The following is a 57,671-nucleotide window of genomic DNA, read 5'->3' as shown; positions in this document are numbered from 1 at the left end:
CGCTTGCCGACCAGCGCCCGGCCGGCCTCGTACCCCGACCGCGGGCTCCAGTCGCCGCGCACGACCGCCGGCACGCGCAGGCCGCGGCCCTCGAGGGTCTCGCGCCAGCCGCGCTCGCGGTCGCGAGCCTCCAGCCAGTCCTCCGGCCCGGCCAGGTGCCAGACCGTCCGGTGGCCCAGTGACAGCAGGTGCTCGGTGGCCCGGCGGGCGCCGTCGTACTGGTCGACCGAGATCACCGGCACCGGGGCCGCGTCCCCGCCGCCCACGGCGACCAGCGGGATGTCCGAGGGCGCCGCGTCGAGCGCGCGGCCCGCCGTGACGTGCGGGGCGATGACGACGATCCCTTCGACGGCCTGGCGCCGCAGGCTCTCCACGGCGTCCCCGATCGACGTCCGGCCCGGCCGCGTCACGCTGCAGATCGCCACGCCGTAGCCGGCCTCGCGGGCCGCGTTCTCGATGCCGTAGAGGGTGCTCGCCGGCCCGTAGAGGTTGGACTCGAGCGCAACCACCCCGAGCGTGCCGGACCGGCCGGTGACCAGCGCCCGCGCGGCGGTGTTGGGCCGGTACCCGAGCTTCTGCACGGCGGCGAGCACCCGCTCGCGGGTTTCCGGCCGCACGGGCCCGCTCTCGTTGACCACGCGCGAAACGGTCATGTGCGAGACACCCGCCATGCCGGCGACATCGGCCAGGCTCGGCTGCCGCGGCGCCGGCGGAGAGGTCCTCGTCTGCTCCCCCGGCTTCGCCCGGTCCACCACCCTGGCCCCCTCCACGTCGTACCGCCTCACCCCCGGAACGGTACCGCCGAACCAGCGCTTTCCGGACGTCCCGCGCCGCGTCCGGACCAGCGGAGCGGATCTGAGAGCGCTTTCAGAGCCGTGGTGACGCGCGGGGCGGCACGGATCCGGCCCGGGGTGGTTGCTTTGGGTGGTGGCAGCGGGTCGATCGCGGTCGGCCGGATGGGTAGTACGGACCCGGGCGGCCGGTCCCCGGCGGCCCCAGTGGCGTGCTGTTGGCGGCTGCCGTGCAGGGCTTCGGGCGCTGTCGGCGGCTGCGGCGCCGGAGACGGCTCGGACACCATCCGTGCCCGCGGCCGGAGCGCCGAGGATGTCCCCGGACGAAACCCACGAGGTCAGCCGCGGTGCAGCTCCCCTGGCCGAGCCCGGCCGGGTGGCAGGCGCGCCGATCGGTGCGGCGACGATCGCGGAACCGGCCCAGTGCCGCTGCGGAGACGGGTCGACCGTTCCGGCGGTGCCGAGGTCGCCGTCGTCGCCACGCTCGTGGTCAACGGCGCCACGGCCGGGCGCGAAGGTCCGGCCGGGTCCGCTGGCCGCACCGCCGCGGCCACCGCCAGCGTTGCCGCCACCGCGGCGGCGCACGTCCCGGCGAGAAGCATCGCGGTTGCCCTGTGCACACCGGCTGTTGTCCGGACCGGGCCCCGCCGTTCCCGGAATGTGGCGTGCGTCTCATCCGGACCTCTGTCCGGGGACGCGGGCAGCGGACCGCGACAACCAGTACCGTGACCAGAATCGTCGAACGGCTGGACCGGCCCGACCTCGCTGCCCGGGATCCGAGGGAGATCTTCGCGCGGCTCTTCGACGAGTACGCCCCTCCCCTGCGCGGTTACCTCGCGGGCCGGGTGGGCGTGCACGTCGCCGACGACCTCGTGGCGGAGACCTTCGTCGTCGCGCTGCGAAGACGGGCGAGCTACGACCCCGAGCGGGCCCCGATCCGCGGCTGGCTCTACGGCATCGCCACCAACCTGCTGCGCAACCACGTGCGCCAGGAGGTGCGCGGGTTCCAGCTGACGGCGAAAGCCGGCGCCGAGGACCGCCCGGCCGAAAACCACGACACGGCGGTCGCGGGCCGGGTCGACGCGGCGGCGCGGCTGCGGGTGCTCGCCGCCGGGCTCGCCGCACTGTCCGAACAGGACCGCGACGTCCTGCTGCTCACGTCCTGGGCCGGTCTCGAACCGGCCGAAGTCGCCGAGGCGCTCGGCGTGCCCGCGAGCACGGTGCGTTCGCGCCTGCACCGCGTGCGCCACCGCCTCCAGGCCCAGCTCGTCCCCACCGAGGAGAACCAGTCATGAACGAGCTCGACGAAACCCTCGGGCTGCTCCACCGCGACGCCCGCACCGCCCCGGCCGACCTGTCCGCGGCCCGCGCCCGGCTGCTGGCCGAGCTCGACGCCGCCACCGTGCTCCCCCGGCGCCCGAAGCGCGCGCGCCGGTTCGCGCTGCCGGTCGCCGCCGCCGTGGCGGGTGTGGTGGCGGTGGCGGTCGTCGTCACCCAGCAGCACCCGACGGCCCCGGCGCCCGGCCCGGCCGCCGTGCCGCCCGCACCCGGCCCGGTCCCGACATCGGCGGCGCCGGACGTCCGGCTGATGTCGGCGGTGCAGGTGCTGACCCGGGCCGCGGACCTCACCGTCGGCGCGGCCGACCAGCCGGTCGGGCCGGGGCAGTTCCGGTACATCGCCGAGCACACGTGGGTGCAGCGCGGGGTCCACACCGGTGACGCCACCGGCTACACCTACCTGTGGGAGCAGGAGGTCGACCGCTGGATCCCGGCCGACGAGCGCGACGTCTGGCAGGAGACGCGCAGGATCCTGAACACCGGGAAGTTCCTCGGCGGTTCGGTGCCGCAGTCGCAGGCACCCGAGCCGGAGATCACCGACACCGACCAGGGCCGGTGGCAGGGCCGCTGCGGCGACTTCTTCCCGCAGGCCAAGCCGCCGAAGAAGTGCGGCGACCCCACCGACTGGGACAGCCCGGCGTTCTACGCGGCCCTGCCGCAGGACCCCGCGGCGCTGTACGCGAAGCTGCAGCAGCTGACGAAGGCCCGCGGCTCGACGCCGTCGGTGATGTTCCACTTCGGCATGGAGATCCTCCGCGCGGGCCAGATGCCGGCGAAGCTGCGGGCGCAGTGGTACCGCGCGATGGCGAAGATCCCGGGCATCGAGGTTCTGGCGGCTTCGGCGAACCTCGACGGCCGCACGGGTGTCGCGCTCGGCCTGGACGACCGGCACGAGATCCGCCAGCTGATCATCGACCCGGCGACCGGCGGGTTCATCGGCGAGCGCACGATCGCGGGCCCGGAACCGGACGAGCCGTGGCTCAAGCCGGGCACGGAACTGGGCGCGAGCGCGATCCGGACGGCGGTGGCCGGACGGCTCGGCGAGATCCCGCCGAAGTAGCGCTCGAGGGCCGGCGGTGCGGCTCAGTCCCGAGCGAGGCGCACGCAGCAGAAGCCCGGGTGCGGGTCCAGCCGGGCCCGCAGGTCGCCGCCCAGCTCCTCGAGCATGCCCTCGACCAGGCCCAGGTTCATCTCGCACACCAGCCTCGTGTGCGCCTGCGCCAGCCGGTGGAACGGGCAGTTCACCAGCAGCACCGCGCCGTCCTCGAGGCGGGGCTCGAAACCGTTCCGCTCGAGCGTTCCGACGATGTCGTGCGCGCCCGCCGCGAGCTCCGCGCCGCGCTCGTGGGCGCGGCGCGCCAGGATCTCCCGTGGTGCGCCGCCGGTTTCGTCGGCCTCCTCCAGCGCGGCCGCCAGCAGGCCGCCGGCCAGCTCGTACCGGCGTTCGGGCAGGGACACGCTCACCTGCCGGTCCGATCGGCGGTACAGCTTGGCCGGGCGGCCCGCGCCCGGTCCGCTGCGGCCGGTCCGGCGCTCGTGGCCCACCGCCAGCAGCTGCTCGTCCACCAACCGGTCGAGGTGGAACGCGACCGTCGCGCGGGGCACGCCGAGCGCCTCGGCGACGTCGTCGCGGGTTACCGGCTCCGGACAGCGGACCACGTACTCGTACAACCGGCGCCGGGTCGGCTCGTCCAGCGCCGCGACCGCGGCCACCGCCTGCGTTTCCTGCATCACCAGATTCTAAGACACATCATTGTTGACGAAAACCCCGGAGGCTTCTAACGTCGACTCGTCTTGATTTTAGAAGGAGGCACCCCCGTGACCGTCGAACCCGTCAGCGCACCGGTCCCGCTGCGGCACCTCGGTGTCGTCCACGACCGCGGCGCCGTCGACCTGCACGCGGCCGAGCGCGCGGTCGCCGACCTGCTGCGGGCCCTCGGGAAGGACCCGTCGTCGGAGCACCTCGGCGACACGCCGCGGCGGGTGGCCCACGCCTACGCGGAAATGCTGCAGCCGCGCGACTTCCAGCTCACCACGTTCCCCAACGACGAGGGCTACGACGAGCTCGTGCTGGCCAAGAGCATCCCCCTGCAGTCGCTGTGCGAGCACCACCTGCTGCCCTTCCGCGGCGTCGCGCACGTCGGCTACCTGCCCGGCGAGCGGATCCTCGGGCTGTCGAAGCTCGCGCGCGTCGTCGAGATGTTCGCGCGCGACCTGCAGGTGCAGGAGCGGCTGACCAAGCAGGTCGCGGACTGGCTGCAGGAGCACCTCGCGCCCAAGGGGGTCGGCGTGGTGATCGAGGCCGAGCACCTGTGCATGTCCCTGCGCGGGGTGCGGGCGAGCGGCGCGCTGACCGTGACGTCGTCGCTGCACGGCCTGCTGCGCGAGGAACCCAAGACGCGGCAGGAGTTCTTCGCCCTGACCGGGGTGAGCGCGTGATGGACGCGTTCGTCATCGCCGGCGGCGGGCTGACCGCCGCCAAAGCAGCGGAAACCCTGCGCGCCGAGGGGTTCGGCGGGCGGGTCGTCATCGCCGGTGCCGAGCCGGACCTGCCCTACGAGCGGCCGCCGCTGTCGAAGGGCTACCTGCTCGGCCAGGACGACCGCGCGTCGGTGTTCGTCCACGACGGGAAGTGGTACGCCGACCAGGGCATCGAGGTGCTGACCGGCCGGCGCGTCACGGCGCTCGACCGGACGGCGCACGAGGTCGAACTGGCCGGTGGCGAACGCCTCGGCTACACGAAGCTGCTGCTGGCGACCGGGGCGTCGCCGCGGCGGCTGCGGGTGCCCGGCCACGACCTCGACGGCGTTCACTACCTCCGCCGGCTCGCGCACGCGGACCGGCTGCGCGACGCGCTGGCCACCGGCGGCCGGGTCGTCGTGGCCGGCGCCGGCTGGGTCGGCCTGGAGACCGCTGCGGCGGCGCGTCACTTCGGCTGCCCGGTGACGATCGTCGAGCCGGGACCGGCCCCGCTGCACGCGACCCTCGGACCGGAGCTCGGCGCGTTCTTCGCCGACCTGCACCGCCGGCACGGCGTCGAGCTGCGGTTCGGCACCGGCGTCGCGGGGTTCGCGGGCGATTCCGCGGTTTCGGCGGTGCGCACGGACGACGGCGGCGAGATCCCGGCCGACGTGGTCGTCGTCGGCATCGGCGCCCGGCCCGAGACGCAGCTGGCCGCCGATGCGGGCCTGGCCGTCGACGACGGCGTCGTCGTGGACGCGGGCCTGCGCACGGAAGACCCGGACGTCTTCGCCGCGGGCGACGTGGCGAGCGTGTGGCAGGAGCGCTACGGCCGCCGGATCCGCGTGGAGCACTGGGCCGCGGCGACGAACGGCGGGCCGGCGGCGGCCCGCGCCATGCTCGGCCACGAGGTCGTCCACGACGACCTGCCCTACTTCTTCTCCGACCAGTACGACGCCGGCCTGGAGTTCACGGGCTGGTTCCCGCCGGGCGGGTACGACCGCGTGGTCACCCGCGGGGACGCCGAAGCATTTCACGCGTTCTGGCTGACCGGCGGCCGGGTGGTCGCGGGCCTGCACGTGAACAAGTGGGACGACGGCCTCGACGCGGTGCGCGAACTGATCCTGAGTGGACGGACCGTGGACCCGGACCGGCTGGCCGACCCGAGCCGGCCGCTGACGGACTAGCGGGTCCACCCAGGACCGAGACGCGACCGTCCTAGTCGTCCCGCCGGTGCCGCCCGCGCCGGGCGCCCACGAGGGCCCGCACCTTCGTCGCCAGATCGCCGCGGCGCTCGCGGCGGGCGTACTCCAGCAGGGCTGCCACCTGCTCCTGCGGCAGCCAGCCGCGGTCCACTCCGGCCTCCAGCCGCAGCAGGTGCGTCACCAGCTCGCGCGACTCTTCGTCGTGCTCTCCCGCGCGTTCGGCGAAGCGGCGGGCCGCCTCCGCCTCGCCGTCGCACCACGCCGTCATCGCCAGGAGCGTCGCCGTCGCCGTCATGATGTCGCCGCGGTGGACGCCTCCCTCCGCCGCCAAGTGCTCCGCCAGCTGGAAGCTGTGCGTCCCCAGCCCGCCCGGCCCCTCGCGGCGCACCGCGTCCGCGAGCGCCCGGATCTGCCGCGTGACGTAGTCCCCGCCCGACAACCCCGCCATGTCGTCCCCTCTGCCGCGCACACACTTCGTGCGTCACCCGACAGGTGTACTCCATCGGCGGCCGGATACATCGGACGCCCCACGGGTTTCGTCCGAACAGGCGGGAAGTCAGCCCGATCGGCCCGGTTCGGCGCGCCGCTGGGACATGTACACCGCCGCGGACGTGCGCCGCTCGACGCCGAGCTTGTGCAGCACCGACGAGACGTAGTTCTTCACCGTCTTCTCGGCCAGGAAGAGCCGCTCGGCGATCTGCCGGTTGGTCAGCCCCTCCGCGACGAGGTCCAGCACCCGCCGCTCCTGCGGGCTCAGCTGCTCGTACCGCGGGTCGGGGGCCGCGACGTCCTCGCCGCGCAGCTTGTTCATCACCGACGCGGTGAGCGTGGCGTCCAGCAGCGAGCCGCCGGCGGCGACCGTGCGGACGGCCTCGACCAGCGACCGGCCGGAGACCTGCTTGAGCATGTACCCGGCCGCCCCCGCCATGATCGCGCCGAACAGCGCTTCGTCGTCCGAATAGGACGTCAGCATCAGGCAGGCGGGCGGCGGGTCCACCGTGGACCGGATCTCCCGGCACACCGCGACGCCCTCGCCGTCGGGCAGCCGGACGTCGAGGACGGCGACGTCCGGGCGGGCCTGCGGGATCCGCACCAGCGCCTCGGCCGCCGTGCCCGCCTCCCCGACCACCTCGATGTCGGCCTCGGGCTCGAAGACGGTCTTCAGCCCGGTCCGGACCAGCTCGTGGTCGTCCAGCAGGAACACCGCGATCGTCATCGTCCACTCCCCTGCTCGCCGATCGGCACCGGCAGCTCCGCCGTCCACTCCAGCCGCGCCCCGCCGTCCTCGCCCGCCGCCAGCACGCAGTGGCCGCCCCACCGGGCCGCCCGCGAAGCGAGGTTGGCCAGGCCGCTGATCCGGCCCGCCTCCGAGGGCGGGCCGGTCCCGTCGTCGCGCACCACCAGCGTCAGCCGGCGGCCGAGCCGGTCCACCGTGACCTCGACCGACGACGACTTCGCTCCGGCGTGCCGGGCCACGTTCGTCAGCGCTTCCCGCAGCGACGCGATCAGGTCGGAGCGGACCGCGTCCGGCACCGCGGCGTCCAGCGGCCCGTCGAAGCCGACGCGCGGCTCGAAGCCCAGCGCGTCCCGGGCGTCCACGGCCACCCGCAGCAGTTCCGAGCGCAGGCTGCCCTGCGCCTGCGCGGGTGCCTGGAGCGAGAAGATGCTGTTGCGGATTTCGCGGATCGTGCCGTCGAGGTCCTGGGCGAACCCGGCCACGCGCGCGGCCACGCCGGCGTCACCGATCAGCCTGCTCACCCCCTCCAGCCCGAGCCCGGTGGCGAACAGCCGCTGGATCACCAGGTCGTGCAGGTCGCGGGCGATCCGGTCGCGGTCGGAGAACACCGCCAGCTGCTGGCGCGCCTCCTGCGCCCGGGAGAACTCGACGGCGAGCGCGGCGTGCCCGGCGAACGTTTCGGCCAGCTGGACGTCGGAATCGGTGAACGGCGAACGGTCGCGGAACTTCGCCACCACCAGCACTCCGAGGGTCTCCTCGCCGACGATCAGCGGCACCGAGATCGCCGAGTCCAGGTCCTTGACCATCGCCGGGATCGGCCCCGGGTGGCTGCGCTGCTGCTCCTGCACGTGTTCGCCGTAGTCGCGCACCACGACCGGGCGCCGGGTGGTGAAGGCCATCCCGGTGGCGGTGCCCTCGGCCGGCACGGTCATCCCGGTCAGCCGGTCGGCGTCCTCGCCCGGCGGCTCGACGACGTCGAACACGAGCCGCCCGGGTCCGTCGGGCCGCGCGATCGCGCCGGCCGTCCCGCCGGCGACGACGCGGGCGCGTTCGGCGACCAGCCGCAGCGTGGCCCGCAGGTCCTGCGCCGCGAGCAGGGCACGGGTGACGTCGTAGGAGGCTTCGAGCCAGCGTTCCCGGCGGCGCATCTGGTCGACGAGCAGGGCTTTCTCCAGGGCCATCCCGGTGGCCGCGGTGAGCGCGCCGAGCACCTCGCGCTCGCGGCGGCCGAACTCCCCGCCGGGGTCCACGGTGAGCGTCCCGAACGTCTGCGTCCCCGCGCGCACGGGCAGCTCGACCGCGTCGGTACCGAGCGGCCCGCGCCCGTACTCGGCGGTGCCGCCCTCGGTCAGCTGCAGCCGGCCGCGCCGGGCGCCGAGCAGTTCGCACGTCGCCGTCACCGCGCGGGCCAGCAGCGCCGGCACCTCCAGCTCCCGGGCGATGCCGCCGACCGCGGCCAGGATCGCCGGCATGCTGATTTCGTCCGCCACGTCCCGTCGACCCCGCTGGGTTTCGCTGGAATCCCGGGCCTGCCCCGGGCGGTCAAGGGTCCCACACGGTGACTGCCCGTGTCGGCCCGAGCCGGTTCGTCCACCCGGTGGGTCGATGGCGGCGGCGCGTCCGTTACGGCGATCGCCGGATCACTCCGCGTGGCAGGCGATGCGGTGGCCGCTGATGGTCTCGGCCGGGACGCGCAGGAAGCGGTGGCCCGGCCGGGCGGGCACCGGGCACGGGCAGGTGCGCTCGCCGAGGTCGACGGCCCCGGACTCGGTGGCGCGGCCCAGCAGGCTGACGTACCAGCCGGCGCCGGTGCCGTCGGCGAATTCGTCGGCTTCGAACGCGACGACGGCGTCGCGCGCGCCCGCGTACAGGGGACTGCCGGGCGGGACCGCGAAGACCACGGCGTCGTCGACGACCGTGAAGCGCACCGGGCGCACCGCCGGCATGGCCCGGTGGGTGTAGATCACCCGGCCGAGGCTCGCCGTCCGGAGCAAGGCCAGGCACTGCTGCCGGTCCAGCAGCAGCCCGAAGCCCACGTCATCCACCATCGCGTCCCTGTTTTTCTCCTGCGAAAATCCCCGGCCACCAGCGTGATCGGTGCCGCCGGTCCGCCGGTAGGGCCGTTCGGCCCGGCCGTCCCCGGCGGGCGGGGGCACACACATCGGGACGCTGCGGACCAGGGCCGGAAGACCCGGTTCGCGACGGCCGCCCGGCCGGTGCGGCGGCCACGCGCAGTCACCTAGCGTCGTGACCGTCCGTTGCGATCTTCACGAAAGTGGGAGTGAGGGCCGAATGCCGCCGCACTCCGCCGAGGGCGGTTCCGCGCCCACGGCGACGTTCTCGCTCGACCCGGCGCTCGTCCGGTCGGCGGTGGAGGGCAACCGCGCCGCGGTGGCCGGGCTGCTGCGCGCGCTGCGCCCGATCGTCCACCGCTACTGCCTGGGCCGGCTGCGCACGTGGCACGACGGATCGTCGGACGCCGAGGACTGCGCCCAGGACGTGCTGCTGGCGATCGTCCGCGCCCTCCCCGGGTACCGCCACGCGCCCGACGGCTTCCTGCCGTTCGTCTTCGGCATCGCCTCGCACAAGGTGTCGGACTTCCACCGGCGCCGGGCCCGCGACCGCACCAGCCCGGTCGCCGAACCCCCGGCCGGCCGCGCGGGCGACCGGGGTGCCGGCGACCCGACGGGCGAGGAAGCCGAGCGGTCCGCCGCGCTCGACTGGTCGTCCGGGCTGCTGGACACGCTTCCCCCGCGCCAGCGCGAAATCCTGGTGCTGCGGATCATCCTGGGCATGACGGCGGAGGAGACGGCCACCGCGGTCGGCCTCGGCAGCGCCGGTGCGGTCCGGGTCGCCCAGCACCGCGCCCTCGCCACCCTGCGGTGCAGCCTGCTCGCCGGCAAAGAGACGTCCTGACCCTTCGGCGTGGAATGGCGAACCGCGGTCACCATTCATTTCACGGCAATTCCCGGCAGCTCCGCGCCGCGGGCATTCGACCGGCCTCACCCGGGGATACGGCTGCCGGTTCAGTTCGGTTCAAACTTTTTTCCGCGAACCTCTCCGGCGGGGTCAATCCGCAGGTCAGAGCGGCCTTTCGCTACGGAAACGCCAACCGGGCCTGACGGAAGGTAACGGCCGAAAAGAACTTCTTGCCCGGTGTCAAGCGCCCGTGTAGCGTCCATAACGGAACGATAACCAGCCGGTTGACGGCGCGGCCACGGGCAGGTGGGCGCGCGGCCACTGATGTCGGGTCAGTGGACCAGCCGGACATCGCTTCCGTGCCGACATTTCCCAGTACCCCGTGACAGAACCCCGCCTGTTCGGACCGAGCCTGGGCTCGGTCCGCTCAGTGTCGCGCGTTCCCGCCAGCCCGACACCGGAGGATTTACCCATGTCCCGCACCCAAGGACGGCATCGCCTTTCCCGCCGGACGAAGATCGCGACCGGCAGCCTCGCCCTCGCGCTCGCCGTCGGCGGCATCGCCGTCGCGACGACCACCGGCCACACCGGTGAAGCCAGTGCCGACGAAGCGAACCCCGCCTTCTTCGTCGACATCCTGACGGTGAAGCCGAACCAGTTCGACCCGCGCCCGGTCACCGGCGCGTCGACGGGCACGTTCACCGTCGACTGCGGCCGCAACGAGAACCAGCACTTCAACCCGGACAACTTCATCGCCCAGCCCGGCGTCCGCAACGGCGCCCAGCACCTCCACGACTACGTCGGCAACCTGTCGACGAACGCCGACTCGAACAACAAGAGCCTGGTGAAGGCCGGGACCACCTGCCGCAACGGCGACAAGTCCGCCTACTTCTGGCCCGTGGTCCGCATCGACACCGGCGAAGAGGAGAAGAACGAGCCCGCGAAGGCACCCGACGGCGACCGGGCGCAGGCCGACCGCGAGGCGAAGACGGTCCAGGTCGCGTGCCCGGACGTCGCGAGCAAGCTCACCGACATCCCCGACCAGGCCATGGCCGAGGTCGACGGCAACCTCGACCAGCTCGACGGCCAGGCCGACGAGGCCAACCAGCGCATCGCCGCGACGCAGGGCCAGGGCGGCCCCGACTTCGTGCGCAACGCGATCCTCAACCCGCTCAAGGACCGGCGGGCCGCGATCATCGACCGGATCGCCACCGCCATCGGCCGCTTCGCGCCGAAGCCGGGCGGCCTCGGCGGTCTCGCGCCGTGCGCGACGAAGCCGGGCAAGGACACCGGAACGCCGACCCCGCCGCCGTCCACCACCGCCGGCGGCGCACTGCCCGGGCAGGACGACAACAACGAGCTGCCCGGCAACGACGGCAAGATCCTGCGCCCGCAGCGGGTGCAGATCACCTTCCGCGGCAGCCCGGTCGGGAAGGTCGTGGCGATGCCGCGCTTCCTGCGCGTGCTCTACGGCGACGCGAAGGTCTCGACCAACGGTCCGGCCAACGCCAGGGCGAGCTGGACGTGCACCGGCTTCGAGAACCGCGTCACCGACAAGTACCCGATCTGCCCGCCGAACAGCAAGGTCAAGCGGATCCACACGTTCCCCAGCTGCTGGGACGGGAAGAACACCGACAGCGCCAACCACCGCACGCACATCGTGTTCCCGGACCAGTTCGGCCGGTGCGCCGAAGGGTTCAAGGCCGTGCCGCAGCTGCAGATTTCGCTGACCTACGACATCCCGCACGACATCCAGGTCAAGAAGCAGTACAAAGTGGACGCTTTCCCGCAGGAGAAGCACAACCCGGGTTCCGACCACGACGACTTCGCCAACGTGATGTCACAGCGGATCATGAACGGGCTGGTCAACTGCGTGAACCGCGGCCGGACCTGCCGGGCGTGACCCGATAACCGATTCGATCGACGAAGAAGGCCTCCTCGCCCCCGGCCGGGAGGCCTTCTTCGTTCCCGGACGGCGGCGGGTTCCGGCCCGGCGTAACGCCGCACCGGGCGGATGCGACTCACGGTCCGACGCCGGGAGGAAGCATGCCGAAACGTCTGGTGATCTGCTGCGACGGTACGTGGAACACCCTCCGCCAGCCGGCCCCGACGAACGTGGGCCTGCTCCAGGCGGCCGTCGCGCCCGCCGACGCGGCCGGCCGGGAACAGCGGGTGTTCTACCGCGAAGGCGTCGGCACCGGGAAGCTGTGGGACCACCTCACCGGCGGGGCGTTCGGCGTGGGACTGTCCAAGAAGGTGCAGGAGGCCTACCGGTTCGTCGTCGACCACTACGAACCCGGCGACGAGCTGTTCTTCTTCGGGTTCAGCCGCGGCGCGTACACCGCGCGCAGCACCGTGGGCTTCATCCGCAACTGCGGCGTCCTGCGCCCCGACGAGGCCGGCCGGCTCGAGGAGGCCTACGGGCTCTACCGCGATCGCGACCGCGAGACTACCGGTCCCGGCAGCCCCCGGGCCCGCGACTTCCGGGCCACGTACGCCCGCGAAGACCGGACCCCGATCCGGTTCGTCGGCGTCTGGGACACCGTCGGGGCGCTGGGCATCCCGCTCAGCGGCGGCCGGCTGCTGCACCTGCTGAACAAGCGGTGGCAGTTCCACGACATGAAGCTGACCTCGATCGTGCAGTCGGCGTTCCAGGCGCTGGCGGTCGACGAGCACCGCAAGTCGTTCAGCCCGGCGGTGTGGGAGCCGTCGGCGGCCGCGCCGGACCGCATCCGCGAACAGGTCTGGTTCGCCGGCGCCCATTCCGACGTCGGCGGCGGCTACCGGCAGCCGGCGCTGTCGAACCTCACCCTGCGGTGGATGGTGGACCGCGCGCAGCAGTGCGGCCTGGAGTTCCGGCCGGACGCCTTCGCGTCCTTGGCCGCCCGCGACGAACTCGGCGACCTGCACGATTCGCTCAACCGGTTCTTCCGGTGGTTCGGCTCGGCGGACCGCGTCATCGGCGGCGTGGACCCGGCGACGGAGTTCGCGGGGTCCTGCGCGGTGGACCGCCGCGAGCGGATGCAGCCGCCGTACCGGCCCGCGAACCTGCTCGGTTACCTGGCGGAGCCGTCCCACCAGATCATGAAGGTCTGATCTCCGGCAGTCCGGTGTGGACCACGTGTGGTCGGTGTGGAACCGGACCGGCGTGGTCTGGTGCCTCTACGCCGACATCAACTATCGTTCAGGTTGAGCTCCCGCAGGTCCGGCGCCCCCGTCTGGAAGCGGGCCATCGCGCCGTTGCCGTCGGTCGAGTACCACGCGCAGAACCACCCGTCCGGGCAGTCCCACCAGGCGTCCATCGACGCCGGGGCCTCGCCGCTCACCCGCGCGGGTCAGTCCGAACGGCGGTGTCCCCGCACGGCGACGGGCCCCTGTCCGAGGGAGTCGGACAGAGGCCCGTGCGCAGTCCGGCGAAGGAATGCCAGTCGTTCAGAAGGTCAGTGGATCAGACGATCAGTGGTTCACCTTGAACCACGGCTGCGACCAGCCGAGGTAGGTCTGGCCCCACTTGCTCTTGATCTGCGCGATCGTGGTCTCCGTGTAGCTGCCGTAGCCGTTGATGTCGTTCGACAGGAACTTGCCGCCGCCGATCGAAATCATCGTGTGGCCGGCGCCGCTGCTCTTGAAGAAGGCGAGGCCGCCGGCCGGGACCTGGTAGTCGCCCGGGTGCTTGAACGACGACGGGATCTGCGTCCAGTGGATGTAGGCCGTCTCCGAGCCCGAGGCGGACCAGCCGTAGTTCTGCGCGTTGATCCGGTCGCACCAGCCCTCGTAGGAGTCGAGGTCGTTCGTGTGGATGCGGGACTTCGCCTTGGCGACCGCTTCGGCGCACGTGTTCGGGTCGCCGGTGCCCGCGGTCGAGCAGGCCAGCGTCGAGCCCGCGCAGTCCGGCGCGACGCGGCCGTCGGAGCCGGTGTAGACGTAGGCGTCGCTGACGTAGCCGTTGCCCACCTTGTCCCAGATGTCCGAGGTGCCGTACTTGCCGTCGACCGTGGACCCGTTGGTCTGGCAGCTGATGGTGACGGCGGTGCCGTCGGCGATGGAGCCGACCGACGAGCCGCTGGTGCTCGGCGTGGCCCGCACGGTCAGCGCGGCCCCCGAGTCGGTGTGCACGGTGCCCGACGCCGCGAGCGCCGGGCCCGCCCCGGCGACCACGATCGCCGCGGCGATACCGGCGACCCCCGCCATCCGCTTCACGATCCCCATGTTCATCGTTCCGTCCTCCAGTTTTCGGTGTGGGGACAGCATGGGGACCGCCGGTACAAGGTCCGTACAAACCGCGGCCAGTCTTCTGGAGATACGGCAAAGCGGACGAAACCCCGGCATCCCGCCGGGGTTTCGTCCGCTTTCAGGCGAGGTATTCCGCCGCGGCCCGCAGACTGACCCAGGAGCCGCCGAACGTGTCGATCCGGGGCCCGTCGCCGACGGGACCCGGCACGCCCGTCTCCACCCGGATGAAGTCCACAGTGGACAGCGCGGCCAGCAGTTCCCGCACCCGCGGGTGCCGGTGCGCCTCCCGCGTCACCACGACCACGCTGCGGAACTCCCGCGCCGCGTCCAGCACCGCGGACACGTCGTCCGGCGTCGCGGTCATCGCCCGCGTGCCCGGCACGAGCTCGGCCAGGTGCGCGCCGAGCCCCCACGGCATCGGCCCGGCCGCGATCGTCGGCTCGGTCTGGACGTCGACCACCAACGGTGGCCCGGCCAGCCGCGGTGCCCCCTGCACGCGCAGCGCCTGGCGGGCCGCCTCCAGGCCGAGCCGCCGGTCGACCGGCCCCACCGAGGCCGGCGCCGGGTCGGTGCCCAGCGCCGCGGTGCGCGCGGCGGCCTCCGCCAGCCGCTCCAGCGGGAGCTCCCCCGCCGCGACCGCGGCCACGATCGCCGTCACGCACGCGTCCAGGTGCTCGGCCTCGAACGCCGCGCCACCGAGGCACAGCGCGTCCGCGCCCGCGGCCAGGGCCCGCACGGCGGAGCGGCCGAGGCCGTCGTGGCGTCCGTACGCCCCCGACACCGCGCCCATCTCCAGTGCGTCGGTGATCACCGCGCCGGTGAAGCCGAGCTCGCCGCGCAGGACGTCGGTGAGCGCGGTCCGGTTGAGCGTGGCCGGCTCGTCGCCCCAGGCCCGCACGACCAGGTGGCCCGTCATCACCGACCGCACCCCGGCCCGGATCGCCGCGGCGAACGGGACCAGCTCGATCTCGTGGAGCTCTTCCAGCGTGCGCGGCAGCACGGGCAGCGCCACGTGCGAGTCCTCGGTCGCCGCGCCGTGGCCGGGGAAGTGCTTCGCGCACGCCGCGACGCCGTACTTCTGCAACCCCGTCACGTACGCCGCGACGTGCGGAGACGCCTTCACCGGGTCGGACCCGAAGGCCCGGACGCCGATGATCGGGTCCTCGTCGGCCAGGGTCAGGTCCGCACACGGTGCGAGGTTCACCGTGACGCCGCAGGCGGCCAGCCGCTCGCCGAGCGCGGCGGCGACGGCCGTCGTCAGCTCCGGGTCGTCGGCCGCGCCCAGCGCGAGCGGGCCCGGCACGAACGACCCGGTGTTCACGTCGAGGCGGGTGACGTCGCCACCCTCCTCGTCGATGCCGACCACCACGCCGTCGCGCTCGCCGCGCAGCTGCGCGGTCAACGCGGCGACCTGCTCGTCGTCGACGACGTTGCGGCCGAACAGCACCACCCCGCCGAGGCCGTCGGCGACCCGGCGGCGCAGCCAGTCCGGCGCGGTCGTCCCGGCGAACCCGGGCAGGAGGACGGCTTCGGCGAGCTTCTCGGGCGAAGACAACGGCTACCCCTTCACCGCGCCGGCGGTTGCGCCGGACACGAGCTTGCGTTGCACGAGCAGGAAGAAGATCAGCGCCGGGATCGCGTAGATGACCGACGCGGCCATGACGCCGCCCCAGTCGGTGGCGAACGCGGTGCGGAACGACGCCAGCCACACCGGCAGCGTCTCCTTCGGTTTGTCCTGGATGAAGACCAGCGCGAACAGGTACTCGTTCCACGCGGTGATGAAGCTGAACACCGAGGTGGTGACCAGACCCGGCCCGAGCAGCGGCAGCGTCACCCGGCGGAACGCCCCGGTCTGGCTGCAGCCGTCGATCATCGCGGCCTCTTCCAGCTCGTACGGGATCCCGTTGACGAAGCCGTAGAGCATCCACACCGTGAACGGCAGCGTGGTGGCGAAGTAGATCAGCAGCAGCGACGGCAGCGTGTTGAGCAGCCCGGCGTCCCGCATCAGCAGGAACAGCGGGATGAACAGCGCCGACACCGGCGCCAGCTGCGCCACCATGACCAGCACCAGGAAGCCCTTGCGGCCGGTGAACCGCAGCCGCGACAGCGGGATCGCCGCCAGCGTCCCGGCGACCAGCGCGCACAGCACCGACCCGACCGTGACGATCAGGCTGTTCATCAGGTAGGTCGGGAAGTTGTCCTTGCCGAGCGCGGTGGCGAAGTTGCCGAACGAGAACGACGTCGGGATCAGGTCGTACTTCGGCGACAGGATCTCACCGGGCGACCTCAGCGACGTGACGAACATCCAGTACGTCGGGAAGACGATCGCCAGCGCGACCAGGACGCCGACGACCGACAGCGCGATCCGCTGCGGCAGCGATTTCCTCACTTGAGATCACCTTCCGGGGTCCGGACCAGCAGCTGGATGTACCGGCCGGTGATGAGCGCCAGCACGATCAGCATCAGCGTCGCGATCGCGCCCGCCGCGCCGAAGTGGTTGCCCGCGATGCCCTTGAGGTACAGCACGACGGCCAGGGTGGTGCTCTCGCCGTCGGGCCCGCCCTCGCGGATGGCCCAGATCTGGGCGAAGGCGTTGAAGTCCCACAGCACCGACAGGAAAGTCACCATGGTGGTGATCGGCCGGATCGCGGGCCAGGTGACCGCGCGGAAGGTCTGCCACGCGCTGGCGCCGTCGATGCCCGCGGCCTCGTACTGCTCGCGCGGGACCCCGATGATGCCCGCGTACAGCGAGAACGTCACGAACGGCACTGCCTGCCACACGATGAGCAGCCCGATCACGGTGAGCGTGCTGGCGCCGCTGGAGAACCACGAGAACCCGATGAAGGAGTGGAAGCCCAGCCGGTCCAGCGTCTTGTTGAGGATGCCGTACTGCTGGTCGAAGATCCACTGGAACACCGTGGTCGTGGCGATCACCGGCGTCGCCCAGGCGAGCACCAGCGTCACCTGCACGATGATCCGCACGACCGGGTCGAGGTGGCGCATGAGCACCGCCAGCAGCAGGCCCCCGAGGATGGTGGCGGCCACGATCGCGGCGGTGAAGACCAGGGTCCGGACGGTGACCGTCCAGAACTCCGGGTCCGACAGGGTGTTCGTGTAGTTGTCGAACCCGATCCAGATCATCTTGCCGGAGACGAGCTGGCCGATGTCGAGCTTGCGGAAGCTGATCGCCAGCACCTGGACCAGCGGCCAGGCGAGCAGCACCAGGATGGCCGCCAACGCGGGCAGCAGGAGCAGGTACGGGAGCACCCGGTCGCCGAACCGGCCCCGCCTGCGCTTGCGCGCCCGGGCGTCGCGCGGCGATGCCGGCGGGGTGGCCCCCGCCGGCATCGTCACATTCGCGGTCGCGGTCATCCGCCGATGAGCTTGTTGAGCGCTGCGTTGGCGTCGGCGGTCGCCTGGTCGAGCGTCTTCTTGCCGGTGAGGTACGCGGTCAGCATGTCCTTGACCGGGTTCTGGCCGGATTCGACGTCGCCCCACTTCGGGCTGGCCGGGACGGCCTTGCCGTTGGTGGACGCCTTGGCCATCACGCTGCCCAGCGGGTCCTTGTCCAGGCCGGTGAGGTCGGTCGACGTGCCGGGCACGACGCCGGCGGCGGCGAGCTGGCTCTGGTACTTCGGGCTGGAGAGCAGCTTGATGTACTCCTTGGCCGCGGCCGCGTTCTTGCTGTTGGCCGGGATGGCCAGGTTGGAGCCGCCCAGGAAGACCGGGGCGCTCTGGCCGGCGGTCTTGCTCGGGATGGCGAACGCGCCGGTCTTGCCGGTCAGGCTCGCGTCGGTCTTGGCCGCGGTCGCCAGCTCCCACGGGAGGCCGATCATCATGGCCACCTTGCCGGCGCCGTAGACCGTCGCCTGCTGCGGCTTGGCCTCGTCGGCGTCCTTGGGCGCCTTGGTGCCGGAGGCGTCGACCAGCTTCTTGTAGAACTCCAGGCCGGCCTTGGCCTCGGGCGTGTCGAGGGTGGCCTTGTAGTTCTTGCCGTCGGCCTTGGCGATGTCCCCGCCGTTGTCCCAGATGAACGACAGCAGCGCGTACCAGTTCTGGCCCGGCATGTAGAGCGCCTGGAAGTCGGGGTCGGAGCCGAACTTGGTCTTCAGCTTGCCGATCGCGTCGATCCACTCGTCGTTCGACGCCGGCGGCTTGGCGATGCCCGCCTGCTCGAACAGGTCCTTGCGGTAGATGACCTCACGGTTGGCCGCGTAGAACGGGACGCCGTAGGTCTTGCCGTCGTAGGTGCCGGAGTCCGCGAGGCCCTTCAGCCACTGCGCACCGTTGAAGCTGTCCTTGTCGGCGGTCAGATCGGTCAGGACGCCGTCCTGCGAGGCGAACGCGGCGGTCTGCGTGTTGCCGATCTCGATGACGTCCGGCGGCGCGCCGCTGGCCAGCGCGGTGGTCAGCTTCTGCTGGATGCCGTCCCACTGCTGGATCTCGTACTTGACCTTGACGCCGGGGTGCGCGGCCTCGAATTCCTTGTTGAGCGCGTCGGTCAGCGTGGTCGGCGCGGAGCCCGTCATCAGCCAGACCGTGACCGTGCCGCTGAGCTGCGCCGGAGCGCCGCTCGACGAGGCCGCGGTGTCCGAGCCGCCGGAGCCCGCGCAGCCCGCGGTCGCGAGCGTGAGTGCGGCGGCGCCCGCCGCCAGCTTGAGCCAGCGTTTCACTCGATGCCGTCCTTTCCATGCCCGGCCACCGCGGCCGGGCGCCCCAAATGGTGTAGACCAATGTTGGGGTTAGAGTGGTACGTACCACAGGCGGTGTCAAGGCGGTTGCCGGAACGTTGTAAACGCCTGCAGGGAGTAGCCGGGCGATTACCCGTGCCGGGCGGGGTGCGCCAGAAGTCGTCCGAATAGGAAAGTGTCCCGGACGTTTTTCACCGCTGGCACACCGGAATCCGGCGCGCCCGCGGTGCCCCGGCCCGACGAAAACCGCCCCGGGAAAGGCTTCCCGGGGCGGTGGCGGTGATCAGGCCGGCGTTTTCGCCGGTGGCGCCGCATGTCGGCGGGCGCGGTGCGCGGCCATCCGCACGGGCGCGTCCACCACACCGAAACCGCGGTAGCCACCGATCCGCTGCACGACCTCGAAGAACACCCGCGCCCCGGCCAGCGCGGTGTAGAAGTGCAGGAACTCGCCTTCGTCGTCCCGGTCGTAGAGCACCGAGTGCGCCCGCAGCGCGGCCACCCGGTCGGGCGGCAGGTCCAGCCGGGCTTCGAGGTCGTCGTAGTAGTTGCCCGGGATGTCCAGCAGCGGCGCCCCCGCCGCCCGCATCGCCGCGGCCGCGGCCAGTGCGTCCCCGCAGGCGAAGGCCACGTGCTGCGGCTCGAGGACCGCCGGCGCCCATTCGCCGCGGCGGACCACGGCGGCCTCCAGCGTCAGCCGGACCGGTCCCGCCGCCACCGAACGGCTGCGCACCAGCCCGAACGGCGCCGCGAACTCCGTCACCGGCGACGGCGTCAGGCCGAACACCGAGCGGTGGAACAGCGCCGCCTCCTCGAAGTGGTCGAAGGGCTGCGTGAGCGCCACGTGATCGATTCCGAAGACCCCGGCGCCGGCGGCGGTCTCCCCGGTCGGCACGAAGTCGTCGCGCCAGTCGTCGCCGCAGAGGAAGACCTGGGTGCCGTCCGGCGCCGCGACCGAGGCCAGGTCCGCTTCCCGCGGGCCGCGCACCCGCGGCAGGACCGGCGCGCCCAGCGCTTCCGCGCGACGGGCCGAGCGGACCGGGTCGGTGCTGGCCAGCGCGACCGCGCCGACGGCGCCGTGCGCCGCCCCGCCTTCGTTGACCACCACCCGGGCCTCGCCCTGCTCCCAGAGCTCGACGGGCTTGGTGCGGTGGACGCCGGTGCGCGCGAACCCGAGCGACGCCAGCACCCTGCCCGCCCCCGGATCGGTCACGACCTCGGCGAACGCGTGCCCGGTCAGCGCCGGGGCGGCCGGCAGGGCCAGCACGCCGAGGGACTCCTGCAGCCACCGCAGCGACCGCAGCGCGTCGACCGCGGCCGGGCGCGGGTCGGCCTGGCGGAACACGTCGTTGAAGACCTCCAGCGACAGCGGCCCGCGGTAGCCGGCGGCGAGGACGTGCCCGGTGAACGCCGTCAGGTCGAACTCGCCCTGGCCGGGGAAGAGCCGGTGGTGGCGGCTCCACGGCAGCACGTCCATCGGCAGCTTCGGCGCGTCCGCCAGCTGCAGGAAGAAGATCTTCTCGCCGGGGATCGCCCGGATCGCCGCCGGGTCGTGGCCCTTCGAGAGGATGTGGAAGCTGTCCAGGCAGACGCCGAGCGCGGGGTGCGCGGCGCGGCGGACGATGCGCCAGGCGTGCTCGTACCCGCTGACGTGCCGGCCCCACGCGAGTGCCTCGTAGGCGACCCGCATCCCGCGCGCCGCCGCGAGGTCGGCGAGGGCGTGCAGCTGGTCGGCGGCCAGTCCGTCGTCGTCGACCGCCTCCGGGTCGACCGACGAGCAGACCAGGATCGTGTCCGCGCCGAGTGCGGCCATGACGTCGAACTTGCGCGCCGCCCGGCGGAGGTGGGCCGCGTGCCGCTCCGGCGGGACGGCTTCGAAGTCGCGGAACGGCTGGTACAGGTCGATCGAGAGGCCGAGGTCGGCGCAGCGGCGGCGGATCTCGGCCGGGCTCGACGGGGAGACGACCAGGTCGTTCTCGAAGAGCTCGACACCGTCGAACCCGGCCGCGGCGGCCGCGGCGAGCTTGTCCTCCAGGGTCCCGGACAGGCAGACGGTGGCGATCGCGGTACGGGGTTCAGGCGGCACGGGCGGCCTCCCCTTCGAGGGCGTCGAAGTGGCGCAGCATCCGCGCCGGGTCGGGCTCGGCCCCGGTGAACAGCCGGAACGACTCGGCCGCCTGCAGCACGACCATGCCGCCGCCGTGCAGCACCCGGCAGCCGCGGGCGCGGGCGGCGGCCAGCAGGGCCGTCTCCAGCGGGCGGTAGACGATGTCGGCGACCCACAAGCCTCCGTGCAGCAGCTCGGCGGGCACCGGCGAGCCGGGGTGGGCGGCCATCCCGGTCGGGGTGGCGTGCACCAGCCCGTCGGCGCGGCGGAGGGCCGTCAGGTCGCCGGTCGTCGCGCGGCCCTCGCCGAACCTGCGCGCGAGCGCCTCGGCCAGGCGGGCGCTGCGGGCGCCGTCGACGTCGTGGACGGTGAGCCGTTCGGTGCCGAGCGAGAGCAGCGCGTGCGCGACCGCGGCACCCGCTCCCCCGGCGCCGAGCAGGACGACGTCGGCCAGGGGGACGTCCGGCAGGCCGCGGGTCAGGCTGCGGGCGAACCCCGTCGCGTCGGTGTTGTGGCCGATCGCGCGGCCCCGGCGGAAGACGACGGTGTTGACCGCGCCGAGCGCGGCGGCTTCCGGCGAGAGCTCGTCGAGGTGCGGCAGGACCGCCTGCTTGGCCGGGTGGGTGACGTTGAGGCCGTCGAACCCGGCGAGGCGGGCCGCGGCGAGGACGTCGGCGACCGGGCGGCCCAGCACGTCGAGGTCCAGCAGCCGGTAGACGTAGCGCAGGCCGAGCTCGTCGGCCTCGCGTTCGTGCAGGGCCGGGCTGGCGGACGGCCCGATGCCCGTGCCGACGAGCCCGATCAGGTAGCTGGTCACGCCGCGGCCTCCATCACTAATGTACGAACTAGTACGTTCACGGTAGCGCCGCGACGGCTCCCGCGGAAGCCCTGGGCTAAAGTGGGGCCGTTCACCTGCAGCGGAGGGAGCCCGGTGGCCGCACCATCGTCGGAAGCCGAGCGCCAGCGCGACAAGGACCGCACCCGCGCCGACATCCTCGCGGTGGCCACGCGGGAGTTCGCGGACAAGGGCTACACCGGCGCCCGGGTCGACGAGATCGCCGCCCGCACCAGCACCACCAAGCGGATGATCTACTACTACTTCGGCGGCAAGGAACAGCTCTACATCGCCGTGCTGGAGCGGGCGTACTCCGCGCTCCGGGCCTCGGAACAGCAGCTCGACGTCGAGCACCTCGACCCGGAGGACGCGCTGCGGCAACTGGCCGCGCTCACCTTCGACCACCACGAGGCGAACCCGGACTTCATCCGGCTGGTCAGCATCGAGAACATCCACCACGCGGAACACCTGTCGCAGTCGGAGATCCTGGCCGGGCTGGCCGACCCGGCCCTCGGCGGGATCACGCGGATCCTCGAGCGGGGCCGGCAGGCCGGCCTCTTCCGCGAGGACGTCGACGCGCTCGACGTCCACATGGTCATCAGCTCGTTCTGCGTCTTCCGGCTGGCGAACCGGCACACCTTCAAGGCGATCTTCGGCCGCGACATGCTGGACCCGGCCCGGCGGGAGCACCACCGCGCGATGCTGGGCACCCTGCTGGTCGCCTACCTGACCGCGCGCTGAGCCCCGCGCCCGACGGGCGAAAAGGATCTCTTGACACCCGGCGCCCCGGTCTCGCAGTCTTTATTAACTAACTAGACCGTACATTGCTTCTCCGCCGAACTCTGCGCAACGAAGCACGGACGTCAGGAGACCCGTTCCCGTGACCGGATCGATGCCCCGCACGGCGGCGCTGGCCGCCTGGATCGGCAGCGCGCTCGAGTACTACGACTTCTTCCTCTACGGCACCGCCGCCGCGCTCGTGTTCGGCGAGGTGTTCTTCCCCGCCTCCTCCCCCGCCACCGGCACGCTCCTGGCCTTGGCCACCTTCGGCGTCGGCTACCTGGCCCGGCCGGTGGGCGCGTTCGTCCTCGGCCACGTCGGCGACCGGTTCGGCCGCAAGCGCGTCCTCGTGTTCACGTTGCTGCTGATGGGTTTCTCGACGTTCTGCGTCGGCTGCCTGCCGACGTACGCGAGCGTCGGCGTCCTGGCCCCGGTGCTGCTGGTCGCCCTCCGGCTGCTGCAGGGTCTGTCCGCGGCGGGCGAGCAGGCGGGCGCGAACTCGATGTCGCTGGAACACGCCCCGGAGCACCGGCGCGCGTACTTCACCAGCTTCACCTTGAGCGGCACCCAGGCCGGCCAGATCCTCGCGACGGCGATCTTCCTGCCGGTCGCGGCCCTGCCGGCGCAGCAGCTGCTGACGTGGGGCTGGCGGGTGCCGTTCTGGGCCAGCGCGCTCGTCGTGGTCGTCGGTTTCGTGATCCGGCGCAAGCTGGACGAGACACCGGTGTTCGAACGCACCGACGTCGCCAAGCTGCCGGTCGCGGTCCTGTTCCGCCACCACTGGGCGGACGTCCTGCGCGTGGTCGTCGCGGCGACGATCGCCTCGGTGAGCACGATCTTCACGGTGTACGCGCTCAGCTACGCGGTCAACACGATCGGCCTGTCCCGGACCCCGGTGCTCTGGGTCGGCGTCCTGGCCAACGTCGTCGCACTGGCGGCGATCCCCCTGCTGGCCGGGCTCGCCGACCGCATCGGCCGCAAACCGGTGTTCATCACCGGCTGCCTGGCCTGCGGCGTGCTGATCTTCCCGTACCTGTGGTCGATTTCGATCGGCTCGTACGCGCTGCTGTTCGTGCTCGGCATCGCCCTGTTCGGGGTGGCGTACTCGGGGATCAACGGAGTTTGGCCGGCGCTGTACGGCGAGATGTTCAGCGCCCGGGTCCGCCTGTCCGGCATGGCGATCGGCACGCAGATCGGCTTCGCGGTAGCGGGTTTCGCCCCGAGCGTGGTGGCGGCGATCGGGTCCGGCAGGGGCGACTGGCTGGGCGTGGCGATCTTCACGGCGGCGGTGTGCGCGGTGGCCGCCCTCGCGGCGGCGACGGCCCGTGAGACGTACCGGGTGCCGACCGCGGAACTGGGTGGGGCGGTGCCCGCGACACCGTCCACTGTGGTCGCGTCCGCTGTGGACGGTTAGCGAGGAACCGTTGGCGCCGGCGCCGACGGCCACAGGACCGCCGGCGCCCTCGGTCAGAGTGCCGCCCTTCCGCCTCACGGCTCCTCCATCGGAGGAGGGCCGTGCGGTGCGGGTCGCGGGAGACAACGGTGACCTGTGCCAGGCTTGCGACGCCGATAGCCGGCCTACGAGCCCGCCTGGTATTCGGCCCAGGTGGAAATCCGGCCGTTCCCGGTTCGCAGAAGGCTGTTCGGCGCCAGCAGTAGTTCCTGGATCTGCGGGAAGAGATGCGTCAGCGGCTTGTGACAGCGAGGGTTCCAGGCCCACAGCCAGTCGACCATGTCGTCCACCGAGTTGAGCACCCGGTCCTCCGGCCCTCCGCCGTCGAAGCGCTCGTGGAAGCGCCGCGCTGCGGCATGGTCACCGAGTTGCCCGAAGTACTCGTCCGCCTTGCTCATCACCATCACGAACACCCGCTCGATCAGGTTGACGACGTTCTCCGGGGTCGCGGGCACTCCCGTCTCGGTGAGCAGATCCAGATAGAAACCCGGGTACAGCACCGGCACGGCTCGTTCGCCTGCGACGTCCGACCCGGTGGACGCCGCAGGGGGTCGTCTCCGGGCCAGGTTCTCGACCGCCTCCCCGACCGAGTAGGCAACACCGGGACGCTGGAACTTGACCGTGGTCCCGGGCCCCGCCACCACCAGAAGGTACGAGCCCGTTCCCGTCGGCCGCACCTCGACGCCCCGGATCTCCTCGGGCGCGACCGAACGGTCCAGCAGCCGCCCACCCTTGCGCGTGACGAGCAACCGGCGGTCGGTGACGACCAGCGTCCGCGTCGCCGTGAAGTCTTCCACGGCGATCAACCGGACGGTCTCGTGGTCCTTCAGATACGACCGGATGTCCTGTTCACCCTTGGCGACCAGCCGGCGGTGGTGTGCGGCATCGTCGACCAAAGCCATCCGGAAGTCCTCCGACAACGATTCCCCGCCTCCGAAGAGTCCCATGACCATTCTCCTTTCCTCCGGCAACCGGTAAACCACTGAGTGGTCGGTGTTTCGACATGAGCTGTTACGATCGCGAGGTCACGATTCCGGACGACGACGGGAGGCCTGTGATGGTGAAACCCCGACCGGCATTCCTGCCAGGCCGCCCGGACCGCGTGCGGATCTCCTTCAGCGTGCTTCTGCGGCTCGCCGACGACGACCGTTTCGTGTTGTTCGACGCTCCCAAACGCCCGGGCGCCTACGGACCGCCGGGCGGGGTGGTCAAGTTCCTTCCCCCGGCCGCCCGGATCCTGGACTGTCTCGGGTTCCAGCCCGAACGCACCGGCTCGCCGCAACGCAAGCTCAAGGCGGACCTTCGGGGCACTCTCCCTGCCGGTGCCCTGCGCCGGTTCCGCTCCTGGTTCGCGTCCGGCGCGTACCGCGAGACCGCCGACGAGTGCCTTCGCCGCGAACTCCGCGAAGAGCTCGCCGAGGTCGGCGTCCACGGGTTGGACGAGATCATCCCGGAATTGCAATTCACGCCCGTGCGGACCGTACTGGAGGGCCCGCATCCCGTCCCGGTAAAAGACCATCGGCAACTGCGTGGATTCGAGGTGTACGAGCCGGCTATGACGAATTCCGCAGCACGACGCCTGAGCCGGGAGTTGACCGAAGCCGCGGAAGACGATGCATATCCCGGCGTACTGCTGGCCGGCCTCGACGACATCGCCCACGGTCGGCTGGGTCGCGCCCTCATCGCGCCGCAGAGCGCTTTCCTGCTCGGTTCGGCACGGCTGACCCCGGACCTCCCGCCGCTGCGATGACGGAGTCGGAATGGCGCGTTGCGCAGCTGCGCACTCCGTCCCGGAAACGTCCCCTCGGCGAAGTCCGGCTCGGCCTGCCGCAGGTGCAGTCGGTCGAGTCGGTCGACGAAGCGCCGGAAGGCCTGGGCCTGGTCGAGCTGCGCCAGCAGTACGCCTTGGAACCCGTCGGACGCCGCGCTCGGATAGCCGCCGCGTACCTGATCACAGTCTTCTCGGATCCGCGGATACGCGTCCGGGAGCTGTCCGGAACGGCGACCGAACCCGCAGCCGAGCTGGCCGTCTCCGAATCGCCGCAGGGCTGCGGCTGGCTCGCCGGCGATCCGCTCGGCGTGACCTCGGCGCCCCTGGCCGGTGAAGTCCGGGCGACCCTGTGGGTGCCCGAAGACCGAGCCGAGCTCATCGGCGTCAACCGGTTCGACAGCACGGTCCTGCGGCCGGCCTGGCACCGCCGCCGTCTGCACGCCGGAATCGCCCCGGTTCCCTTTTCGGTGGCTTTGCCGTCCGGATGGATGCGAAGCCCGTTGCCACCGCCCCGTCGGATCAGCAACCGGAAGCCGGCTGTGCGCCTGTGCATGGCCGCGGACGCCGCGTCCTACCGGCGCTTCACGACGAGCGAAGCAGCGCGCACGCAGGAACGGCTCGTGGCGGTCTTGACCGAAGCGAGGCGAGCCGCCGGGATCCCGGAGGCGGAGGTCGACTTGCAGCCCTCCGGCGACGGCCAGTTCGCGATCCTGCCGACCGGCCTCGACGAAACGGTCGTCATCCCCCGGCTCGTCGAAGGCCTGCGCACGGCGCTCGCCGCGGTGAACGCGGACTTGAGTGACCGGGCGCGGCTGCGGCTGCGAGTCGCGCTGCACCGGGGGCACATCGCTCCCGGTGTGAACGGCTGGGTCGGTGCTGCGACCATCGCCGTGCACCGGCTCCTCGACTGCGGGCCGTTGCGCAGCCGGCTCCGACAGCACCAGTCCGCCGACTTTGCGCTGATCGTCTCGGACGTGCTCTTCGACGACGTGATCGCCACCGGTGGCGGCGCCCTCGATCCGGCGGCCTTCGAGCCGGTCGACGCAGTTCTGCCGGACAAGGAGTTCGCCGAACGCGCGTGGGTGCACACACCCCGGCGCTGAGTCGCTCATGGGCCCCGGTAGAGCACGGGGACGTTCGGCGCGTGGATCCGCTCGTCGCTCAGGGCCATGGCCGCCCGAGCGCGCCTGAACGCCGGCTCGATCGGTAGGCCGGCGGCCAAAGCCTGATAGAACGCCACGCTGAAGTCCGTGGCCGAGCGGTCACCGAGCCAGCTGCGCATGCCGATGACATAGCTGATGTGCTCCGAGAGCGCTTCGGCCAGCCGCGCGCTGTGACAGGCGTTGACGATCACGCACTCGACGCTGTCGGACACCTCTTTGAACAACGCTGCGAGACCCGGCACCAGGAGTACCCGGCCCTGCCCGCTGACGGACTCGGCGAGGAATCGCCCGTCGTCGGTGCCGTGTCCGGAGAGGTGGACGATCCGCGGGGTGAAGTCGAGCAGTGCCTGGGTCAGGTCCCGCGCGCGCAGGGCACCACGTTCGTGGAGCACGAACCGATCCCGGTGCACACCCATCCGAAGGGCCTCGCGGACATCCCGCACTTCGGCAGCCCAGCTGATCCGCTCGGTGTCCGTCGGGTTGGCGGCGAGGTAGAGGATCTCCACTCCACCCGGCCGATGCTGGCCGAGGTGTCCCACCGCCACCGTCCGCATGACCCGACGCTCGATCCGGCCGCCGGCCCCGCCGATGCACTCGGCGAGTAGGTGCACCGGCACAGCCTGCCCGGGATCGCGGGCCAGAACGTGGAACTCGAACGGCTCGCGCTCTCCCGGCGGGAGGTTGCCGAGCGAGACGTCGCCCCCCTTGGGGTCGACGTCGAACGGTCCCCACAGGGCAAGCCGTCCGGAGGTGATGGCGGTGGTCCCGGTGTTGACGATCTCGCCCTTGATGGCGTCCCATTCCCCGCAGGCGATCCGGACCGTCGACAATTCGACGTCGAACTTCGGCGGTGGCACCGGTGGCCGCTCCAGGTGCTCCGAAACGTCGAGCAGAGCTTGGAAGTCGGCGATGCGGTGTCCGTTTCCGACTTCGTCGCGGAACGAAAAGTTCGTGCTCGTCGCCGGCCAGGAACCCGCCTGCAACGGACGCACCTTCACCGTTGCCGTCCACTCGGCGCCGGCGTCGAGCCGGGCCACCGCGAATTCCTTATTACCACGCAAAGCCGGGATCTGAGCGGGCAGCCGGAGGGCGAAGTGGATGTTCGTGCACACCGCGGTTCCGTCGTTGCGGAGGTGGACGACGATGTTCGCGTCCTCGCCGACGCGCAGTCCGCCGGTGGTCACTTCGGCGCGGATCATCGCAGCCTCCCGTCCATGAGCGTGGCCCGGGGGTGATGGACCCGGCGGCAGCTTTCGCAATGGACGGCGATCCGGTCCACCGGGATCAGGTGGGCGGAATCGGTCGCCGCGAAGGCGTCGTCGACCACGGACTGCTGATGCGACCGGCAAAGCGGCTTCCCGCAGTGGTGGCAGACGGCGTCGACCACCACCTTTCCGTCGTTGCCTTCCTCGGCATCGCAGTCACTGCACTTCCAGGCCATTTCACCTCTCCCAGGTCTGCGGGCCGCCGAAGCCTTCGTCCAGATCGGCGATCTCGCGGTCGATGCGAGCGATGAAGTCCCGGCAGGCATCCTCGGAGATCCGCCGCTCCAGCAAAGCGTCTTCGAATTTCTCCCGCCGCCGTTTCAGCTCCTGGATCCGCAGCCCCGACGCCGGGTTCTGTGTTCCGATGCCCGTCCCGTCGTGCGAGCGCCCCGGCTTGCACTGCTGTTGCAGAGTCTCCGAGATGATGCCTTGCAACCCGTACCAGACCGACTCGATCTCGTCCTCCATGTCCTTGCTGGCGAAAGCGCCCTTGACGTACAGCCGCACCTTCGTGTTACCGGCCTCCGCGCGGATGTCGCTGCCGTAGACCTCCTCGCCGGTGAGCACGACGTGGAAGTCGACCGGATACACCCCGAAGTAGCGACGACCGGCAACGTCCCAGGCCCGGTTGACGAGATCGGCGCGGCCGCGATCACGCGGCGGGTTCTCGATGACGCGTTTGACGTAGTAGCCATCTCCGCTCATCGCGTCCGTGAGGGCGATGAGCGTTTCGTGGTCGGGAATCACGCCCGGGAACTCGTGCGTCTCCGGGATCCGCACCGGGTGGTCTTTGCGGGGATCCGGTACCACCCGGACGTCCTGGTAGCGGACACCGCTCAAGCTCAGCTCGACGTCCGCGGTGACGACGGTCTTGACGTCCGAGTACCGGGCACCGCGCCGCCGGCCCCCGAGCGGCTCGAACAGCTCCACTCCCTCGAGCCCGGACAGCGCCCCGCGGAACGAAACGACCAGCGACCCCGTGATCACGTCGGTGAGCCGGATCTTCTCCTCGAAGTGGACGGCGAGCTCCAGCCGGCGTTTCTCCTGGTCGAGGGAAATCTGTTTCCATTCGATGCGGCGGCGGCCGCTCTCCGGGTCGGCGCGGCTTTCGACCGTAGCCCCCTCGACGTACTCGACGTTTCCCCAGGCAGCGGGGACCTGAAGCGTCAGGCGCTCGACGCGGTCCGCGTCGAGACTCGACTCCGCCGACGGCCAGTTGCCGAGCCACTGCAGGTCCAGCTGCAGGGTGCGCTGATCGGACTCCGGCATCAGCGCCGGTGTCAGCCACAGTGGGATTTCGCTGTGCCCGGGCATCCCGGTGACACGATGTCCGAGGCGCACGTGCCACTTGGCGCTCACGGGAACGTCCTGCGAAGCCAGGAAGGGCTGCGTCCCCGCGAGGCCGGCGAGCGGGACGACCAAGCCGCCGACGACCCGGTCGGTGAATTCGAGCCCCGCCGGACCCCGGAGAACCAAGTAGCCCGCCGAGAACGGAACTTCCTCGTCGTCGGCCAGCCGGAACTTCCTGCGGTACTCACGCAGGCGGTTCTGGTCCGGACGGCCGAACGTTGTCTCGACTCCGATGTGGCCGTCGGCCGGTGTCACCGAGGTCCGGTAGGTGCCGTTCGCCTCGAGCACGAGCTCACCGCGCAGCACCTCCCGAACTTCGACGGCATCGATGCTGGGCTGCACCGGCAGCGACGGCCGATCGAGCAGCGCAGCGCGAGCGCGTCGGCGATCCACGTACCGGATCAACCCCGTGGCGCCGGCGCAGCCGAGCAGGAGGATCACTCCGGCCGGCGGGAGCAGGAACATCACGGCCAGGGCCGCGACGGCAATGCCTCCGACTACGTAGTACATCTGCTTGAGGGATGCACCGACGACGTGGTCGTGCGTGGCGCAGTGGTGAGGCTGCGTCTTGCGCAGGCCCAGTCCCTCGAATTCGCTCGTGACCGCCGGCCTGCGGACGTGATCCCGGCACAACGGCCGGCCGCAGTGGTGGCAGACAGCGGAAACGTCGGCCGAGCCGCAGCTGTGGCAGCGAACGCGCGGGGCGCGCTCACGGAGTTCATAGGGCATCGAATACTGCTCCTCGTCGAGTCCCGGATTTCACCGCAGCGCGCGGATCCGGTCGAACCGGTCGCGGACGGCGGCGTGCAGCGCGTTCATCTCACGGGTGACCGCCCGGCTGGCCCGCGGCAGTTCGCCGTACATGAAGACCTTCAGCTCCCCGCTGGGCAACTTGCTCGTGTAGGAGTGGCCGCCCGGTTTGTGGACCGTGCGCTCGGTCTCGTGGTGGCTTCCCTCCACGAAGATGATCAGGGTCATCGTCTCCGGCCCTTCAGCGCGTTGCGCCCGCCCTTGCCACCGGCGGCGCACCCCGCCTTCCTCGGACTTCTCGGTGAAGGCAACGTCGAATCCCCGGTCGGACAGTGCGTTCTCGATGTCGGCGATGCGAGCTTGTTCGGGGATCACCTCGTCGAAATGGAGGTGCTGATGTGGCTTCAGCTTGCGCCTGGCGAACGCCTCGCCCAGGATCAGGTGCACCCGTGACGTCAGCCGGGTGCATTCCCGGTGCCGGTCCTCGGACCGGCGGCCGAGGCTGTCGAAAAGCCGGGTCCGCATCCCCGAGAGCAGGACATTCGGAACTTCGATTTCGACGGTGCCGTCGAGGCTCGGCTGGCGATACAGCTCGCCTGGCTGACGGATCGAAACCACCATGGTGTCGCTGATGAAGCGCAGCTCGTCGCTCCGCTGGCGTTCCCCGGCCTGCATCGGCACGTTCCGCCACTCGATGGTCCGGTCGACCGGGTTGTAGGTGATGGGCCGCTCACCCTCGTCCGTGCCGCGCTGCTCGACCTTGAGGACGTGCAGGGACGTGATCGTGGGCCAGTCCAGCGAGATGCGGGTGATGACCGGGGCCGGCTCCGGCCGGTCGTCGGGCCAGGGAATGATCAGGGTGACGCGTACCCGGAGCCAGAGGTAAGGCCGGAAGTTCGGCTGCTGCGAGAGGCGGGCGAAGTCCGGGGAGTCCTGCGTCGTGAGCGTGCCCCCATAGGTGTCCGGATCGAGCAGATCGATCTGGACGTTGACCGGGACCACCTCGAGCAGGTTCGGCCGGGGCCGGTACTCGTGCCGGATCACCGCGGCCAGGCGATCCCGGCGCAGGTCGTGCCGACCGCCCGGCGCGCCGGGCCCGGTCACCGGAACCTCGACGGGCAGGGCCCCGTAACTGTCGTCCAAGCCCAGGACCGCACCCAGATCGGTGTTCTGGTGTCCGGTGAAGGCCAGGTGGCCGATGATCGCGTTCCTGGGCTCTCTCCGCCCGGCCTCGAGCACGGGTTCGACGTCGGCGCAGGCCTGGCGCGTGAAGTGGTCGGCACCGTCGAACGGCACGACGATCTCGATCCGCCCGGTCGGCGCACTGACGCTCCCGATCGCCGGGTTGCGGGAGATCTCCTGTTCGTAGTGGTGCCATTCGGTCACCGTGACGCGCTCCGGATGCGCCCGGGCGAACAACTGGTCACCGACGTCCGGTCTGGTGGCGCCAGTGGCCAGCACGCTGAACACGGAGCGGAACTTGCGGCGGAGGACATCACGGAGATTCGGCATGCGCGCCCTTTCGGACGGTTCACGATGGTGCGTCGGGCTGACGCGGATCACTCTGTTACAGATGGCGACGAGCAACGCCGTACTATTACGGGATTTCGCCCGGAAGTTCCCCGAATCGGCGCAGGCCGGGCAGGTCGATGATCAGTACTCGCCGGTAGCGACGAGTGAGCACCCCGGCCGACTCGAGCCGCCGGAAGGCCTTCTCCACCGTGCTCAGCCCGGTCCCGGCCATCGAGGCGATCTCCGTCTGAGACAGCGGTATCCCCGTCTCCCAACCCGAGGCGGTGTACGAACCGTGCCGCTGGACGACGTCGAGCAGCACGCGGGCAACGCGGATCGGGGCGGGACACACGACGAAGTCGATCCCCCTGCGGTCCGCGGACCGCAGGCGTTCACTGAGCATCCGGGCGACCGCGAGGCACACCTCGGCGTTGCGAGCTAAGAACTTGGCGAGTTCGATGCTGTGGATGATCCTGGCCTGCACGGGTGAACACGTGAGCACGTGCGCCGACCGGGGTCGGTGTTCCAGGGTCGACATCTCACCCAGCAGATCGCCCGGACCCCGCACGGCGATGACGACGTCGCGGCCGCGTTCGGTGTCCACCACGATCTTGACGGCTCCTTGGAGGAGCAGCAACGAGTGCTCGGCGACATCACCCTGCCGGATGGCTCGCAGTTGTGCCGGATAACTGACCGGCCTGCCCAGGCCCAGCAGCGCTTCGGCATCCTGCCGGCGCAGCCGGCCGAGCAGAGAGGCGGGTGGCCAGCACACGGCGTTCACCCGACGGACTGTGCCGCAGCTCGATACGGCGAAACCCGTGCGGAAACGGGATTGCCCGGCTCAGTCGGCCAGGCCGGCGAGTTCGTGCAGCCGGCGCAGATCGAGGATGGTCATCTTCCGATAGCCCGTTGCCAACACCGACCGGCGGCGCAGCTCGCTGAGCGACTTGTGCACGGTGGGCTCGGCCGCACCGATCAGGGCAGCGAGCTCGGGCTGCGACAGCGGGAAGCCGATTTCCCAGCCGCGCGGCGTGCGGGTCCCGTGCGACCGGACGAGCTTGGCGAGGACACGGGCGACCCGGACCGGGACGTCGTAGCCGCTGAAGTCGACCCGGCGGTCGGTCGCCCACCTCAGCTTGGCGGCCACCGACCGGCTCACCGCAACCCCCGCGTCCGGGTGGTCCTTCAGGAACGCCTGGAACACGGCCTGGGTCATCACCCGCGTGTTCACCAGTCCGACCGCGGTGACGGTCGCGGAGCGCGGCTGCCCGTCCAAGCCGGCCAGCTCGCCGACGAGCTCGCCGGGGAACCGGACGGCGAGCAGCGCGCGTCCGCCGTCGGCCGTGGTGGCGGTCACCTTCACGCAGCCGGAAAGGAGCAGAAGCACGTGGGTGGTCGGCTCACCTTCCAGCAGCAGGACCTCGCCGGCCCGGAACCGGCGTTCCACACCCACGCCCAGCAGCGCATGGACGGTGGGCGCCGGCAGGGCAGTGAAGAGGTCAGGACCAGCCGGAGTCGCGCCCACTGCCGTCACCTCCCCGCCACTTCGATCACCCCAGCAGGACGGGGGGCCGGCCACCAGGACTGTTACCCGTTCGGCGTAGCGTTAGTCCGGGAGCAGGGTGCCCTGCCTACGCTGCACTTCGGCCAGCAGCTCTTCGGTGAAAGACCGCGGTCCGCTCGGAAGAGCCACGTCCGACAGCCGTTGCCTGAGCCACGACGCGATACTTCCGGGCTCGCACAAGCCGACAGGCGTCGCGGGACCGGGCACCCACTCGCGGAGGGTGTGCCCGGCCGCCGTGTCCACCCGCCCACCGTCGCCCCGTGCCGCCTGGACCACCGGAATCCAGTCACCGAGGTACCCGGCGGCGATCGCCTTCCCGTGCGCGACACTGGCGTGGAGCCCGGCGGGATCGACCTCCGCCAGGACCCGGAGGGCCACGTCGCTTTTCCCGCTTCGACGAGCCAATTGCCCGTACGCCGCCAGGATCTCGGCCAACGGGGCGAGTTCGACCAGACCGTACCGGCCGGACGAGACCGTCGATGCGGTCGCACCCAGCCTTCGGTCCGCGAGCAGCTCGGCGATCTCCGGCAGTCCCTCGGACAGCCCGGCTGCGCAGAGGGCCAGTGCGCGGCCGACCGGATCTCCGCTCCGGTCGGCCAGCAGGAATCGGCAGGCGTCCTCACCGAAGACCAGAGGTTCACCGGGAGCACCATCGAACGCCGTGCAGAACGCCGCCACCTCGGAGATCGCCCGTACTTCGCCGTTCGCCAGCAGTACGTCCAGCTCCGCCGGATCGGGTCGGGTGTGCGCGAGCATCGTGCTCCACGGCCAGCACAGCCGGGCGGGAACCGCCCGGTCCCGAAGCCGCGCCGCGGCGTCCCGGCTGACCCGGAACCCGGTGGCCGGATTCGTCTGGACGACGGCGTGTGCCAGCGCCGCGAGGCCTTCGATCCGCTCTCCCGTCTCCTCTTCAGCCAGCTCGGCCACGAGCCGGGAAGCATGCTCGACGGTCGCCGGAGAGCCCACGGCCGCCGCCGCGATCAGCAGCACTGACGTCGGCGACCCTCGGTCGGCAGTGAACACCAGCTCATCGCGCAAGCGGGGATGCTCCGTCAGGACGCGGTGGGCCACGACATTCGCCGTACCCGCGTCCATGGTCCCGAGCTGCCGGACCTCGTCCAGGGCGACCGGCCCGTCGAACATCCCGCCGACTTGGTCGGCAACGTCGTGGCGGAGCCCGTAGGAATACAAGCGCGCCGACCAGTACGCCGGATCGTCCAGCCGCTGCAGCTGTCGGAGCCGCTCCGCTCGCGCCGCCCTTATCTCGGCGTCCACTGACAGGGTGGGGAGCGCACGTTCGATTTCCGCGAGCCGCGCGGCGACGAGCCCCGGACGCCGGACGCGGAGCGGGCCGGGCAGGACGACCTCCAGCGCCGACAACGCGTCGTCGGCCGCCTGAGCGACCTCCGCGTCGGCCCCGGTGACAAGACCGGCCAGCATCAAGTCCAGCCCGCGGACCTGGTGTTGCTTGACGACGCGGATGGCGTCGAGCAGCGTCGTCTGCGGACGATCCGCGTCGAGGAGCTCACCGAGCAGGCCTCGCATCCAGTCGGCCGGCACCGCGAAGTCTTCCGACCCCCGTGTGGAGGGACCGGTGAGTGCCTCCAGCGCGGCGCGCAGCAGCCCGGGTGGGACCAGCTGGGCCGTCAGCTGCCGCCTGAGCTGCTGCAATGCGTCGAGAGTCGCCAGTGCCGCCAATGCTCGGACCGATTCCAGCGCCGCGAACAGTCCTCGCGCCGGGTCGCCGAGGACCGCCGACCGGACATTGACGAACTCGCGGCGGCATGACAGCGACGGCCGACGACGCAGGAGCCGGGCCGCGAACACGGGATCGCCGTCCACGACCGTGCGGACTACGGTCACGAGGACGTCGTCGGGCACCTCGGGCAGGTCAGCTGCCAGCAGGATGACCGGTCGCCAGCCGAAGCTCCGGGCCCGCTCGCGAAGCAGGTCCTCGGACGCTTCGGTCAGGGACATCGCGGCGAAAAAGTCGCGTTCGATGCCTTGCGCGAAGTGGACCTGGCCGCCTTCAGTGCGAAGCACGCCCCGTGCGACGAATTCGTCGGTCCCGGCCGGCGGCGTGATCGGACCGCCGGAGTTGACACTGGTCTCCGCCGCGTGAACCAGGCCCGACGGATCCAGGCCGTCCAAGCGGGCCACGAAGTAGTCGTGGTAGACGTCCGTCAGAGCTACAAAGGTACGACGATCGCGGATGACGTCGAGGTACATCGCCAGCAGTCCCGGTGCGACGCCTTCCAGACCGCGGAATTGGCGCCACAGGCGCAGATGGCTCCAGTTCATCGTCGGCGGGAAGTTTTCGGTGATGAACCGCATCGCGAGACGAGGGGGCCACGGATCGATCCGCACGACGTCGAAGCCTGCTCGAATGGCGTGCTCCGGGTTCCGCACCGCCATGATCACCCGGATGCGGGGAAAACGCCGGTGCAGGTCGCCGACCCGCTCGAACAACCGGGCCCGGTCCGGAGCCGGCACCTCGTCGACGTCGTCGACCAGCAGCCGAACTGCACCGAGAGCAAGCGCTTCGCGCGGCAGTCCTTCCGTGCTGGTGCCTTCGTCGAGCAGCCGTCGGGCGTGAACCAGTCGCGGCATCCCGAGCCCGGCGGCCCCGGCTTGCGGGCGGACGATGTCCATCGCAGCCCGATAAGCGATCTCGCGAAGGATGCGTGTCTTCCCACTGCCCGCACCACCCGCCAGGATGAGCGGCTTTGGCGTCTCGAGCGGCACGTTGCCCAGGAAACCGTCATGCTCCCGGGACATCTCGATCACCGTTGCGCGCGCTTCCGTCGAGAAGTGGAGAGTCACGTAGCGATCGGTCAATTCGCGCAGGTCCAGGTCGGCCGCCGCCGGCTGCTGCGCCCGGTCGACCGCCGCCGCCAGCCCCGCGATCACGTCGAGCGTGTCCGGATCGGCGGGGTCGGCGAAGCCCGCCACGCACTTCAGCACTTCATCCGGATCCGTCCAGTGCGCGAACGGGTCGTCGTCGGCGAGCCACTCCGTCGCCACGGCAGCGGCGGCGTGTACGGCACGCAGCTTGGCCGCGGTCTGAACCACACCCTCCCACTTCGCGGTCCGGTAGGCGGTGAAGTGGACTTGCGCCAGGTAATCGCGCCACGCGACGACATCCCGCGGGTACGAACGAGCCGCGCTCGACCGGATCCTCGCGAGGACCCGGAACGCGATCTTCGCCGGCCGCCCGTCGAGCAGGTCCGCCAGCCGGTCGTCCGCGTCGGGCGCCGACAGCCGGCAGGCCAGCGCCAGCAGCCGCTGAATCCGAACCGATTCGCCGTACGACAGGCCGGCGAAAACGTCCCGGACGAGGCTTATCTCCAAGCATGCCGCGTCGGCGAACACCGGCAGGCCGTCGGTGGTGGCGGCGAAGTCGATCAGGACCGGGCGACCGTCGACGCACATGAGGTTCCGGGCGTTCAGGTCTCCGTGTACAACGCCGCGGACCCGGCCCAGGGTCGGATCGGTCAGCACACGCCAAAGCCCGCGCGCCGGGTCCGCGGTGCGGACGCCACCGGCCACGACGGCGTCCGTCGTGCGCTCAACGGTTCCGAACGCCTCGTCGAAGCGAGCCTGTCGCTCGGCGAACCTCGTCCTCACGACCACACCCGAGATCGGGCCACCTTCCGGTGGCAACGGGACCACTCGCACGGGCGAATGGGCCGGATCGGCAAGCCGGATGGGGGTGCCGGGTGGGAAGCTCCCTGCACCGCCGAGCGACGCGTGCAGGACATCCTCGGGGTAGGACAGGTCCGCGGTCACCGCACCCGGTTCGATCACGATGTCCGGCCCCAGCACCGGATTCAGATCACGGAGGCTTCGTTGGGCACGCACCTCCCGCCGGTTGTGGAACGGGGTCGCCATTGCGGAGAACAAAGCGGTGACCAAGCCGTGCGCGAGCTGTTCCGTCGTCCCGTCTTCGAACGCTCTTGCCACGACGTCCTCGAGGGTGACCGCAGGCACCTCCGACCGGCCCGCGTACTCTTCGACGTGCGCGTACACCACGGCCTCGGTTTCGCCGCACTCCCCCCATGCGCCGTCCGTCACTTCCTGAATGGGAGCACACACGGCAGCCGGGTAATCGCGGAGGAACCGACGGAAATTGGCGAACTCGGCAACTATCTCCTCGCCTGGTCCGATCTTGACCACGCGTTGCCGGCTTTCGGACCCCGCCCGCAGTGCGACGTCGAGCACAAGAGCACCGCTGCGGCCGCCATCGATGACCCGGCGTATCGTGACGGATTCCACCGGCCCGTGCCAGCCTTGCCGCGACGTGGTGATCCGCAGGATCGCATCGTGAATCTTTCCCCGGGTGCCCTCGGGAAAAGGGAAATCCCCGGGGATGATCTCGGGAACCGACGACATCGACACCTCCGTGTGTGGTGTGCCACCTTACCCAACGAACGACCGCGATTCCGTGATCGGAGACGAAATGCCGGAAGACCGCCGGAAGATGTGGGCTGCCATCTGCATCCGGTTACCTCGCATCCACGACGAGGCGACCGTGGTGCAGGAACGCGACCAGTACGAACGCCTGCTGACCGATACCCGCGCGGGCCTGGACACCCTCGACGGTTGGAACGCCCTGGCGCAGAAGATTGACCGGCTGCTGCGGAACGCCAGTACGCAGATCATCCGCGACGGCGACGCCGCCGGGAAAACGTCACCGTGGCTGCGTGGGCAGTTCCGCGTCGCGCACCGGTGCCCGCTGGACCAGTGCGACCGGCGCGTGGTGGTCGCGCCGGGCAGCGCACCCCGGTGCGCGCTCTTCGCGACCGGAATGGAGACCGACGACTCCCAGCAGGATAGACCGTTCGAGTGAGCCGGTGTGGAGTGCGTTGCAGAACCGACGGTCCGAGCGACTGCCAGCCGCAAGTGCGTCCACCGAATAGAGGAGACCCGTGCCGGACAGCACCGAACCGGTCGATCCCATCGAGGAGCTGATCCAGGCACACCGAGCCACCGGTCACCTCGAGCCGATCCTGCGGGCGTGCGAACACCTGCGCGCGATGCTCGCCGGGACTGCGCCAGGCCTGTTCCGCAACCACTTGCACAACCAACTCAGCCGCGCTCTCCGGGATCTGGCCGAGGCCACGTCGGATCGCGCCCGGCTGGAGGAAGCCATCATCGAAGCGCGGGCGGCCGTCGACGGCGATCCGGCGGACGATCCGTGGCGGTACGTGTACCTGAACAACCTCGCCCAGGCACTGGGCGACCGGTTCGACCGGACTTCGAAGCTCAACCACCTCGCCGAAAGCGAGCAGGCCTACCGGGAGGCGCTGAAGGTGGCGCCCGAAGAAGACCTGCACGGACTTGCCACCATCCGCAGTGGACTAGCCACCATCTTGACCCATCGATACGACCGAACGGGCGACCGCCGCGACCTTCTCTACGCGATCGAGCTGTGCCGCCCGACCGCGGCCATGGGCGAACCCCGGAGCCTGCACGAACTCGCTTCCCTCCTCAGCACCTGGTTCGACCTCGACGCCGACCCGGCGGTACTCCGGGAAGCCATAGCCGCGGCCGAGCGCGCGGTGCAGACGACCGATCAACCCGGCCTGCAGGTCATGGCCCTCACAACGCTCGGCGAGCTACGCACCAAGGCGGCCATCAACCTCGAGCAGCCGGACGCACTGGCCCGCGCCGAGGCGGAACTCGCCGAGGCCGTGCGACGCACTCCCCGCGACAGCACCCAGTACGCGAGCCGGCTCACCACCCTGACCAACACTCGGCACGAGCTGTTCCGGCGCAGTGGCGACCGAGGCCTGCTCGACGAAGTGACCGCCTGGTTCACGGAGGTCCTGGACCGGACGCCGCCCGGCGACGTCAACCTTCCCGGGCGGCGAGTCAACCTCGCCTTGGCGCTGCTCGACCAGTTTCGCTACTTCGGCGTCACTTCGGCGTTGGACACGGCGTCCGGGCATCTCCATCGAGCACTCGGCTCGGTACCGCCGCACGACCCGTTCCGGCCGATACTGCTGTCGATCCTCGGTTCCGTCTACCTCGATACGGCGAACGGGCTCGCCGGAGACGAAGAGCGCGCGTGCCTCGACATGGCGATCGCCACGCTGCGCGAAGCGCTGTCCGTGGCCTCGGATCGCTTTTCGAGCCGTGGGCTGCTGGTCAACAACCTGGCGGCTGCGCTGCGAAGCCATCCCGAACAGTCGGTGCAAGCCGAAGCCGAACGGTGCTGTCGCGCGTGGCTCGCTACTGCCGGACGAGCGGACGCCGGTTACGACCTGGTGCGTTCGACGCTCGTGGCTTCCCTGCTCGACCGGCTGAGGGCCGAACCCGACCGAGCTTCGCTCGACGAGGCCGAGCGGCTGGCCCGTGGTCTCGCCACCGCGCACGTGCGAGATCACCGAGTCCCGGTCATGAACCGGCTCGCGCTGGTACGCCTGCTCAAGATCCGCGCCGAACACTTCGACGTCTCCGCGGCCCGCACCGAAGCGGTCGTCCTCCTGCGATCCGTGCTGGACGCACCGATGACCCCCGACGAGCGAATCCGCGCACACGCCATGCTTGGCGAGCTCTTGGCGGACGACGATCGGCACGGCTCGTGCCAGGCTTACTGCACGGCCGTCGAACTCCTCGTCCGGATGGTGCCGCGCACGCGGCGGCATACCGATCGCGAACACGGCTTGAGCCGCTTCTTCGCCCTTGCTTCGGATGCAGCCGCGGCGGCGCTGTCGGCTGGTCAGCCGCATCTCGCCGTCGAACTCCTCGAGCGAGGTCGCGGAATTCTTCTCGGCTCGGCCGACACCGGCGACCTCGATCGCCTGAACGCCGCGCATCCGCACCTCGCGCGACGGTTCGGAGACCTGGATGCCCGGATCGCGGGGCTTCGGACAAGCACGGACTCGCCGGTCACGCACACCGAACTCCTGCTCCGGCGCCGGCTCGAGGCGGAGGAGTCGGAGGTGCTCGCCGACATTCGAGCCCGGCCGGGGTTCGAGCGGTTCCAAGCCGGCCCTTCTTGTGCCGAACTTCTGGCACGACTGCCCGGTCCGGCCGTCGTCGTGAACGCGAGCAGGTACCGCGCCGACGCGCTCGTATTGGCCGACGGCAAACTCAGCGTCGTCCCGCTACCTCGCTTGCGTCACGACCACCTGATGGATCAGGCAACCCGGTTCCTCCAGCATCGGGACCGGTTCATTCTGGGCCACGAGCTCGCGAAGATCGACGAGGCCACCGTCGACCTCCGCGTCCGCTCGCTCCACAACACCCTCAGCTGGCTGTGGGAAAGCGTGGCCGACCCGGTCCTGGCCGCCCTCGGCCCACGGCGGCGCGTTTGGTGGTGCCCGACCGGACTGGTGACCGTTCTTCCGATCCACGCCGCCGGCCGTTATCGGAAGACCACCGGCGACGAACTGGCCGAGACGGTACTGGACCAGGTGGTGCCGTCGTACGTGCCGACCTTGCGGACACTACTGACCCCCGAAGCGGAGCCTGCGAACCGGCGGATGCTCGCCGTCGGCATCGGTGAAACTCCAGGCGAGGCATTCCTCCGGGCTGCGACCGGCGAGGCTCGCACAGCAGCCGCGGTCCTCGAAAGCAGCACACTGGTTCTCGACGCCGAGGCGACGCGTGCCCGGCTTCTGGCGGAACTACCGCACCATACCTGGTTCCACTTCGCCGGGCACGGCGCGCAAGACACCTATCGCATCGAGGGCGCGCACCTGCTGAGCCACGACTACGCCGACACCGGCGGCCTCACCTTCACCGACCTCCGCGCGGCCCGTACCGACCGAGCGCAGCTGGCCTATCTCAGCGCCTGCCGGTCATCGTCCGGGCGCCTGACACTGCCCGACGAAGCGGTACACGTAGCAGGAGCGATGCTGGCGGCCGGCTTCGACCGGGTCGTGGCCGCGAACTGGAAGGTGAACGACGACGTCGCCCGGACAGTTGCCGAGCACTTCTACCGGTTCCTCGGGGACCCGTCGCCCACGGCGGAGCGGTCGGCGGAGGCGTTGCACTCAGCGGTGCAGCATACGCGGAAGGCGCTGGCCGCTGATCTGACCGGCGCCGACCGCGATCTCGCCGTGCTGTTGTGGGGCGCGTTTGTGCACTTCGGCAGGTGACGCATCCTCGGTCAGACCTTCGGCGTCGAGGCGTCCGTCGCCTTCACCCGCTCCAACAGCAGCTGAGCGACATCACGGACGTCCACGTTCTCCGCCTTCTGCTCGCTCTGCCGCTGCACCAGCCCGTCGGTCAGCATCACGCGGCAGAACGGGCAGCCCGTCACGATCGTCTCCGCCTCCGTGGCGATCGCTTCGTCCACGCGCTCCAGGTTGATGCGCTTGCCGATCTGCTCCTCCATCCACATGCGGGCGCCGCCCGCGCCGCAGCACAACGCGCGGTCCGCGTGGCGGGGCATCTCCGCCAGGGACGCGCCCGTCGCGCCGACCAGCTCGCGCGGGGGCGTGTACACCTTGTTGTGGCGGCCCAGGTAACACGGGTCGTGGTAGGTGACGCGGGGGCCCTCCGCCACCGGCTTGACCGGGGTCAGCTGCCCGCCGCGGACCAGGCGGTTGAGCAGCTGCGTGTGGTGGACCACCTCGTAGTGGCCGTCCAGCTGCGGGTACTCGCGGCTCAGCGTGTTCAGGCAGTGCGGGCACGTCGTGACGATCTTGCGCAGCCGCGGCTCGCGGCCCTCGAACACCGCGTTGAGCGTCTCGGCCGTCTGCTGGGCCATCATCTGGAAGAGGAACTCGTTGCCCGCGCGCCGCGCCGGGTCACCGGTGCAGGACTCCTCCTTGCCCAGCACCACGTACTTCACCCCGGCGATGTGCAGCAGCTCCGCCGTGGCGCGGACGGTCTTGCGCGCCTGGTCGTCGAACGCGCCCGCGCAGCCGACCCAGTAGACGTACTCGACGTCTTCGGCCAGCTCGCCGTCGAACACCGGGACGTCGAAGCCCAGGTCCTTCGTCCAGGCGAGGCGCTCCGAGTTGTTCTGGCCCCACGGGTTGCCCTTGGTCTCCAGGTTCTTGAACAGCCCGCCGAGTTCGGTCGGGAACGCCGACTCGATCATCACCTGGTAGCGGCGCATGTCGACGATGTGGTCGACGTGCTCGATGTCCACCGGGCACTGCTCGACGCACGCGCCGCACGTGGTGCACGACCAGAGCACGTCCGGGTCGATGACGCCGCCGTCGTCCTCCGGGCCGACCAGCGGGCGCGCGCCCTCGTGCTCGGTGCCGGCGAGGATGTAGGGCGCCTCCTCGAACAGGTTGTCCCGCAGGTTCATGATGACGAGCTTGGGCGACAACGGCTTCCCGGTGTTCCACGCCGGGCACTGCGACTGGCAGCGGCCGCACTCGGTGCACGTGGTGAAGTCGAGCATGCCCTTCCACGTGAAGTCGCCGATCTTGCCGCGGCCGAACGTGTCGTCCTCGCCCGGGTCTTCGAAGTCGATCGGCTTGCCGCCGGACTCCATCGGCAGCAGCGGGCCGAGCGCGTCCGGCAGCCGCTTCGCCGAGACGTTGATCGGCGCCACGAAGATGTGCAGGTGCTTGGAATACAGCACGATCGAGAGGAACACCAGCATGACGCCGATGTGCAGCAGCAGCCCGACCGTCTCCAGCACCTCGGTCGTCGCGTGCCCGAGCGGCGCCAGCAGCTTGCCGACGCCGAGGGAGACGTACGCGCCGTTGTCGTAGGGGAAGTTGCCGGACGCCGAAGACGCGCCGCGGAAGAAGAACATCGTCCAGACGACGTTGAAGATCATCACGAGGATCAGCCACGCGCCGCCGGTGTGCGATCCGTAGAACCGCGACGCGCGGTCCTTGCGCGCAGGGGCGTTGCGGATCCGGATGATCGTGAAGACGCCCAGCGAGACGGCCACCGCGACGGCGATGAAGTCCTGCAGGAAGCCGAGCACCGCCCAGTGACCGATCCACGGGATGGCGAACTTCTCGTCGAACAGCGCGCCGTAGGCCTCGAGGTACACCGAAGCGAGGATCACGAAGCCCCAGAACGTGAAGAAGTGCGCCAGGCCGGGCACCGACCACTTCAGCAGCTTGCGCTGGCCGAAGACCTCGCGCACCTGCGCGAAGAGCCGGGCACCCAGCTCGCCGGACCGCTTGGTGTCCGGCTGGCCGGCTTTGATCAGCCGGTACAGGAAGGCCACCCGCTTTCCGGCGACGGCGAGGCCGACGACCGTCATGAGCAGGCCGAGGATGAGACGAACGAGCACGAGTCCTCCGCGTCGTGATGGAAGGACCGGCTCAGTGCGAGCCGGTGTAGTACCGGCACGCCTTGCACGCGTACCGCATCTTCGCGATCCGCCAGTGCTTCCGGTACAGATCGAGGTCGGGCGAGCGCCGGACGCCGAGGCGCTGGTAGCGCCCGGGCCGCCGGCCGGTTTCGTACTGCTCGGTCGCGCGGCCGAGGTGGGCGCGCCGCAGCACGCACCCCCGCGTCCCGCAGCGGCCGAGCGCGCTGCGGCAGAACCGGTGCAGCAGCACGAGTCCGCCGGTCACTTCTTCGACCACGCCGTAGCCGGGGTGGTCGCCCCGCCCGGCGAGCCGCACCGGCAGCCCGCAGTACGCGCATTTGAGCGTGCACGGAAGGCAGCCGGTGAGGTGCCGGATCCGCAGTTCGCGCCGGTCTTCGGAGCCGGGTCCTCGGACGCGCGACGCCATGAAGCCTCCCGGTACGACTGTGATCGGCACCACTGCCTGCTACTGGAGGGTAATGAGGAGGTCACTTCACGCGACAGGACCGGACGGCCTAGTTTCCTTGCGCCATCCCGGGTAATTTCCGGAGCAAGGATCACCTTACTGTCCGTACAGCGGACGCTTAACTCCGCGAATCGTACGTTCGGCCCTGCTGCCGCGGCCGGGTCCGCCACCACAATTCCGGCATGACGTATCACCCGGTCCCGTACCGCCCCACCCGGCTGTCCGACGACGAAGCGCTCGCCCGGGTGGCCGCGCTGCGGCAGCGGATGGAGGCCCGGCGCTCGGTGCGGATGTTCTCCGCCGACCCGGTACCCGAGCGCGCGGTGCTCGACGCGATCGCGGTGGCGTCCACCGCGCCGAGCGGGGCGCACCAGCAGCCGTGGACGTTCGTTCTCGTCACCGATCCCGAAGTGCGCCGCCGGATCCGCGAAGCGGCCGAAGCGGAGGAACGGATTTCCTACGACGGCCGGCTCGGCGACGCATGGCTCGACGCGCTCCGGCCGCTCGGGACGGACGCGGTGAAGCCGCACCTGACGGACGCGCCGTACCTGATCGTCGTGTTCCAGCAGCGGTTCGCCCTCGACGACGACGGCGGGGTCCGCAAGCACTACTACGTCGACGAGTCCGTCGGCATCGCGGTCGGCATGCTGCTCACGGCGTTGCAGGTGGCGGGGCTCGCGGCGTTGACGCACACGCCGTCGCCGATGCGCTTCCTCGGCGACCTGCTCGGCCGCCCCCGCAACGAAAAGGCGTTCGCGGTGATCCCGGTCGGCTACCCGGCCGACGACTGCGTGGTACCCGACCTGCGGCGCAAGCCCCTCGACGAGGTTCTCGTGCGGATCTGACCGTGCGGATCGGACTCAGCAGGCGGGCAGGCCGCCCGGCCGCTCCGGGAACGCCGGACCCGTCAGCAGATCCACGCCCCGCTCCTGCCACCACGCGGCTTCGTCCGCGGTCCGCACCCCGGCGACCGACACCGACGCCCCGGCCGCGTGCGCCGCGTCGATCAAGGCCGACAGCGGCCCGGTCACCAAGGGGTGCTCTCGCTTGGCCGCCAGGTCCGCCGAAATCCGCACCGTGCCGGCGGGGAACTCCGTCAAGCAGCAGGCGTCGGCGAAGCCGTGGATCTCCGCCCGGACGCCGATCTCCGCCAGCACCTTGATGTTGTCCGCCGCGTCGCCGCTCTCCGCCGTCAGCGCCGGCGCCGGGAAGCCCGGGCGCAGGCGGTCCGGGGGCAGGCCGGTGTCCTCCAGGACGCCGCGGAGCTCGCCGACCAGCTCGGGGTCCGCCGCCTGCTGCGGGGTCAGCTCCACGACCAGCGGCACGCCGATCCCGGCCGCCGCCAGTTGCTCGGCCGCCGTGCGCAGCAGCCACGTGCCCAGTGGCAGCGCCAGGCCGGTCTCCGCCGCCAGCCGCACGCACGTCTCGTGCGGCAGCACGCCCTCGGCCGGGTGGTTCCAGCGCAGCCGTGCCTCGACGCCCCCGACCGCCCCGCTCGTCGCGGAAACCAGCACCCGGTAGCCGGCCACGATGTCGCCGTTCTCCCACGCGCCCGCCATCGATGCGGCCAGGCCGTAATCGTGGCGGTCGCGCCGGTCCAGGTCGCGGTCGAACAGGCCCCACTGGCTGCCCGTCCGCTGGGCGCGCCGCAGGGTCAGGTCCGAGGCGCGCAGCAGTTCCGCGGGCGTGGTGTCGCGCGGTGGCCGGTGGACGACGCCGATGGCGGCCGACACCGCCACCCCGCGTTCCCCGTCGACGTACTCGGCTTCGGCGAGCTCGCGGGTGATCCGGCGGACGAGCGTCACCACGCCCGGCGTGTCCGCCGTGTTCGGCACGACCACGCCGAATTCGTCGCCGCCGAGGCGGGCCACGAGCGCCTTCTCCGGCTCGAAGACCGTCTTCAGCTTCGCGGCGACGCCGCGCAGCACCCGGTCGCCGAGTTCCTGGCCGAGCCCGCCGTTGATCCGGGAAAAGCCGTCGAGGTCGAGGTGGAAGAGCGTGATCCCGCGGGCCGGGTCCGCGTCGCGCAGCAGGGTTTCCAGGCGGGTGCTGAAGAACTGCCGGTTCGGCAGGCCGGTGAGCGCGTCGTGCAGCGCCTGGTGGCTCAGCCGCCGCTGCAGCAGCGAGACCTCGGTGTCGTCGTCCACGATCGTCAGCAGCTGCCGGGGCGTGCCGACCGCGTCGCGGATCACCGACGCGGCGAACGTCGCCCACATCGGCTCGCCGTCCTTGCCGACCAGGCGGCGGCCGGCGCGCAGCCGGTGCAGCCGCCCCGCCACCAGCTCGCGGTAGCTTTCCCGCAGCTGCTCGACGTCCTCGGGGTGGACCAGGTCGAACAACGTCAGCGCGGCGATCTCCGCCGGCGTGCGGTTGAGGGTCTTGGCGAGCGCGGCGTTCGCCCGCAGCACCCGGCCGTCCAGGTCGGTGAGGGCGACGCCGCTGGCCGAGCCGGCGAACACCTCCTCGAACTGGGCGCGGGTGATCACCTGCTTCTGCCGGGTTTCCTGCTCGACCTTCAGCAGCGCGCGGCTCAGGCCCTCCTGCCGCTTCTGGATGTCCTCGCGCAGCATCTCGCCGTAGCCGGAGCTGAAGGCGCCGAGCACGAGCACGACCCGCTCAGCCAGCCGCTCGACCCCGCCCAGTTCCGGCTCGCGCAGCAGCGCCTTGCCCAGGACTTCGAGGCTGCGGCGCAGGCTGTCCGCGCCGACGCACCGCAGCTCGACGAGCCGCCCGCCGGCGTCCGCGGCCGCCGCGAGGTCCGGCGGATCGCTGACCACCGCGGCGAACAGCCGCCCGGACAGGGCCGCCAGCTCGCGTTCGATCTCCTCCGGCGTGTGCGGCAGGTACGCCGTGGTGCTGACCAGGTAGCCCCACTTGCGCGCGAGCGCGGCGAGCCGGCGCGCCGCGCGTTCGGCGGACGGCTTCTTCCGCGGCGCGTCGCCGTGGGGATGGGGAGCAGTCACCTCAGGCTGTCCAAGGGTTCAGTGCACACACCGGTTCGGGTCAATCGATATATCTTGGCGTGGAATTGTGCGACACGCACGGCTTCAGTTTCGTCCGATCGAGTGATAACCCTGCGGAGTTGTGCCGAGGTGGTCCTGCAGCCACAAACGGGTGGCGGTGCGGTATTCGCCCGCGTTTTCGTGCAACGCCACGGAATGGCCCGCGCCGGGCAGCACGTACACCGACAACTTCGCCGGATCGGCGTAGTAGGGCGCTTCCTGCGCCTTCAGGACCTTCGCGTCCGAACAGTCACGCAGGGCCAGCACGCCGCAGAAAAGGACGTCCTTTCACCGACCACCTGGAAAACCGGTGCGGTAATTCCCCACGTCGCGGGCAGCACGATCCCGAACAACGCGACCGTGCCCATCCCCGGCACCGAAACCTGGTCCTTCGTCGCCTCGTCCGCGGCGATCACGGCGGGGTCGGCGTCACCCGCGGCGTAGAACAACCCGGCCCGTGCACCCGGTTTCGTCGTGAAGTACAGCGGATCGCTGCCCAGCGTCGACAGCTGCCCGTCGAGCAGAGCGGGCTGCAGGCCGAGCGCCGCGCCGAGGGCGAGCACCGGCAGCGCGGGCAGGACGACGCCGTCGACGTCGTGGTAGGTCGACGCCTCCGCCGCGACGACCCCCGACCCGACCGAGTGGCCGACGATGACCACCTTCGCGAAGGGAACCCCGCCGACGTGGCCGGCCCGCAGGTGGCCGACGACCTCGTGCATCGACTCCGCCGCGGCCCAGACCGACAGCGGCAGGCTGAGCGGGCGGCTGCTGCGCCCGGCGCCGAGCTGGTCGGCGGCGAAGGTCGCGTAGCCGTGCGCGGCCATGTCCCGCTGGTAGGAGTAGCGCTGGGGGTCGTACGGCAGGTCCCAGTACGCGCTGTTGTACGTCCCGCCGTGCACGAGCAACTGGACGGTGTCCGGTGCGGCGCCGGCGGGCAGGCAGAGCCGGCCGTGCACGACTGCGGGCGCCCCGGGCACCAGCGGCGGCAGGCCGGGGCCGGTGACCGGCAGATCCGTGTCGCTGCAGGAGATCGCGGCGGCCTCGGCGGGCACCGCGGCGGTCAGCGACGCGAGCAGGACACCGCAGGCGGCCAGCGCCGCCGTCAGCTTGAGCGGCCGTCTCACACCGCACTCCCCTTCCGAGCCGGACCGGCTGCCGGACCCCGGAACACTACACCCGGTAGCGGGACCGGCACCGTCAGGTCCGGGGTACGACGGTCATCGGCAGCCGGTTCGGCTGCATCGTCGCCTTGATCTGCGCGTACACCTTCTTGCCCGGCACCGGGACCAGCCGCCAGCGCGCCCCGACGGTCGCGGCGACGATGGCGATCTCCGTCGGCGCGAACACGTGCCCGGGGCACAGCCGCGCGCCCGCGCCGAACGGGATGTACGCCCCCTTCGGCAGTTCCGCGGCGCGGCCGGGCGCCCAGCGGTCCGGGTCGAACCGGTCCGGGTCGGGGAACCAGCGCGGATCGCGGTGCAGCGTGTGCTGGCTGACGGCGACCTCGCTGCCCGCGGGGATCGCCACGCCGCCGAGTTCGACGTCCTCGCGGGCGCGGCGCATCAGGATCAGCGGCGGGGTGCGGCGGACGATCTCGTCGACGATCCGGTGCGTGTACCCCAGCGCGGGCAGGTCTTCGAAGCGCGCGGGCCGGCCGCCGAGCACTTCGTCGACTTCGAGGTGGAACCGGCGTTCGACGTCCGGGTGCTGCCCGAGTTCGTGGAAGAACCAGGCCAGCGCGACGGCGGTCGTTTCGGCGCCGGTGGTCAGGATCGTGATGACCTCGTCGTGCACCTGGCGGTCCGACATGCCTTCGCCGGTCTCCTCGTCGCGGGCCGACAGCAGCGTCGAGAGCAGGTCGCCGTGGTCGGCGCCGTCTTCGCGCGCGGCGACGACGGTTTCGCCGATCACCTCGCGCAGGCGCGTGGCCGCGGCGTCGAACCGCCGGTTCGGCGGGATCGGCAGCTTCTCGACGAACCGCGGCGAGAACGCCCGCACCAGCACGTACTTGAGCATGACCGGGATCGAGTGCCGGATCTCCGCGAGGACTTCGTCGCCGAGGGCGGTGGAGAACAGCGTCTGCCCGGCGATGGTCAGCACCAGGTCCTGCATCCGCCGGTCGAATTCGACGACTTCGCCGGGCCGCCACGAGTCCACCAGTTCGGCGGCCAGCTTCGTCATGGTGTGCTCGGCGTAGGCGGCGATCCGGGGGCGGCCGAAGGCGGGCAGCACCAGTCCGCGCCGGCGGCGGTTGAGCTCGCCGTTCGACGTGGCCAGGCCGTCGCCGAAGAGCGGGCGCATCTTGTCGAAGACCAGGCCCTTGTCGAACTTTCCGGCGTCGGTGGCCAGCACCCGCCAGGCCAGCGCCGGGGTCGTGACCACGTGCACGGGCAGCGGACCGAGGTGGATTTCGACGACGTCCCCGTGCTGCGCCAAGGAGGTGAAGAACTTGAGCGGGTCGCGCAGCAGGGGCACGGTGTGCCCGAGCAGGGGCAGCCTGCCGGGCACGGGACGCGGGTTCGTCATGGCCTCGTCTCCTCGCGACGTCTCCTCGCGACCGGGCCACCTTAGCCGCGGCCGGGGGCCCCGGAGTGCGAGTCCACACGAACGGATGAGGGGCTAAGCTTCGCTGCCGAAAGTTCGCGAGGGTGGGAGGTCCCGTGACCGCAGAGCCGGGCTGGGTACCGCCGGAGATCGACACCTCGGTGCCGAACCCGGCGCGGGTGTACGACTTCTGGCTCGACGGCGACCACAACTTCGCGGCCGACCGCGCGCTCGGGGAACAGATCCTGCGGATCATGCCGGGCATCCGCGACGCGACTCGGCTCAACCGCGCCTTCCTGCGCCGCGCGGCGCGGTACATGGTGCACGCCGGCGTCCGCCAGTTCCTCGACGTCGGCTCCGGCATCCCGACCGTGGGGAACCTGCACGAGATCGTCCAGCAGGTCGACCCGGCGTGCCGGGTGGTGTACGTCGACCGCGAGCCGGTGGCCGTGGCGCACAGCGAACTGCTGCTGCAGGACAACGACAACTGCGCGGTGCTGCAGGCCGACCTGCGCGACGTCAACGACATCTTCGACGCGGAGCCGGCCCGCCGCCTGCTCGACCCGGAGCAGCCGACGGGGGTGTTCATGTTGCTGCTGCTGCACTTCGTCCCCGACTCGTGGGACCCGGTGGGCATCCTGGCCCGCTACCGCGACCGCCTCGCCCCGGGCAGCTTCCTGGCGCTCACACACGTGGCGGCGGACTCCGGCTCGGCGGGCCTCGACGAGGCGATCGAGGTGTACACGCACCAGCAGAACCAGCAGAACCGCCCGTTCCCCCGCACGCACGACGAGGTGCTCCGCTTCTTCGAGGGCTTCGACCTGGTCGAACCGGGCCTGGTCGGCTGCGCGATGTGGAACCCCGAGGGAGCGGGCGACATGTCCGACAACCCCTCGGTCAACTCCCTCCCGTACGCCGGCGTGGGCCGCAAACCCTGACCGGCCGACACCGGCGTCGCCCGAATGTGGCGATCGTGTAGCGCCGCCTGGCACCGTCGGGGCCGCAGCGACGCTGCCGGCCGGGGTGCACGAGGAGCCGAGGGGGCTCGCCGTGCAACCCGGCCGACCGGGATCAGCGCAGGGAGAACGTCGCCAGGTTCACCGGGCCGTCGAACGTCAGGTACACGTCGTGCCGTCCGCCGGCCTTCGTCAGTGCCCCGGTCACCGTCGCGTACGCGTAGTGGTCGCCCGTCGAGGGCACCGGGACCGTGCCCAGCACGCGGCCGGTCGGCGAGTCGAGGTGGACGGTGATGCTCGTCGTCCCCGCCTCCGCCTTCGACGCCGACGCGGTGAACGTCGCCGGGCCGTTCAGCGCGACGTCCTCGAACGCCAGCCAGCTGCCCGCCGTGGCCGCGACGGACGTGCCCGCCGTCTTCGCCGTGTCGGTCAGCGTCGTGCCCCGGTAGGCGTCGAAGTTCTGCGCCTGCGTCGGCCGGGTCAGGTCGCGGGCGGGGATCCGCTCCCCCGCGACGTACACCGGCCGGGCCCCGGCCACGTCGGTGGCGTTGCGGCCGATCGCGAAGTCGTAGACCCCGCTCTCCACCACGGACTTCCCGCGGGTGACGTCCCAGAAGGCCAGGTCCGCCACGGGTACCTCGAACCGCACCGTGCGGGTCTCCTTCGGCGCCAGGGTCACCTTCGAGAAGCCGCGCAGCTGCTTCACCGGCTGCTGGACCCGGGACTGCCGGGCACTCGAGTAGAGCTGGACGACGTCGCTGCCGGTGCGGGCGCCGGTGTTCGTCACGTCGACGCTCACCCGGACCTTGTCACCGAACCGGGTGGCCCGCACGTCGGCGTAGCGGAAACTCGTGTAGCTGAGCCCGTAGCCGAACGGGAACAGCGGCTTGCCGCGGTAGTACTGGTACGTCATCCCGGTCTTGGCGATGTCGTAGTCGAGGATGCTCGGCAGCCCGGCGTCGGAGGCGTACCAGGTCTGCGTCAGCCGCCCGCTCGGGTCGGTGTCGCCGAAGAGCACGTCGGCGACCGCGTGCCCGGTCTCCTGCCCGGCGTGGCTGGTCCACAGGATGCCGGGCACCGGCAGCGTGTCCCAGCCGGTCGTCGGGTAGCTGTTCTCGACCACGACGACGGTGTGCGGGTTCGCCTGCCGCACCGCCTCGATCAGCGCGCGCTGCGCCGGGGCGAGCTCGGTGCTCGTGCGGTCGTTCGCCTCGCGGCCGTTGATGAACGGCATGCTGCCGACCACGACGACGGCGGTGTCCGCGCCCTTCGCCGCGGCGACCGCGCTGCCGACGCCGCTGGTCAGCACGTCCCGGCCGAACTTCGTCGCGTGCGCGGCGTCCGGCGAGGAGATCGTCAGGACGCCGTCGGGGCCGACGACGGCGAACTTGTCCGGCCCGAACCACGGCTCGTTCACCTCGTTGCCCGCGTACTCCAGCACGTAGCTGCCGTCGGGCTGCGCGTCGAGCTTCAGCTGCTGCTGCACGAACCAGCCGGCCGGCTGGTCGACGTCGTTCACCAGCGCACCGCCGGAGTAGCTGAGGAACTTGCCGTTCGCGGCCGCGCGCAGCGTGTTCTTCCCGGCACCCCAGTCGTAGACGTCGAAGGACTCCGCCGGGCCCGCGGTCGTCCCGCCCGCGGTCACCTTGCCGGTGGTGGCGGGCGCCGTGAGGTAGCGGCCGGTGGCGAGGTCCTTGAGCGCGATCCGGTCGACACCTTCGGACGCCGCGACCGTCCCCGCCGAGCCGAGCCGCTCCCGGATGCCCTGCACCGGCGTGACCTTGTACTGCATCGCGCCGCTGTACCAGTCTTCGTACAGCGTGTTCGAGAGCGGGCCGACGACGGCGATCTTCTTGTTCCGCGCGGCGTCCAGCGGCAGGGCGCCGCCGTTGTTGCGCAGCAGCACCACCTGCGCGTCGGCGGTCTTGCGCGCCAGGGCCTGGTGCTCGGGCGAGCCGATGACGGCCGGGGTGATCTTCGCGTACGGGTTGCGGCCCGGCGGGTCGAATTCGCCGAGCCGGAACCGCAGCGACAGCAGGTGGCGGTCGGCGTTCTCGACGTCGGCCATGGTCAGGAAGCCCTTGGCGAGGGCCTCCTTGACGGCGGCGACGGTGATCGAGCCGTCGGTGTCGTTGTCGGTGAAGCTGTCGAGGCCGGCCTTGATCGCCGCCGCGTCCCCTTCGGCCTTGGTGGCGTAGTACTTCTCCGAGTTGACCAGGTTGGACGGCGCGCCGGCGTCGCTGACGACGGCGATGTCCTGCGGCGCCCACTTCCGCAGCGCGCCGTCGAGGTCCGGGCTCACGTGGTTCGGGCGGCCGTTGACCAGGTTGTACGACGGCATCACGGCGTTGGCCGCGCCCGCCCGCAGCGGGATCTCGAACGCCTGCTGGTCGTAGTCGTGCAGGATCCGCGGCGGCACCGAAGAGTTGCTGGTGTCGCGGTCGGCCTCGTTGTTGTAGGCGAGGAAGTGCTTCAGCGTCGGGGCGGCCTGCAGGTAGCGCGGGTCGTCACCCTGGATGCCGTGGCCGTAGGCGACCGCGAACTTCCCGGTCAGGTACGGGTCTTCGGAGTAGCCCTCTTCGTTGCGGCCCCACCGCGGGTCGCGCAGCAGGTTCACCACCGGTGCCCACAGGTTCAGGCCCCACAGCGTCGGGTTGCGGGCGTTGAACCCGCGCGCCTCCTGCCCGACGGCCGCGCCCACCTGCTTCACCAGCGCCGGGTCCCAGGTGCTGGCCAGGCCGATGGCCTGCGGGTAGACCGTGCCGTCGGCCTTGACCACGGCACCGGAGTTGTCGTAGTCCGTCGACCACGCGACGCCGTGGAGCGCCTCGGTGCCGGTCTTGAACACGCCGATGCCGAGCCGCGGGATCGCCGGCTCGTACTGGTGCAGCAGCGAAATCTTCTCGTCCGCCGTCAAGCGGGACAGCAGGTCGTCGATCCGCGCGGCCAGCGGCAGGGCCGGGTCGCGAAACGGTGGTGGCGGGGCCGCGAGCGCCGGCGACGGCGCCAGCAGCAGGGTCGCGGCCACCGCCGGGACGAGGGCACGGCGGAAGGGGAACAGGCGCACGGACGGCCTCCGATTCGTCGAATCGTTTCGACGGCGTGGCGCGGAACATTCGCGTCGAACGGCGGGGAACCCGACGACTATTACAGCCGCGTGAGCACAGGGTCAAGAGTTGCTGGGACCGCTCCCAGGCGCCTGGCCACAACCGGTTTTCAGTCGCGCTGAGCTGCTGAAAGAACCACCAACAGGAGGTTTCGACGTTTTCGACGAAGGCGCCCGTTGTCGAACAGCCGTCGAATAGCGGCAACCGGCGAATGATGCTTGTGTTTCGGGCTGGTGTCACTTACCTTCGTGCCATCGTCGATGCGCTTCGACACACTCGTTCCTTCTCCTCCCCGTCCCCAGGAGGCCGCCCGTGGTCACGATCAACGACGTCGCCAACGCGGCCGGGGTGGCCCCCAGCACGGTGTCGTACGTGATCAGCGGCAAGCGCTCGATCTCGCCGAAGACCCGGCGGCTGGTCGAAGACAGCATCCGCAAGCTCGGCTACCACCCCCACGCCGGGGCGCGGGCGCTGGCCAGCAGCAAGACCAACGTGCTCGCGCTCGTCGTGCCGCTGCGCACGGACCTCAACGTCGCCGTCGTGATGGAGTTCGTCGCGTCGGCGGTCACCGCCGCCCGGACGCACGACCACGACCTGCTGCTGCTCACCAAGGACGAGGGTCCCGCCGCGCTGCAGCGGGTGGCGTCCTCGGCGATCGCCGACGCGCTGATGGTGATGGACGTCGAAACCGCCGACCCGCGGGTGCCGATGCTGCTGGCGCTCGACCTGCCGGTGGTGCTCATCGGCGTGCCCGACCACCCGGCCGGGCTGAGCTGCGTCGACCTCGACTTCACCGCGGCGGCCTCGGCGTGCGTCGCGCACCTGGCCGACCTCGGCCACCGCTCGATCGCGCTGATCGGCCCCTCCCCCGCCGTCTACCGGCGCGGGACGAGCTACGCGACCCGGTTCCTGCGCGGCTTCGACGAAGCCACGAAGAGCCGTGGCGTGCGCGCGGCTTCCCACGCGTGCGCCCACTCCTACGAGGCGGTGAGCGCCTGCCTGGACGAACTGCTCGCCGCCGACCCCGGGCTGACCGGCCTGGTCGTGCACAACGAGGCCGTGCTGCCCGGGCTGCTGTCGGACCTGCGCCACCGCGGCCTGCGGGTGCCCGAGGACATCTCGGTCATCGCCGTGTGCCCGGACAGCATGGCCGAGCAGCACGCCGTCGCGCTGACCAACGTGGCCATCCCGGCCGAGGAGGTCGGCACCCAGGCCGTCGAAATGACCATGCGCCGGCTCGCCGGCCACACCACCCCGGAGGTCCGGCTGCTCGGGCCCCGCCTCACCCGGCGCGAGAGCACCGGCTCGCCGCGCGCCCGGTAGGGATCGACACAGCCCCCGGTTCTGCTCCGCTGCCGAAGGAGAATCACCATGTCCGTAGTCCGTCGCGCCCTTTTGCTGTCCGCGAGTGCCGCGCTGCTGGCCGCCTGCAGCCCCAGCCCGGCCCCGTCCGCCCCGGGCGGCACCGGCGCCCCGGCCGCCACGTCGATCACCGAGCTGGACTACTACGCCGACGAGCAGGGCTCCGCGGCCTGGCAGAAGATCCTCGACACCTGCGCCGCGCAGACCGGCATCAAGGTCGAGCGCCAGAAGGTGCCGACCAACCAGATGCTGCCGAAGGTCCTGCAGAGCGCCAGCTCGAAGACCCTGCCGAACCTGCTCTTCACCGACAACCCGACGCTGCAGCAGGTCGCCGCCACCGGCGCGCTGACCCCGCTGACCGACTACGGCATCACCACCGACGGCTACTACCCGAGCATCGTCAAGGCCGGGACCTACCAGGACAAGCTCTACGGCGTCGCCCCCGGCGTCAACGGCCTCGCGCTGATCTACAACAAGGACCTCCTGCAGGCCGCGGGCGTCGAGCCGCCGAAGACGTGGGACGAGCTGAAGGCCGCCGCGGCGAAGCTGACCAAGGACGGCAAGTACGGCCTCGCCTTCTCCGCCATCCCGTCCGAGGAGGGCACCTGGCAGTTCCTGCCGTTCTTCTGGAGCAACGGCGCCGAACTGTCGCAAGTGGACTCGCCGAAGGCGGCGCAGGCGCTGCAGTACGTGACGGACCTGGTGAACTCGGGTTCGGCGTCGAAGTCGGTGGTCACCTGGAACCAGAACGACGTCGCCGACCAGTTCGTCGGCGGCAACGCGGCGATGATGATCAACGGCTCGTGGAACATCGCCCGGCTCGACGAGCAGAAGTCTCTCCACTACGGCGTCGTGCCGATCCCGGTGCCGCAGGCCGGCGGCAAGCCGGTGGTCGCCCTCGGCGGCGAGGTCGGCACCGTGCCGGTGACCAGCGGGCCCGCCCAGCAGGCGGCCGGCAAGGTGCTCTCCTGCATCCTGTCGGAGCCGACGATGCTCGAGTGGAGCAAGGCGCACGCCTACATCCCGTCGAAGACGGCCACGGCGCAGAAGTTCGGCGCGGACCAGCCGGCGATGCAGGCGTTCGTCGACGAGGTCGGCACGGCCCGCTCCCGCACGGCCGAGCTCGGCGAGAAGTACCCGAAGGTCTCGCAGGCGCTGGCCGACGCGCTCCAGGCGGCGCTGACCGGGAAGACCCCGGTCGACCAGGCCCTCAAGGCCGCGCAGCAGGCGAGCGGCTCGTGACGCTCGCCGCCGCCCCGACGGTCTCGGCGGCCCCCCGCGCGAACCGGAAGTCCCGCCGGGACAACCGGTTCGCCGCGTGGGCGTTCCTGCTGCCCGCCCTGGCCTACGTCGTCGTGTTCTTCGGCTACCCCCTGGTCGCGAACCTGGTGATGAGCACCCAGAACTACACGGTGAAGTCGTTCTACACCGGCGAAGCGCCGTTCGTGGGCCTCTCGAACTACTCGGCCGTGCTGGGCAGCCCGCTGTTCTCGACCGCGGCGCTCAACACGGTGCTGTTCACCGCCGGGTCGCTGGTCTTCCAGTTCGGCATCGGCCTGGCGCTCGCGGTGTTCTTCAACGGCCGCTTCCTCGGCAGCGCGCTGCTGCGGTCGCTGCTCCTGCTGCCGTGGCTGCTGCCGCTGGTGGTCAGCGGCGCGGTCTGGCGGTGGATGTTCGACCAGGACCACGGCGTGCTCAACGCCTTCCTGCGGTTGCTGGGTCTCGACGCGGTGCCGTGGCTGAGCAGCACGAGCTGGGCCCTGCCGGCGGTGGTCCTCACCAACATCTGGATCGGCATCCCGTTCAACCTGGTCATCCTGCACGGCGGGCTGCGCGCGATCCCGGCGTCGCTCTACGAGGCCGCCGCGCTGGACGGCGCCGGGGCGTGGCAGCGGTTCCGGCACGTCACCTGGCCGCTGCTGCGGCCGGTCACCGGGATCGTGCTCATGCTCGGGCTGGTCTACACGATCAAGGTGTTCGACGTGATCATGGTCGTCACCGGCGGCGGGCCGGCCAACGCGACGCAGACGCTGACCACGTGGTCCTACCGGCTGTCCTTCCAGGACTTCGCCTTCGGGCAGGGCGCCGCGGTCGGCAACGTCCTCATCTTGGTGGCGACGGTGTTCGGGCTGCTGTACCTCCGGTCGGCGAAGGCGACCCTGGCGGAGGCTGCCTAATGTTTTTGTCAAGCGGCCGTGGCGGAGGTGCGGTGGTCGGCTCGGTAGGGCTGGCGGGTGCGCAGCAGTGCGTGCAGGACGTTGATGCGGCGTCGGGCCAGTGCGATGAGGGCTTGGTGGTGTCGTTTGCCTTCGGCTCGTTTGCGGGTGTGGAAGGCTTTGCTGGCGGGGTCGCTGCGGATCGCGGCGAAGGCGGATTGGCAGAAGACGAACTTCATCGTCTTGCTGCCGGCGGTGGCGCGTCGCAGGTAGTGCATTTTGCCGGACTGTTGCAGCACCGGTGCCGGCCCGGCGGCGGAAGCGAGCTGGCCGGCGCCGGCGAAGCGGGCGAGATCGCCTGCCTCGGCGAGGAACTCGGCGGTCAGGGTGGCCCTCATCCCCGGCATGCCGGCG

General features: G+C 71.1%; 48 protein-coding genes and 1 pseudogene (1 of these 49 running past the window's edge). 19 read left to right on the top strand and 30 right to left on the bottom strand.

All coding sequences use genetic code 11. From position 1 onward, the window contains the following. Positions 1-755, bottom strand: the 5' portion of a protein-coding gene (locus tag ACLJPY_RS03290; protein WP_410586998.1) for a LacI family DNA-binding transcriptional regulator. The gene continues 289 nt to the left of window position 1, outside the view; 755 of the gene's 1,044 nt are visible here — the first part of the coding sequence; it begins with the start codon at positions 753-755; the stop codon falls past the left edge of the window. A 761-nt stretch (positions 756-1,516) separates the two neighbouring features. Here ACLJPY_RS03290 and ACLJPY_RS03285 point away from each other — a divergent pair. Together ACLJPY_RS03285 and ACLJPY_RS03280 are read left to right on the top strand one after the other, a co-directional pair. Next, positions 1,517-2,086: an RNA polymerase sigma factor gene (locus ACLJPY_RS03285; RefSeq protein WP_410586492.1), complete on the top strand. Its 570-nt coding sequence runs from the start codon at positions 1,517-1,519 to the stop codon at positions 2,084-2,086. Beyond that, the gene (locus ACLJPY_RS03280) at positions 2,083-3,189 is read left to right on the top strand and encodes a CU044_5270 family protein (protein WP_410586491.1); all 1,107 of its coding nucleotides are present in this window, start codon (positions 2,083-2,085) and stop codon (positions 3,187-3,189) included. Before ACLJPY_RS03285 ends, ACLJPY_RS03280 begins: the two co-directional genes overlap by 4 nt. A gap of 23 nt (positions 3,190-3,212) precedes the next feature. On the opposite strand, the gene ACLJPY_RS03275 is transcribed toward ACLJPY_RS03280, so the two are convergent. Continuing rightward, positions 3,213-3,860, bottom strand: coding sequence for a helix-turn-helix transcriptional regulator (locus ACLJPY_RS03275; RefSeq protein WP_410586490.1), 648 nt, complete (start codon positions 3,858-3,860; stop codon positions 3,213-3,215). Positions 3,861-3,947: 87 nt separating this feature from the next. On the opposite strand from ACLJPY_RS03275, the gene folE reads away from it, so the two are divergent. Both folE and ACLJPY_RS03265 read left to right on the top strand, forming a co-directional pair. Beyond that, a complete protein-coding gene (gene folE / locus ACLJPY_RS03270; protein ID WP_410586489.1) occupies positions 3,948-4,568 on the top strand; it encodes a GTP cyclohydrolase I FolE in 621 nt (206 codons plus the stop codon). Beyond that, positions 4,568-5,776 carry an NAD(P)/FAD-dependent oxidoreductase gene (locus ACLJPY_RS03265; RefSeq protein ID WP_410586488.1) on the top strand — a complete coding sequence of 403 codons (1,209 nt, stop codon included), beginning with the start codon at positions 4,568-4,570 and terminating at the stop codon, positions 5,774-5,776. The genes folE and ACLJPY_RS03265 overlap by 1 nt, the downstream gene beginning before the upstream one ends. A 31-nt stretch (positions 5,777-5,807) precedes the next feature. Here ACLJPY_RS03265 and ACLJPY_RS03260 read toward each other — a convergent pair whose 3' ends face one another. The 4 genes from ACLJPY_RS03260 to ACLJPY_RS03245 form a co-directional block, all read right to left on the bottom strand. Next, positions 5,808-6,242, bottom strand: coding sequence for a hypothetical protein (locus ACLJPY_RS03260; RefSeq protein WP_410586487.1), 435 nt, complete (start codon positions 6,240-6,242; stop codon positions 5,808-5,810). Between the two features lie 108 nt (positions 6,243-6,350). Continuing rightward, positions 6,351-7,010 (bottom strand): response regulator, encoded by a 660-nt coding sequence (locus tag ACLJPY_RS03255; RefSeq protein ID WP_410586486.1) that lies wholly within the window; start codon positions 7,008-7,010, stop codon positions 6,351-6,353. Then, positions 7,007-8,503 carry a GAF domain-containing sensor histidine kinase gene (locus ACLJPY_RS03250; protein ID WP_410586997.1) on the bottom strand — a complete coding sequence of 499 codons (1,497 nt, stop codon included), beginning with the start codon at positions 8,501-8,503 and terminating at the stop codon, positions 7,007-7,009. The genes ACLJPY_RS03255 and ACLJPY_RS03250 overlap by 4 nt, the downstream gene beginning before the upstream one ends. Before the next feature lie 168 nt (positions 8,504-8,671). After that, positions 8,672-9,079 carry a pyridoxamine 5'-phosphate oxidase family protein gene (locus ACLJPY_RS03245; RefSeq protein ID WP_410586485.1) on the bottom strand — a complete coding sequence of 136 codons (408 nt, stop codon included), beginning with the start codon at positions 9,077-9,079 and terminating at the stop codon, positions 8,672-8,674. A 244-nt stretch (positions 9,080-9,323) separates the two neighbouring features. Here ACLJPY_RS03245 and ACLJPY_RS03240 point away from each other — a divergent pair, with 244 nt between their 5' ends. The 4 genes from ACLJPY_RS03240 to ACLJPY_RS03225 all read left to right on the top strand — a co-directional run bounded on the left by ACLJPY_RS03240 (position 9,324) and on the right by ACLJPY_RS03225 (position 13,143). Then, a complete protein-coding gene (locus tag ACLJPY_RS03240; protein ID WP_410586484.1) occupies positions 9,324-9,947 on the top strand; it encodes a sigma-70 family RNA polymerase sigma factor in 624 nt (207 codons plus the stop codon). Between the two features lie 475 nt (positions 9,948-10,422). Beyond that, positions 10,423-11,853: a DUF1996 domain-containing protein gene (locus tag ACLJPY_RS03235; protein WP_410586483.1), complete on the top strand. Its 1,431-nt coding sequence runs from the start codon at positions 10,423-10,425 to the stop codon at positions 11,851-11,853. A 143-nt stretch (positions 11,854-11,996) separates the two neighbouring features. Continuing rightward, a complete protein-coding gene (locus ACLJPY_RS03230) occupies positions 11,997-13,046 on the top strand; it encodes a DUF2235 domain-containing protein (protein ID WP_410586482.1) in 1,050 nt (349 codons plus the stop codon). Between the two features lie 16 nt (positions 13,047-13,062). After that, on the top strand, positions 13,063-13,143 hold the full coding sequence (locus tag ACLJPY_RS03225) for a peptidase inhibitor family I36 protein (protein ID WP_410586996.1): 81 nt from the start codon (positions 13,063-13,065) through the stop codon (positions 13,141-13,143). Here the strand turns inward: ACLJPY_RS03225 and ACLJPY_RS03220 are convergent. The 8 genes from ACLJPY_RS03220 to ACLJPY_RS03185 form a co-directional block, all read right to left on the bottom strand. After that, positions 13,124-13,276 carry a peptidase inhibitor family I36 protein gene (locus ACLJPY_RS03220; protein ID WP_410586481.1) on the bottom strand — a complete coding sequence of 51 codons (153 nt, stop codon included), beginning with the start codon at positions 13,274-13,276 and terminating at the stop codon, positions 13,124-13,126. The two genes, ACLJPY_RS03225 and ACLJPY_RS03220, sit on opposite strands and share 20 nt — an antisense overlap. Positions 13,277-13,406: 130 nt before the next feature. Next, on the bottom strand, positions 13,407-14,165 hold the full coding sequence (locus ACLJPY_RS03215) for a hypothetical protein (protein WP_410586480.1): 759 nt from the start codon (positions 14,163-14,165) through the stop codon (positions 13,407-13,409). Between the two features lie 136 nt (positions 14,166-14,301). Then, a complete protein-coding gene (locus ACLJPY_RS03210) occupies positions 14,302-15,738 on the bottom strand; it encodes a glycoside hydrolase family 3 protein (RefSeq protein ID WP_410586479.1) in 1,437 nt (478 codons plus the stop codon). Positions 15,739-15,741: 3 nt separating this feature from the next. Next, positions 15,742-16,572, bottom strand: a complete 831-nt coding sequence (locus ACLJPY_RS03205; protein WP_410586478.1) for a carbohydrate ABC transporter permease — start codon at positions 16,570-16,572, stop codon at positions 15,742-15,744. Beyond that, a complete protein-coding gene (locus ACLJPY_RS03200; RefSeq protein WP_410586477.1) occupies positions 16,569-17,555 on the bottom strand; it encodes a carbohydrate ABC transporter permease in 987 nt (328 codons plus the stop codon). The genes ACLJPY_RS03205 and ACLJPY_RS03200 overlap by 4 nt, the downstream gene beginning before the upstream one ends. After that, entirely contained in the window at positions 17,552-18,856 is a 1,305-nt protein-coding gene (locus tag ACLJPY_RS03195) for a sugar ABC transporter substrate-binding protein (RefSeq protein WP_410586476.1), read from the bottom strand. The genes ACLJPY_RS03200 and ACLJPY_RS03195 overlap by 4 nt, the downstream gene beginning before the upstream one ends. Before the next feature lie 301 nt (positions 18,857-19,157). Beyond that, complete coding sequence (locus ACLJPY_RS03190) at positions 19,158-20,957, bottom strand: TIM barrel protein (RefSeq protein ID WP_410586475.1); 1,800 nt, start codon at positions 20,955-20,957, stop codon at positions 19,158-19,160. After that, complete coding sequence (locus tag ACLJPY_RS03185) at positions 20,947-21,795, bottom strand: shikimate dehydrogenase (protein ID WP_410586474.1); 849 nt, start codon at positions 21,793-21,795, stop codon at positions 20,947-20,949. Before ACLJPY_RS03185 ends, ACLJPY_RS03190 begins: the two co-directional genes overlap by 11 nt. A 114-nt stretch (positions 21,796-21,909) precedes the next feature. Between ACLJPY_RS03185 and ACLJPY_RS03180 the strand changes: the two genes are divergently transcribed. Both ACLJPY_RS03180 and ACLJPY_RS03175 read left to right on the top strand, forming a co-directional pair. Then, the gene (locus ACLJPY_RS03180) at positions 21,910-22,554 is read left to right on the top strand and encodes a TetR/AcrR family transcriptional regulator (RefSeq protein ID WP_410586473.1); all 645 of its coding nucleotides are present in this window, start codon (positions 21,910-21,912) and stop codon (positions 22,552-22,554) included. Between the two features lie 139 nt (positions 22,555-22,693). Beyond that, entirely contained in the window at positions 22,694-24,007 is a 1,314-nt protein-coding gene (locus tag ACLJPY_RS03175) for an MFS transporter (protein ID WP_410586472.1), read from the top strand. 164 nt (positions 24,008-24,171) lie between these two features. Here ACLJPY_RS03175 and ACLJPY_RS03170 read toward each other — a convergent pair whose 3' ends face one another. Continuing rightward, on the bottom strand, positions 24,172-25,029 hold the full coding sequence (locus tag ACLJPY_RS03170) for a hypothetical protein (RefSeq protein ID WP_410586471.1): 858 nt from the start codon (positions 25,027-25,029) through the stop codon (positions 24,172-24,174). A gap of 20 nt (positions 25,030-25,049) precedes the next feature. Here ACLJPY_RS03170 and ACLJPY_RS03165 point away from each other — a divergent pair, with 20 nt between their 5' ends. Next, positions 25,050-25,796 (top strand): hypothetical protein, encoded by a 747-nt coding sequence (locus ACLJPY_RS03165; RefSeq protein WP_410586470.1) that lies wholly within the window; start codon positions 25,050-25,052, stop codon positions 25,794-25,796. Then, the gene (locus tag ACLJPY_RS03160) at positions 25,793-26,920 is read left to right on the top strand and encodes a hypothetical protein (protein ID WP_410586469.1); all 1,128 of its coding nucleotides are present in this window, start codon (positions 25,793-25,795) and stop codon (positions 26,918-26,920) included. Before ACLJPY_RS03165 ends, ACLJPY_RS03160 begins: the two co-directional genes overlap by 4 nt. Positions 26,921-26,925: 5 nt before the next feature. Here ACLJPY_RS03160 and ACLJPY_RS03155 read toward each other — a convergent pair whose 3' ends face one another. From ACLJPY_RS03155 to ACLJPY_RS03125, 7 genes are all read right to left on the bottom strand, one after another. Further along, positions 26,926-28,179 carry a CHAT domain-containing protein gene (locus tag ACLJPY_RS03155; protein WP_410586468.1) on the bottom strand — a complete coding sequence of 418 codons (1,254 nt, stop codon included), beginning with the start codon at positions 28,177-28,179 and terminating at the stop codon, positions 26,926-26,928. Further along, the gene (locus ACLJPY_RS03150) at positions 28,176-28,421 is read right to left on the bottom strand and encodes a hypothetical protein (RefSeq protein ID WP_410586467.1); all 246 of its coding nucleotides are present in this window, start codon (positions 28,419-28,421) and stop codon (positions 28,176-28,178) included. The genes ACLJPY_RS03155 and ACLJPY_RS03150 overlap by 4 nt, the downstream gene beginning before the upstream one ends. 1 nt (position 28,422) lies before the next feature. Next, the gene (locus ACLJPY_RS03145) at positions 28,423-30,324 is read right to left on the bottom strand and encodes a hypothetical protein (protein WP_410586466.1); all 1,902 of its coding nucleotides are present in this window, start codon (positions 30,322-30,324) and stop codon (positions 28,423-28,425) included. 30 nt (positions 30,325-30,354) lie between these two features. Then, entirely contained in the window at positions 30,355-31,857 is a 1,503-nt protein-coding gene (locus ACLJPY_RS03140) for a hypothetical protein (RefSeq protein WP_410586465.1), read from the bottom strand. Between the two features lie 85 nt (positions 31,858-31,942). Beyond that, the gene (locus ACLJPY_RS03135; protein ID WP_410586464.1) at positions 31,943-32,638 is read right to left on the bottom strand and encodes a Crp/Fnr family transcriptional regulator; all 696 of its coding nucleotides are present in this window, start codon (positions 32,636-32,638) and stop codon (positions 31,943-31,945) included. Between the two features lie 60 nt (positions 32,639-32,698). Then, a complete protein-coding gene (locus ACLJPY_RS03130) occupies positions 32,699-33,310 on the bottom strand; it encodes a Crp/Fnr family transcriptional regulator (protein WP_410586463.1) in 612 nt (203 codons plus the stop codon). Positions 33,311-33,463: 153 nt separating this feature from the next. Then, positions 33,464-37,813 carry a hypothetical protein gene (locus ACLJPY_RS03125; protein WP_410586462.1) on the bottom strand — a complete coding sequence of 1,450 codons (4,350 nt, stop codon included), beginning with the start codon at positions 37,811-37,813 and terminating at the stop codon, positions 33,464-33,466. Between ACLJPY_RS03125 and ACLJPY_RS03120 the strand changes: the two genes are divergently transcribed. Both ACLJPY_RS03120 and ACLJPY_RS03115 read left to right on the top strand, forming a co-directional pair. Then, a complete protein-coding gene (locus ACLJPY_RS03120; protein ID WP_410586461.1) occupies positions 37,791-38,270 on the top strand; it encodes a hypothetical protein in 480 nt (159 codons plus the stop codon). The genes ACLJPY_RS03125 and ACLJPY_RS03120 overlap by 23 nt on opposite strands. 187 nt (positions 38,271-38,457) lie before the next feature. Next, on the top strand, positions 38,458-41,529 hold the full coding sequence (locus tag ACLJPY_RS03115; RefSeq protein WP_410586460.1) for a CHAT domain-containing protein: 3,072 nt from the start codon (positions 38,458-38,460) through the stop codon (positions 41,527-41,529). 11 nt (positions 41,530-41,540) lie between these two features. Here ACLJPY_RS03115 and ACLJPY_RS03110 read toward each other — a convergent pair whose 3' ends face one another. Both ACLJPY_RS03110 and ACLJPY_RS03105 read right to left on the bottom strand, forming a co-directional pair. Beyond that, entirely contained in the window at positions 41,541-43,643 is a 2,103-nt protein-coding gene (locus ACLJPY_RS03110) for a (Fe-S)-binding protein (protein ID WP_410586459.1), read from the bottom strand. Positions 43,644-43,674: 31 nt separating this feature from the next. Beyond that, the gene (locus ACLJPY_RS03105) at positions 43,675-44,091 is read right to left on the bottom strand and encodes a hypothetical protein (RefSeq protein WP_410586458.1); all 417 of its coding nucleotides are present in this window, start codon (positions 44,089-44,091) and stop codon (positions 43,675-43,677) included. 221 nt (positions 44,092-44,312) lie between these two features. On the opposite strand from ACLJPY_RS03105, the gene ACLJPY_RS03100 reads away from it, so the two are divergent. Further along, positions 44,313-44,975 (top strand): nitroreductase family protein, encoded by a 663-nt coding sequence (locus ACLJPY_RS03100; protein WP_410586457.1) that lies wholly within the window; start codon positions 44,313-44,315, stop codon positions 44,973-44,975. Positions 44,976-44,990: 15 nt separating this feature from the next. Here the strand turns inward: ACLJPY_RS03100 and ACLJPY_RS03095 are convergent, their stop codons facing one another. The 3 genes and pseudogenes from ACLJPY_RS03095 to ACLJPY_RS03085 all read right to left on the bottom strand — a co-directional run bounded on the left by ACLJPY_RS03095 (position 44,991) and on the right by ACLJPY_RS03085 (position 49,658). Then, the gene (locus ACLJPY_RS03095) at positions 44,991-47,093 is read right to left on the bottom strand and encodes a putative bifunctional diguanylate cyclase/phosphodiesterase (RefSeq protein ID WP_410586456.1); all 2,103 of its coding nucleotides are present in this window, start codon (positions 47,091-47,093) and stop codon (positions 44,991-44,993) included. 84 nt (positions 47,094-47,177) lie between these two features. Continuing rightward, positions 47,178-48,256 (bottom strand): annotated as a pseudogene (locus tag ACLJPY_RS03090) (alpha/beta hydrolase). Positions 48,257-48,329: 73 nt separating this feature from the next. Further along, positions 48,330-49,658 carry a cytochrome P450 gene (locus ACLJPY_RS03085; protein WP_410586455.1) on the bottom strand — a complete coding sequence of 443 codons (1,329 nt, stop codon included), beginning with the start codon at positions 49,656-49,658 and terminating at the stop codon, positions 48,330-48,332. A 134-nt stretch (positions 49,659-49,792) separates the two neighbouring features. Between ACLJPY_RS03085 and ACLJPY_RS03080 the strand changes: the two genes are divergently transcribed. Continuing rightward, positions 49,793-50,614, top strand: a complete 822-nt coding sequence (locus tag ACLJPY_RS03080; RefSeq protein WP_410586454.1) for an SAM-dependent methyltransferase — start codon at positions 49,793-49,795, stop codon at positions 50,612-50,614. Positions 50,615-50,747: 133 nt separating this feature from the next. Here ACLJPY_RS03080 and ACLJPY_RS03075 read toward each other — a convergent pair whose 3' ends face one another. Together ACLJPY_RS03075 and ACLJPY_RS03070 are read right to left on the bottom strand one after the other, a co-directional pair. Beyond that, on the bottom strand, positions 50,748-53,699 hold the full coding sequence (locus ACLJPY_RS03075) for a glycoside hydrolase family 3 C-terminal domain-containing protein (protein WP_410586453.1): 2,952 nt from the start codon (positions 53,697-53,699) through the stop codon (positions 50,748-50,750). A 149-nt stretch (positions 53,700-53,848) separates the two neighbouring features. Next, positions 53,849-54,013: a hypothetical protein gene (locus ACLJPY_RS03070; protein WP_410586452.1), complete on the bottom strand. Its 165-nt coding sequence runs from the start codon at positions 54,011-54,013 to the stop codon at positions 53,849-53,851. Between the two features lie 38 nt (positions 54,014-54,051). Between ACLJPY_RS03070 and ACLJPY_RS03065 the strand changes: the two genes are divergently transcribed. The 3 genes from ACLJPY_RS03065 to ACLJPY_RS03055 are packed head-to-tail and all read left to right on the top strand — an operon-like array spanning position 54,052 to position 57,278. Then, positions 54,052-55,062 (top strand): LacI family DNA-binding transcriptional regulator, encoded by a 1,011-nt coding sequence (locus ACLJPY_RS03065; RefSeq protein ID WP_410586451.1) that lies wholly within the window; start codon positions 54,052-54,054, stop codon positions 55,060-55,062. A gap of 48 nt (positions 55,063-55,110) precedes the next feature. Beyond that, the gene (locus tag ACLJPY_RS03060; RefSeq protein ID WP_410586450.1) at positions 55,111-56,343 is read left to right on the top strand and encodes an extracellular solute-binding protein; all 1,233 of its coding nucleotides are present in this window, start codon (positions 55,111-55,113) and stop codon (positions 56,341-56,343) included. Then, positions 56,340-57,278 (top strand): carbohydrate ABC transporter permease, encoded by a 939-nt coding sequence (locus ACLJPY_RS03055; protein ID WP_410586449.1) that lies wholly within the window; start codon positions 56,340-56,342, stop codon positions 57,276-57,278. Before ACLJPY_RS03060 ends, ACLJPY_RS03055 begins: the two co-directional genes overlap by 4 nt. A gap of 8 nt (positions 57,279-57,286) precedes the next feature. Here ACLJPY_RS03055 and ACLJPY_RS03050 read toward each other — a convergent pair. Beyond that, a partial coding sequence (locus ACLJPY_RS03050; RefSeq protein WP_410586448.1) for a transposase occupies positions 57,287-57,671 on the bottom strand: 385 nt, incomplete at its 5' end.

The sequence above is a fragment of the Amycolatopsis sp. lyj-23 genome (genome assembly GCF_046549135.1).
Classification (GTDB): Bacteria; Actinomycetota; Actinomycetes; order Mycobacteriales; family Pseudonocardiaceae; genus Amycolatopsis.
Note: the sequence above shows the minus strand (reverse complement) of the source record. Positions and strands in the feature narration are given on the sequence as shown.

Excerpts from the sequence above, each read along its gene's own strand:
- ACLJPY_RS03280 (WP_410586491.1), top strand. The coding sequence starts at position 2,083 with ATGAACGAGCTCGACGAAACCCTCGGGCTGCTCCACCGCGACGCCCGC.
- ACLJPY_RS03275 (WP_410586490.1), bottom strand. The coding sequence starts at position 3,860 with ATGCAGGAAACGCAGGCGGTGGCCGCGGTCGCGGCGCTGGACGAGCCG.
- ACLJPY_RS03265 (WP_410586488.1), top strand. The coding sequence starts at position 4,568 with ATGGACGCGTTCGTCATCGCCGGCGGCGGGCTGACCGCCGCCAAAGCA.
- ACLJPY_RS03260 (WP_410586487.1), bottom strand. The coding sequence starts at position 6,242 with ATGGCGGGGTTGTCGGGCGGGGACTACGTCACGCGGCAGATCCGGGCG.
- ACLJPY_RS03255 (WP_410586486.1), bottom strand. The coding sequence starts at position 7,010 with ATGACGATCGCGGTGTTCCTGCTGGACGACCACGAGCTGGTCCGGACC.
- ACLJPY_RS03250 (WP_410586997.1), bottom strand. The coding sequence starts at position 8,503 with ATGCCGGCGATCCTGGCCGCGGTCGGCGGCATCGCCCGGGAGCTGGAG.
- ACLJPY_RS03245 (WP_410586485.1), bottom strand. The coding sequence starts at position 9,079 with ATGGTGGATGACGTGGGCTTCGGGCTGCTGCTGGACCGGCAGCAGTGC.
- ACLJPY_RS03240 (WP_410586484.1), top strand. The coding sequence starts at position 9,324 with ATGCCGCCGCACTCCGCCGAGGGCGGTTCCGCGCCCACGGCGACGTTC.
- ACLJPY_RS03235 (WP_410586483.1), top strand. The coding sequence starts at position 10,423 with ATGTCCCGCACCCAAGGACGGCATCGCCTTTCCCGCCGGACGAAGATC.
- ACLJPY_RS03230 (WP_410586482.1), top strand. The coding sequence starts at position 11,997 with ATGCCGAAACGTCTGGTGATCTGCTGCGACGGTACGTGGAACACCCTC.
- ACLJPY_RS03215 (WP_410586480.1), bottom strand. The coding sequence starts at position 14,165 with ATGAACATGGGGATCGTGAAGCGGATGGCGGGGGTCGCCGGTATCGCC.
- ACLJPY_RS03200 (WP_410586477.1), bottom strand. The coding sequence starts at position 17,555 with ATGACCGCGACCGCGAATGTGACGATGCCGGCGGGGGCCACCCCGCCG.
- ACLJPY_RS03165 (WP_410586470.1), top strand. The coding sequence starts at position 25,050 with ATGAGCTGTTACGATCGCGAGGTCACGATTCCGGACGACGACGGGAGG.
- ACLJPY_RS03160 (WP_410586469.1), top strand. The coding sequence starts at position 25,793 with ATGACGGAGTCGGAATGGCGCGTTGCGCAGCTGCGCACTCCGTCCCGG.
- ACLJPY_RS03155 (WP_410586468.1), bottom strand. The coding sequence starts at position 28,179 with ATGATCCGCGCCGAAGTGACCACCGGCGGACTGCGCGTCGGCGAGGAC.
- ACLJPY_RS03150 (WP_410586467.1), bottom strand. The coding sequence starts at position 28,421 with ATGGCCTGGAAGTGCAGTGACTGCGATGCCGAGGAAGGCAACGACGGA.
- ACLJPY_RS03145 (WP_410586466.1), bottom strand. The coding sequence starts at position 30,324 with ATGCCCTATGAACTCCGTGAGCGCGCCCCGCGCGTTCGCTGCCACAGC.
- ACLJPY_RS03140 (WP_410586465.1), bottom strand. The coding sequence starts at position 31,857 with ATGCCGAATCTCCGTGATGTCCTCCGCCGCAAGTTCCGCTCCGTGTTC.
- ACLJPY_RS03120 (WP_410586461.1), top strand. The coding sequence starts at position 37,791 with ATGATCTCGGGAACCGACGACATCGACACCTCCGTGTGTGGTGTGCCA.
- ACLJPY_RS03125 (WP_410586462.1), bottom strand. The coding sequence starts at position 37,813 with ATGTCGTCGGTTCCCGAGATCATCCCCGGGGATTTCCCTTTTCCCGAG.
- ACLJPY_RS03115 (WP_410586460.1), top strand. The coding sequence starts at position 38,458 with ATGCTCGCCGGGACTGCGCCAGGCCTGTTCCGCAACCACTTGCACAAC.
- ACLJPY_RS03105 (WP_410586458.1), bottom strand. The coding sequence starts at position 44,091 with ATGGCGTCGCGCGTCCGAGGACCCGGCTCCGAAGACCGGCGCGAACTG.
- ACLJPY_RS03100 (WP_410586457.1), top strand. The coding sequence starts at position 44,313 with ATGACGTATCACCCGGTCCCGTACCGCCCCACCCGGCTGTCCGACGAC.
- ACLJPY_RS03085 (WP_410586455.1), bottom strand. The coding sequence starts at position 49,658 with ATGACGAACCCGCGTCCCGTGCCCGGCAGGCTGCCCCTGCTCGGGCAC.
- ACLJPY_RS03060 (WP_410586450.1), top strand. The coding sequence starts at position 55,111 with ATGTCCGTAGTCCGTCGCGCCCTTTTGCTGTCCGCGAGTGCCGCGCTG.